At 70.3% G+C, this 57,671-nt stretch carries 52 protein-coding genes, 2 tRNA genes and 1 riboswitch (1 of these 55 only partly in view); of the genes, 33 read left to right on the top strand and 21 right to left on the bottom strand.

Features of this window, described 5'->3' with window-relative positions:
* Both ACIRP7_RS12050 and ACIRP7_RS12045 read right to left on the bottom strand, forming a co-directional pair.
* On the bottom strand, positions 1-522 hold the 5' portion of the coding sequence (locus ACIRP7_RS12050; RefSeq protein WP_403656824.1) for a bifunctional MaoC family dehydratase N-terminal/OB-fold nucleic acid binding domain-containing protein. Its footprint begins 447 nt before the window's first position; 522 of the gene's 969 nt are visible here — the first part of the coding sequence; it begins with the start codon at positions 520-522; its stop codon lies off the left edge, out of view.
* Between the two features lie 225 nt (positions 523-747).
* Positions 748-1,062: a hypothetical protein gene (locus ACIRP7_RS12045; protein WP_403656821.1), complete on the bottom strand. Its 315-nt coding sequence runs from the start codon at positions 1,060-1,062 to the stop codon at positions 748-750.
* 348 nt (positions 1,063-1,410) lie between these two features.
* On the opposite strand from ACIRP7_RS12045, the gene ACIRP7_RS12040 reads away from it, so the two are divergent.
* The 5 genes from ACIRP7_RS12040 (at position 1,411) to ACIRP7_RS12020 (ending at position 4,291) form a co-directional block, all read left to right on the top strand.
* The gene (locus ACIRP7_RS12040) at positions 1,411-2,283 is read left to right on the top strand and encodes a bifunctional DNA primase/polymerase (RefSeq protein WP_403656818.1); all 873 of its coding nucleotides are present in this window, start codon (positions 1,411-1,413) and stop codon (positions 2,281-2,283) included.
* Between the two features lie 61 nt (positions 2,284-2,344).
* Positions 2,345-2,776, top strand: coding sequence for a hypothetical protein (locus tag ACIRP7_RS12035; RefSeq protein WP_403656815.1), 432 nt, complete (start codon positions 2,345-2,347; stop codon positions 2,774-2,776).
* A gap of 264 nt (positions 2,777-3,040) precedes the next feature.
* Positions 3,041-3,361, top strand: a complete 321-nt coding sequence (locus ACIRP7_RS12030) for a hypothetical protein (protein WP_403656812.1) — start codon at positions 3,041-3,043, stop codon at positions 3,359-3,361.
* Between the two features lie 166 nt (positions 3,362-3,527).
* A complete protein-coding gene (locus tag ACIRP7_RS12025) occupies positions 3,528-3,710 on the top strand; it encodes a hypothetical protein (protein WP_403656809.1) in 183 nt (60 codons plus the stop codon).
* A gap of 350 nt (positions 3,711-4,060) precedes the next feature.
* Positions 4,061-4,291: a chaplin family protein gene (locus tag ACIRP7_RS12020; RefSeq protein ID WP_356105637.1), complete on the top strand. Its 231-nt coding sequence runs from the start codon at positions 4,061-4,063 to the stop codon at positions 4,289-4,291.
* Positions 4,292-4,713: 422 nt separating this feature from the next.
* Here the strand turns inward: ACIRP7_RS12020 and ACIRP7_RS12015 are convergent.
* Both ACIRP7_RS12015 and ACIRP7_RS12010 read right to left on the bottom strand, forming a co-directional pair.
* A tRNA-Ser gene (locus ACIRP7_RS12015) sits at positions 4,714-4,798 on the bottom strand.
* A gap of 62 nt (positions 4,799-4,860) precedes the next feature.
* On the bottom strand, positions 4,861-6,339 hold the full coding sequence (locus ACIRP7_RS12010; RefSeq protein ID WP_403656805.1) for a S1C family serine protease: 1,479 nt from the start codon (positions 6,337-6,339) through the stop codon (positions 4,861-4,863).
* 258 nt (positions 6,340-6,597) lie between these two features.
* Between ACIRP7_RS12010 and ACIRP7_RS12005 the strand changes: the two genes are divergently transcribed.
* The 3 genes from ACIRP7_RS12005 (at position 6,598) to ACIRP7_RS11995 (ending at position 9,232) form a co-directional block, all read left to right on the top strand.
* Entirely contained in the window at positions 6,598-7,425 is an 828-nt protein-coding gene (locus tag ACIRP7_RS12005; RefSeq protein WP_352391389.1) for a glycerophosphodiester phosphodiesterase, read from the top strand.
* A gap of 58 nt (positions 7,426-7,483) precedes the next feature.
* Complete coding sequence (locus ACIRP7_RS12000) at positions 7,484-8,119, top strand: ATP-binding protein (protein WP_403656801.1); 636 nt, start codon at positions 7,484-7,486, stop codon at positions 8,117-8,119.
* Positions 8,120-8,242: 123 nt separating this feature from the next.
* Complete coding sequence (locus tag ACIRP7_RS11995) at positions 8,243-9,232, top strand: DUF5926 family protein (RefSeq protein WP_403656798.1); 990 nt, start codon at positions 8,243-8,245, stop codon at positions 9,230-9,232.
* Between the two features lie 302 nt (positions 9,233-9,534).
* Here ACIRP7_RS11995 and ACIRP7_RS11990 read toward each other — a convergent pair whose 3' ends face one another.
* Both ACIRP7_RS11990 and ACIRP7_RS11985 read right to left on the bottom strand, forming a co-directional pair.
* Positions 9,535-10,167, bottom strand: a complete 633-nt coding sequence (locus ACIRP7_RS11990; protein WP_403656795.1) for a hypothetical protein — start codon at positions 10,165-10,167, stop codon at positions 9,535-9,537.
* Positions 10,168-10,223: 56 nt separating this feature from the next.
* A complete protein-coding gene (locus ACIRP7_RS11985) occupies positions 10,224-10,889 on the bottom strand; it encodes a bifunctional DNA primase/polymerase (RefSeq protein ID WP_403656792.1) in 666 nt (221 codons plus the stop codon).
* Positions 10,890-11,338: 449 nt separating this feature from the next.
* Here ACIRP7_RS11985 and ACIRP7_RS11980 point away from each other — a divergent pair, with 449 nt between their 5' ends.
* The 4 genes from ACIRP7_RS11980 (at position 11,339) to ACIRP7_RS11965 (ending at position 17,081) form a co-directional block, all read left to right on the top strand.
* Positions 11,339-12,850, top strand: a complete 1,512-nt coding sequence (locus ACIRP7_RS11980; RefSeq protein ID WP_403657146.1) for a PP2C family protein-serine/threonine phosphatase — start codon at positions 11,339-11,341, stop codon at positions 12,848-12,850.
* Positions 12,851-12,932: 82 nt separating this feature from the next.
* Positions 12,933-14,402 carry an aminopeptidase P family protein gene (locus tag ACIRP7_RS11975; RefSeq protein ID WP_403656789.1) on the top strand — a complete coding sequence of 490 codons (1,470 nt, stop codon included), beginning with the start codon at positions 12,933-12,935 and terminating at the stop codon, positions 14,400-14,402.
* 38 nt (positions 14,403-14,440) lie between these two features.
* On the top strand, positions 14,441-15,784 hold the full coding sequence (locus tag ACIRP7_RS11970; protein WP_403657143.1) for a PLP-dependent aminotransferase family protein: 1,344 nt from the start codon (positions 14,441-14,443) through the stop codon (positions 15,782-15,784).
* 52 nt (positions 15,785-15,836) lie between these two features.
* Entirely contained in the window at positions 15,837-17,081 is a 1,245-nt protein-coding gene (locus tag ACIRP7_RS11965; protein ID WP_403656786.1) for an MFS transporter, read from the top strand.
* A 326-nt stretch (positions 17,082-17,407) separates the two neighbouring features.
* Here the strand turns inward: ACIRP7_RS11965 and ACIRP7_RS11960 are convergent, their stop codons facing one another.
* From ACIRP7_RS11960 to ACIRP7_RS11950, 3 genes are all read right to left on the bottom strand, one after another.
* Positions 17,408-18,241, bottom strand: a complete 834-nt coding sequence (locus tag ACIRP7_RS11960) for a triphosphoribosyl-dephospho-CoA synthase (protein ID WP_403656783.1) — start codon at positions 18,239-18,241, stop codon at positions 17,408-17,410.
* Between the two features lie 9 nt (positions 18,242-18,250).
* On the bottom strand, positions 18,251-19,201 hold the full coding sequence (locus ACIRP7_RS11955) for an intradiol ring-cleavage dioxygenase (protein WP_403656780.1): 951 nt from the start codon (positions 19,199-19,201) through the stop codon (positions 18,251-18,253).
* A gap of 88 nt (positions 19,202-19,289) precedes the next feature.
* Positions 19,290-19,733, bottom strand: coding sequence for an ATP-binding protein (locus ACIRP7_RS11950; protein ID WP_403656777.1), 444 nt, complete (start codon positions 19,731-19,733; stop codon positions 19,290-19,292).
* Positions 19,734-19,963: 230 nt separating this feature from the next.
* Here ACIRP7_RS11950 and ACIRP7_RS11945 point away from each other — a divergent pair, with 230 nt between their 5' ends.
* From ACIRP7_RS11945 to ACIRP7_RS11905, 9 genes are all read left to right on the top strand, one after another.
* On the top strand, positions 19,964-20,785 hold the full coding sequence (locus ACIRP7_RS11945) for a hypothetical protein (RefSeq protein ID WP_403656774.1): 822 nt from the start codon (positions 19,964-19,966) through the stop codon (positions 20,783-20,785).
* Between the two features lie 154 nt (positions 20,786-20,939).
* Entirely contained in the window at positions 20,940-21,686 is a 747-nt protein-coding gene (locus ACIRP7_RS11940) for a YcnI family protein (protein WP_403656771.1), read from the top strand.
* Between the two features lie 126 nt (positions 21,687-21,812).
* Positions 21,813-22,469, top strand: a complete 657-nt coding sequence (locus tag ACIRP7_RS11935) for an SCO family protein (RefSeq protein ID WP_403656768.1) — start codon at positions 21,813-21,815, stop codon at positions 22,467-22,469.
* Positions 22,466-22,918 (top strand): copper chaperone PCu(A)C, encoded by a 453-nt coding sequence (locus ACIRP7_RS11930; RefSeq protein ID WP_403656765.1) that lies wholly within the window; start codon positions 22,466-22,468, stop codon positions 22,916-22,918. The genes ACIRP7_RS11935 and ACIRP7_RS11930 overlap by 4 nt, the downstream gene beginning before the upstream one ends.
* Before the next feature lie 13 nt (positions 22,919-22,931).
* Entirely contained in the window at positions 22,932-24,872 is a 1,941-nt protein-coding gene (locus ACIRP7_RS11925) for a copper resistance CopC/CopD family protein (protein ID WP_403656762.1), read from the top strand.
* 8 nt (positions 24,873-24,880) lie between these two features.
* Positions 24,881-26,158, top strand: a complete 1,278-nt coding sequence (gene efeB, locus ACIRP7_RS11920; protein WP_403656759.1) for an iron uptake transporter deferrochelatase/peroxidase subunit — start codon at positions 24,881-24,883, stop codon at positions 26,156-26,158.
* Between the two features lie 162 nt (positions 26,159-26,320).
* Positions 26,321-27,253: a prephenate dehydratase gene (gene pheA, locus ACIRP7_RS11915; protein WP_403656756.1), complete on the top strand. Its 933-nt coding sequence runs from the start codon at positions 26,321-26,323 to the stop codon at positions 27,251-27,253.
* A 531-nt stretch (positions 27,254-27,784) separates the two neighbouring features.
* Positions 27,785-29,062 (top strand): serine--tRNA ligase, encoded by a 1,278-nt coding sequence (gene serS, locus ACIRP7_RS11910; protein ID WP_403656753.1) that lies wholly within the window; start codon positions 27,785-27,787, stop codon positions 29,060-29,062.
* A complete protein-coding gene (locus ACIRP7_RS11905) occupies positions 29,059-29,862 on the top strand; it encodes an HAD family hydrolase (protein WP_403656750.1) in 804 nt (267 codons plus the stop codon). Before serS ends, ACIRP7_RS11905 begins: the two co-directional genes overlap by 4 nt.
* Before the next feature lie 281 nt (positions 29,863-30,143).
* On the opposite strand, the gene ACIRP7_RS11900 is transcribed toward ACIRP7_RS11905, so the two are convergent.
* From ACIRP7_RS11900 to ACIRP7_RS11870, 7 genes are all read right to left on the bottom strand, one after another.
* Positions 30,144-30,311, bottom strand: coding sequence for a hypothetical protein (locus ACIRP7_RS11900; protein WP_403656747.1), 168 nt, complete (start codon positions 30,309-30,311; stop codon positions 30,144-30,146).
* A gap of 135 nt (positions 30,312-30,446) precedes the next feature.
* Positions 30,447-30,534, bottom strand: a tRNA-Ser gene (locus ACIRP7_RS11895).
* Positions 30,535-30,800: 266 nt separating this feature from the next.
* A complete protein-coding gene (locus ACIRP7_RS11890; RefSeq protein ID WP_007383214.1) occupies positions 30,801-30,998 on the bottom strand; it encodes a hypothetical protein in 198 nt (65 codons plus the stop codon).
* A gap of 106 nt (positions 30,999-31,104) precedes the next feature.
* Positions 31,105-31,824: an ABC transporter permease subunit gene (locus ACIRP7_RS11885; protein ID WP_266562505.1), complete on the bottom strand. Its 720-nt coding sequence runs from the start codon at positions 31,822-31,824 to the stop codon at positions 31,105-31,107.
* A 9-nt stretch (positions 31,825-31,833) separates the two neighbouring features.
* Positions 31,834-32,745, bottom strand: a complete 912-nt coding sequence (locus tag ACIRP7_RS11880; protein WP_403656744.1) for an ABC transporter ATP-binding protein — start codon at positions 32,743-32,745, stop codon at positions 31,834-31,836.
* The gene (locus ACIRP7_RS11875) at positions 32,742-33,650 is read right to left on the bottom strand and encodes an ABC transporter permease (RefSeq protein WP_403656741.1); all 909 of its coding nucleotides are present in this window, start codon (positions 33,648-33,650) and stop codon (positions 32,742-32,744) included. Before ACIRP7_RS11875 ends, ACIRP7_RS11880 begins: the two co-directional genes overlap by 4 nt.
* Entirely contained in the window at positions 33,640-34,629 is a 990-nt protein-coding gene (locus tag ACIRP7_RS11870) for an ABC transporter ATP-binding protein (RefSeq protein ID WP_403657140.1), read from the bottom strand. Before ACIRP7_RS11870 ends, ACIRP7_RS11875 begins: the two co-directional genes overlap by 11 nt.
* A gap of 200 nt (positions 34,630-34,829) precedes the next feature.
* On the opposite strand from ACIRP7_RS11870, the gene ACIRP7_RS11865 reads away from it, so the two are divergent.
* From ACIRP7_RS11865 to ACIRP7_RS11830, 8 genes are all read left to right on the top strand, one after another.
* Positions 34,830-35,672 (top strand): M24 family metallopeptidase, encoded by an 843-nt coding sequence (locus ACIRP7_RS11865; protein ID WP_403656738.1) that lies wholly within the window; start codon positions 34,830-34,832, stop codon positions 35,670-35,672.
* Positions 35,669-37,426 (top strand): SDR family oxidoreductase, encoded by a 1,758-nt coding sequence (locus tag ACIRP7_RS11860; RefSeq protein WP_403656735.1) that lies wholly within the window; start codon positions 35,669-35,671, stop codon positions 37,424-37,426. The genes ACIRP7_RS11865 and ACIRP7_RS11860 overlap by 4 nt, the downstream gene beginning before the upstream one ends.
* A complete protein-coding gene (locus ACIRP7_RS11855; RefSeq protein WP_403656732.1) occupies positions 37,423-38,292 on the top strand; it encodes a metal-dependent hydrolase in 870 nt (289 codons plus the stop codon). Before ACIRP7_RS11860 ends, ACIRP7_RS11855 begins: the two co-directional genes overlap by 4 nt.
* Positions 38,289-39,227 (top strand): MerR family transcriptional regulator, encoded by a 939-nt coding sequence (locus ACIRP7_RS11850; RefSeq protein ID WP_403656729.1) that lies wholly within the window; start codon positions 38,289-38,291, stop codon positions 39,225-39,227. The genes ACIRP7_RS11855 and ACIRP7_RS11850 overlap by 4 nt, the downstream gene beginning before the upstream one ends.
* Before the next feature lie 122 nt (positions 39,228-39,349).
* Positions 39,350-39,922, top strand: a complete 573-nt coding sequence (locus tag ACIRP7_RS11845; RefSeq protein WP_403656726.1) for an RNA 2'-phosphotransferase — start codon at positions 39,350-39,352, stop codon at positions 39,920-39,922.
* Between the two features lie 36 nt (positions 39,923-39,958).
* Positions 39,959-40,426 (top strand): hypothetical protein, encoded by a 468-nt coding sequence (locus ACIRP7_RS11840; RefSeq protein ID WP_403656723.1) that lies wholly within the window; start codon positions 39,959-39,961, stop codon positions 40,424-40,426.
* Positions 40,427-40,478: 52 nt separating this feature from the next.
* Positions 40,479-41,381, top strand: a complete 903-nt coding sequence (locus ACIRP7_RS11835; protein WP_403656720.1) for an LLM class flavin-dependent oxidoreductase — start codon at positions 40,479-40,481, stop codon at positions 41,379-41,381.
* Between the two features lie 101 nt (positions 41,382-41,482).
* A complete protein-coding gene (locus ACIRP7_RS11830; protein WP_403656717.1) occupies positions 41,483-42,349 on the top strand; it encodes a Cof-type HAD-IIB family hydrolase in 867 nt (288 codons plus the stop codon).
* 40 nt (positions 42,350-42,389) lie between these two features.
* Here the strand turns inward: ACIRP7_RS11830 and cydD are convergent, their stop codons facing one another.
* The 4 genes from cydD to hisC form a co-directional block, all read right to left on the bottom strand.
* Positions 42,390-45,899, bottom strand: a complete 3,510-nt coding sequence (cydD, locus tag ACIRP7_RS11825) for a thiol reductant ABC exporter subunit CydD (RefSeq protein ID WP_403656714.1) — start codon at positions 45,897-45,899, stop codon at positions 42,390-42,392.
* Between the two features lie 59 nt (positions 45,900-45,958).
* Complete coding sequence (gene cydB, locus ACIRP7_RS11820) at positions 45,959-46,963, bottom strand: cytochrome d ubiquinol oxidase subunit II (RefSeq protein WP_403656711.1); 1,005 nt, start codon at positions 46,961-46,963, stop codon at positions 45,959-45,961.
* 18 nt (positions 46,964-46,981) lie between these two features.
* Positions 46,982-48,490: a cytochrome ubiquinol oxidase subunit I gene (locus ACIRP7_RS11815; RefSeq protein ID WP_403656708.1), complete on the bottom strand. Its 1,509-nt coding sequence runs from the start codon at positions 48,488-48,490 to the stop codon at positions 46,982-46,984.
* Positions 48,491-48,676: 186 nt separating this feature from the next.
* Positions 48,677-49,756: a histidinol-phosphate transaminase gene (gene hisC / locus ACIRP7_RS11810; protein WP_403656705.1), complete on the bottom strand. Its 1,080-nt coding sequence runs from the start codon at positions 49,754-49,756 to the stop codon at positions 48,677-48,679.
* Between the two features lie 424 nt (positions 49,757-50,180).
* On the opposite strand from hisC, the gene ACIRP7_RS11805 reads away from it, so the two are divergent.
* The 3 genes from ACIRP7_RS11805 to ACIRP7_RS11795 all read left to right on the top strand — a co-directional run bounded on the left by ACIRP7_RS11805 (position 50,181) and on the right by ACIRP7_RS11795 (position 53,611).
* Positions 50,181-51,293, top strand: a complete 1,113-nt coding sequence (locus ACIRP7_RS11805) for a LacI family DNA-binding transcriptional regulator (RefSeq protein ID WP_403656702.1) — start codon at positions 50,181-50,183, stop codon at positions 51,291-51,293.
* 199 nt (positions 51,294-51,492) lie between these two features.
* Positions 51,493-52,554 carry a metallophosphoesterase gene (locus ACIRP7_RS11800; protein ID WP_403656699.1) on the top strand — a complete coding sequence of 354 codons (1,062 nt, stop codon included), beginning with the start codon at positions 51,493-51,495 and terminating at the stop codon, positions 52,552-52,554.
* A 193-nt stretch (positions 52,555-52,747) separates the two neighbouring features.
* Positions 52,748-53,611, top strand: coding sequence for a hypothetical protein (locus ACIRP7_RS11795; protein ID WP_403656696.1), 864 nt, complete (start codon positions 52,748-52,750; stop codon positions 53,609-53,611).
* Between the two features lie 89 nt (positions 53,612-53,700).
* Here the strand turns inward: ACIRP7_RS11795 and thiC are convergent, their stop codons facing one another.
* Entirely contained in the window at positions 53,701-55,479 is a 1,779-nt protein-coding gene (gene thiC, locus ACIRP7_RS11790) for a phosphomethylpyrimidine synthase ThiC (protein WP_403656692.1), read from the bottom strand.
* Positions 55,472-55,661: riboswitch (TPP riboswitch) on the bottom strand. Its footprint overlaps the gene before it by 8 nt.
* Before the next feature lie 71 nt (positions 55,662-55,732).
* On the opposite strand from thiC, the gene ACIRP7_RS11785 reads away from it, so the two are divergent.
* Positions 55,733-57,472 (top strand): YibE/F family protein, encoded by a 1,740-nt coding sequence (locus ACIRP7_RS11785; protein WP_403656689.1) that lies wholly within the window; start codon positions 55,733-55,735, stop codon positions 57,470-57,472.
* The last annotated feature ends 199 nt before the right edge of the window (positions 57,473-57,671 follow it).

The raw sequence follows: 57,671 nt of genomic DNA, 5'->3' as shown, positions 1-57,671 counted from the left end.
GCGGAAGCGGTGGGTGCCGACGAGGGCCCCGCCCACGCGGACGTCGGTGCGGGTGGTGACGAAGTGACCGGTGCCGAGCTTGGTGGCCTTGCGGTCGGAGACCGACTCGATGACCGTGTCGAACGTGATCTCGTCGCCGGGGCGCAGCGGCTGGAGGTACTCCTGCTCGCAGTCGGTGGCGACGACCGAGGTGCAGCCCGACGCGTCGAGGAGCGCGAGGAGTTCGTCGTACGACGACGATCTCCCCGTGTGGCCGGCCAGACCGCCCATCGTCCAGGCCTGGAGCATGGTGGGCGGGGCGACGGCGTCGGGGCCGGTGTAGGCGGGGTGGGAGTCGCCCAGGGCTTCGCACCAGTGGCGGATCATGGGCAGGTTGACGGGATCCTTGCCGGTGACGGAGACGGCGGCGGGGTGTCCTTCGTAGGACTTGAGGCGGGTCGGCAAGTCGTCTGCCCGGGGGTGGGGCTGGGCCTGTGGGCGGGGCTGGGGCCGGGACGCCCGGTTGTCCGGATCGTCGCCCATGACGGCAACCTCCTTGTCCGCAAGATTTCCTGACTGTCCGTCAGATGCGGTGCGGTGTCAAGGCGTGTCAAGGCTGTCGCTGCTCACGCGAACACGCCTGCGCGGCGGCGCCTGAAGCACCGCCGCGCGGACGTGTCCCACCCCATGAAGCCCACCCCTCGAAACACCCCCCTCGAAGCACCCCCCTCGAAGCGCCCCCCGTCGAGGCCGGTCAGCCCTCCCCGATCACCACCACAGCGGGGTGAAGGTGACGGACGTGTTGTTGTTCCCCTGGTTGACGGCCGTGAACGCGGAGCGGTTGACCTGTGCCGTGTTGCTCTGGTTCGACGCCCTGGCTCCGACGGCGTTCTGCTGTGTGGTGGACGCGTTGCCGTTGTTGTCGTGTCCGACACCGCTGCCCACGATGCTCGCGACACCCGCGTTCGATCCGTCGTCCGCGAAGCCGCCGTTGTCCGCCGCCGCGACGCCGGTGAAGAGTGCGGCGGCGAACGGGAGAGCGGAGACGGCGGCGATGACGCGGGCGGTACGGATGCTTGCCATGATGTTTCCTCCAGAACCCGGCCTATGGCCGGCAGTACGTCAACTGAGCTTGTTTTCCAGGGCAGTCGGCCGACCACCCCGGTGCTGTGCACGACGTCGTGAGTCCAGAGTTGCCCACCGAATCCCCGGCGAACCAGAGCGGAAGCGGTTATTCCCCCTGAAGCGTGAGGACAAGTCGATAAACCCCTTTCGCGACTTCAGGCACCATTGTTGGGCAATACGGACTATTAATTGCCAAGCGGGACAACAGGAGAAGCGTTCCGGCACTTTTCCGGCCAATCCCCGAACCTCGGCGCGTCGCACCCGCCACCCCTTCCCTTTTTCGAACACACGTACGAACATAGAGGCATGGCCACCACAGACCGGCAGGCCACGACGCTGGCCCTAGCCCACGCCCTGTCCGCCGCCGAACGCGGGCTGGCCGTCATCCCCCTGTCCCGCACCAAGCTCCCGGCCCTGCGCTCCCCCCACCGCGACGAGAACTCCCTGGCGACCTCGTGCCACGGCGAGTGCGGCGCGTTCGGCCACGGCGTCTACGACGCCTCGACCGACCCGGTCCGCATCCGCGAACTCTTCGCGGCCGCCCCCTGGTCCACGGGCTACGGCATCGCGTGCGGCCTGCCGCCCCACCATCTGATCGGCGTCGACCTGGACACCAAGTCGGGCACGGATTCCTCGGCTGCCCTGCGCGAACTGGCCCTGCGCCACCTCTTCACGATCCCCGACACGGTCGTCGTCCTGACCCCGAGCGGCGGCCGCCACCTCTGGCTCACCGGCCCGCCCGACGCCGCCGTCCCCAACTCGGCCGGCCGACTGGCCCCCGGCATCGACATCAGAGGCGCCGGCGGCTACCTCGTCGGCCCCGGCTCCCGTACCGACCACGGCACCTACACGACCGCCCCGGGCACCGCCCACCTCGCCCCCGCGGCCTGCCCGCCGGCCCTGCTCCGGCTGCTCCTGCCCCCACCGCGCCCCACCCACCCCGCGACCCATCCCTCGGCCGGCGACCAGGGCCAGGGCCTGGTCCAGTTCGTCCTCGCCGCCCACGAGGGCCAGCGCAACACCCGCCTGTTCTGGGCCGCCTGTCGCGCCTACGAGAACGGCATCGGCCCGGCACTGGTCGCACCCCTGGTGGACGCGGCCCTCAACACGGGGCTCACGGAACGCGAGGCACGGGCGACGATCGCGTCGGCGGCGCGGATGACGGGGCGCCGACCATAGAACAGCACCACCGGAACGACCAGTACCACCAGCACCATGGGAGCGCCGCAGAGTGCCGATCATGACCCTGTCCCGGCTCGTCCTGACCTCCGGCCGCAGGGTCGACCTCGGGGAGCTGCGTCTGACGTCGACGTACGGCGGGATGTTGGACGACTACCCGTGCAGACCGGTCAACGAGCTGAGGATCAGAGGCCTCCTGCGCTCGGCCGAACACGACTACCCGACCGCCCCCGTACACCTGGTCCCGCCCCCGCACGAATACCCGGACCACTACCCGGGCGCCTTCGGTCCCGTCGAGATGCTGCCGGCGGTGGCCTGCGTCGGCGTCTTCCGCTCCACGGCCCTGACCCCTTCCCGCGACCCCATCCTCTACGGCAGCCACCTCACCGTCATCTGGTTCCAGCCCCACGCACGCGTACCGTCGGACTGCGACGCGCAGGCGGGGCTGCGGGAGGTCGCCTGGGAGGAACTGGCGCGGGACTACGAGCTGTAGCCCGCGGTCCCTCTCTCGTCAGGAGCCGTCAGAAAGCGCAGCAGCAAGATCACCTCCTACTCTGAATGGGCTGATCGAGCAGGGGCTGACAGAGCATGAGGACTGAGGATCACGCCCCGGAAACCAGAAGGCAGACACCAAGCCGTTCCCTCTCCGATAGCCTCCTCGCGCCAAGATCACCGAGCTCGGCGCCAGATTCGGGCCGACTGCGCGACGGAGTACGGGACTTCGCGGCTCACGTCGTCTCACGGACTGGAGAACACCATGCCCCGATGGGCCATCGTGAAGGCTGACGGTGAAGCGGAAGCCTTCCGGTACAACATCCACAAGGAACTGGAAGGGACCGAGGCGCAAGCCCTTGCCGTGATGCTGCAGATCGTCGACACCTGTGCGGCGGCCCTCACCGAAGCAGGGCGCCGCCGTCAGAGAAGACGGGTCTTCCGCGTGTCCGAGCGCAGCTACGTCGTGCGCGTCGAAAGCCGACGGTCGAACCACGAGGCCCACTTCACCCTCGCCGAACTCATAGCCGACACCCACGATGACGACCTTCCCAGCAGTGCATTGGGGTCGACGCAGGGGACGTAAGTCCTGGCCGCAGGTTGGCCGCACATGCTGGTCAAAGGCGGGACACCGGCGAACCAGGGTGAGACACGGGCACACCGGGGTGCCTCTCCGGACCGGCTGCGCCCGCGCTCCTGCCTTCGGCCACTCCCTCCGGCACGCGGGAGTCTCCCTCTGGATCAAATCGGGGGTGGACCCCGCGGAAGTCGCCGCACGCGCCGACCACAGCATCGCCGTGCTGTACCGGTTCTACGCGAAGATCCTCAAGGGCGGCCAGCAGCAGTCCAACCGCCTGATGCCCGCGCGCTGGACGAGGGGTGACCAGCCCGTCGCGGCCGGACGGAGTGACAACCCTCAGCCGATCGTCGAGTAGACCCCTTTTATCCTGATTCATCGGGTCGTATCGTCGAAGTAGGGGTCGAACCACCCTCCCGCCCTGCATCCCCAAGGGCGGCATCGCCAACCAAGTGGCGGTGAGTTCGCTTCGGTGGCGCGAAGCGAGCGGTTCGTCTCTCCCTGAGATGGGAGGGCGAACCAAAGAGGAGAAATCCATGCTGTTCGGTGCGCAGCACCGCCCGAAGGACGTGCCGCGCAGCGGCTCCTTCTTCGCACGGTGAGCCGCGCACAACAACAGAAGAAGCCGCGCCCCTAGCGCAAAGCTGTGAGCTCGCCGCCACGCTCAACCAGTGGGCGGGTAGTCAGCAAACCCCGTAGGAGGGCGACATGAAGCTCAAGCGCATAGCCGCAGTCGCGGGCGTGAGCGGTCTGCTGGCTTTCGGCGGACTCGCCGCGACCGGCGGGACTGCGGAAGCCGCTACGAACGTCTGCGGCAACTCCGTGAACGTCGGCAGCAGCGGTAATCCGGCCCATGGTCAGACCTGCGTCAACGGTCAGGTCAAGGGCAACACGGGCAACGTCAGCGTCACGACGTTGCTCTCGCAGTTCCACTTCTGATGGGTGCGTCATGGGATCGGATCACCGACGCCAAAGGCCGAGTGGCTGAGGAGCGGGAAACCCGGAGGTTCGACGGCCCCGCACTAGGCCACAAGGACTCTGGGGGAGGCCCGACCTGGGCTCCAGTCTTAAGGAGCACAGCCATGGGCGACCCACCTCCTCCCGTCTTTGCAGGAAAAGCTACGAATAGGCTCGTCTCGCTAGGCGCTCTCCGGAGGATGGCACACGACAGACGCCCGTCAGCCCGTCACGTCGTTGAACACAGGAAACAGTTCTTCATCCTGATCCTGGCCCACAGATGGCCCATACGCACTGGTCAAAGTTGAGATACGGGCGAACCAGGGTGAGACACGGGCACGCCGAAGGGGTGCCGCTCCGGAGAGTGGCACCCCTTCTGACCTGCAAGTCTCTGACCTGCGATGCGGTGGGTGTGGGATTTGAACCCACGGTGACTCGCGCCACGACGGTTTTCAAGACCGTTCCCTTAGGCCGCTCGGGCAACCCACCCCGCGCCGTCGGTGATCGTGGCGCGGGGACCAGAGTAACGGGTCCGGGGCGGGCGGGTGGGATCAGCTGTCGCCCGTGCGGGAGCCCAGGGTGAGATCGACCGTGTGGGTCTGGCCGTCGCGCTCGTAGGTGACCTTGACCTTGTCGCCGGGCTTGTGGGTCCAGATCTCGCCGATCAGGGTGGGGCCGGAGTCGATGACGTGGTCGTCCAGCTTGGTGATGACGTCGCCGGGCTTGAGGCCGGCCTTCGCGGCGGGGCCGCCCGCCTCGACCGGGGCGGAGCCGCCGGCACCCTCGGTGGTGATCTTCGCGCCGCCGGTGGAGTCCGCCAGGGAGACGGACGCGCCGATCTTGGCGTAGACCGGCTTGCCGGTCTGGATCAGCTGCTGGGCGACGTACTTGGCCTGGTTGATCGGGATGGCGAAGCCGAGGCCGATCGAGCCGGACTGGCTGGTGCCGCCGAGGCCGCCGCCACTGGTGGACTGGATCGCGGAGTTGATGCCGATCACGCTGCCGTGCGCGTCCAGGAGGGGGCCTCCCGAGTTGCCCGGGTTGATCGACGCGTCCGTCTGCAGCGCGCTCATGTAGGAGGCGTTGCTGCCGCTGCCGTCGCTGGAGGCCACCGGGCGGTTCTTCGCGCTGATGATGCCCGTCGTGACGGTGTTCGACAGACCGAAGGGGGCGCCGATCGCGATCGTGGAGTCGCCGACCGCCACCTGGTCGGAGTTGCCCAGCGTGAGCGGCTTGAGGTCGCTCGGCGCGTTCTTGAGCTTGATGACCGCCACGTCGTAGCCCTGCGCGTGGCCGACCACCTCGGCGTCGTACTTCTTGCCGTTCGGGAAGGTGGCGGTCAGCTTGCCGCCGTCGACCGCGTCGGCGACCACGTGGTTGTTGGTGACGATGTGGCCCTGCTTGTCGAAGACGAACCCGGTTCCGGTGCCGCCCTCGCCGCTGGTGGACTCCGCCACGATGGTGACCGTGCTGGGCAGGGCCCTTTGCACCACGCCCGCGACGGTGCCGGCGTCACGCTTGACGCTGCCGCCGCTGTCGGAGGCGGAGAGGGTCGTGGAGGAGCCGTTGTCGTTGTTCTTGGCCAAGGTGTAGCCGAGACCGCCGCCGAGGCCGCCCGCGACCAGAGCGGCCACCAGGATCGCGGCGACGAGACCACCGCGGCCGCTCTTCGGCTTCGGTGCGGGCTGCTGGTAGCCCTCGCCCCAGACACCCGTCGGACCGGCGCCGCCCGCACCGCCGTCGGCGTACGACGGGGTGCCCGGAGCCTGCGGCGGCCGCGGGGGCGGCCAGGCGCCCTCGGGACCGCCCGCGCCACCGTGCGGCTGTCCCTCCGTCGAGGCGTACGCCGGAGCCGCTCCCGCGTGCACGAGTTCCGGGTCCTGGCCACCGACGGAGGTGTGCTGCGGGGCCTGGGGGGTGGAGGCGCCCGCGCCGGAGGCCTGGTGTGCCGAAGCCGCGGGAGCGTCCACCGGCACGGGGGGTGCGGACGGGGCGGGGGGTACCGCGGTGCCCTCGTTCTCGGTGCTCACAGCTTCTCTCCTCGGTCCACGGCTGTCGATTGTCGGTCGCACTCGGTCACGCCCGGCCAGGCCGCATTCGTGTCCGGCGTGCGTCAGCTGTGCATGTCCTTTTGTATGCCGTCAGCTTTTCCCACAGGCCGTCAGGGCACCATAAGCGGTGCCTGTGGGTCTGCGGCTGCTCTTTATATAGGCCATGCAAGACAAATGAGGCGCAATCCATATGCCTCCGTTCGCACGCGTACCCCCGAGCGGTGGCACCATGACGCGGTGACCCACGCACGGCAGCAGCTGACTCAAGTCGTCGCCCACCGCGGAGCCTCGGAAGACGCTCCCGAGCACACGCTCGCCGCCTACCGGAAGGCGATCGAGGACGGGGCGGACGCCCTCGAATGCGATGTACGCCTCACGGCCGACGGTCATCTCGTGTGCGTCCACGACCGACGGGTCAACCGTACGTCCAACGGCCGCGGCGCGGTCTCCGCCCTGGAGCTCGCCGACCTCGCCGCCCTCGACTTCGGCTCGCGCAGGACCCGGGAGTTCTGGCGCACCCGGGACGAGGAGCCGGACTGGGTGTACCGGCCCGAGGACCGCGAGGACACCTCCGTGCTCACCCTGGAGCGGCTGCTCGAACTCGTCGCCGACGCGGGGCGGCGGGTGGAGATGGCCATCGAGACCAAGCACCCGACGCGCTGGGCGGGCCAGGTCGAGGAGCGGCTGCTCGAGCTGTTGAAGCGGTTCGGCCTGGACGCCCCCGCCTCGGCCGCCGAGTCGCCGATCAGGGTCATGAGTTTCTCGGCCCGGTCGCTGCATCGCGTGCGTGCCGCCTCGCCGAACCTGCCGACGGTCTATCTGCTCCAGTTCGTCTCACCGCGACTGCGGGACGGCCGGCTGCCCGCGGGGGTACGGATCGCGGGGCCCTCGATCCGGATCGTGCGCAATCACCCCGGGTACATCGAGCGCCTGAAGCGGGCGGGCCACCAGGTGCACGTGTGGACCGTGAACGAGCCCGAGGACGTGGACCTCTGCGTCGAGCTGGGCGTCGACGCCATCATCACCAACCGCCCGCGCGCGGTGCTCGACCAGCTGGGCCGCTGAGGTCCCCTCCGTCACAGGGTGTGCCCCGGCGCGTTCGGTGCGTGTTCGACCGTGACGAATGCGTCGGCGGAAGGTGACTGGCCGGTTTCCGGTACAGGCCAATGGGGCATCCACACCGTGGCGTGGGGCGAAGGAGGTCTCGGGGGTGGCGTTTGTGGTGGCACAGGAGGTGCCCACGTCGTCGAGCATGGCCATACCCCATGGCCCTGCGGGCGTGGGGGAAGCGAGACACCGTATGCGCGTGCAGCTGCGCAGGGGTGGCGTGGCGGAATCGGTCATCGACGACGCCGTACTGATTCTTTCCGAACTCTTGAGCAACGCGTGCAAGCACGGCCGGCCGCTGGGCGACGCCCTGGCCGGCGACGGTGACGTCCGCGCCGCCTGGCGGGTGGACGGCACCGGCAGGCTCACGGTCGAGGTGACGGACGGCGGTGGGCCCACGCGCCCGGCTCCGGCCACGCCCTCGGTCACCGCACACGGCGGCCGCGGGCTCAACATCATCACCGCGCTGGCCGACGACTGGGGCGTCAGGGACGACGCCCGGGGCGAGGTCACGGTCTGGGTGATCGTCCGCTCGGACGTTCACGATCCGGACACCGGGTGCCGCCGCGCCGACTTCGCGACCCGTGTCGTGGCCCCGTCGGTCGCGATACCCGACCTGGACTTCTCGGACGCGTTCGACGATCTCGACTGAGGCGTCCCGGACGGAGCGTCCGCGAGGGACACCCGGTGGTTGTCCACAGGCTCCCGTCGGCCACGTCGCGAGCGGCTAGGCTCGCGCCCGTACGAGACGAGCCGTAACCGGGAGACAGCCACGATGGCCAAGAAGCGACCCCAGACGAAGGCCAAGCGCCCGCAGAGCACGGACGGCGCCCGCGCCGTCGGCGCTGATGGTCAGATTCCGGTCGTCGGCGCCCGCGAACCCTGCCCGTGCGGAAGCGGCCGCCGCTACAAGGCCTGCCACGGCCGGGCCGCCGCGCAGGCCGCGACCGAGCTGGTGCACCGCCCGTTCGAGGGCCTCGCCGGCGAGGGCGACTGGGTGGCCCTGCGCGAGCTGGTCCCCGCCGCCACGGTCGAACTGACCCTCAGGAGCGGCCTGCCCGAGGGCGTCCCGTCGGTCACGCTGGCCACCGTCCTGCCGATGGCCTGGCCCGCCCTGCGCCGCGACGACGGCTCGGTCCTGCTCGGTCTGCAGAACGACACGGCGTCCGGCGACATCAGCCGCGATCTCGCCGACACCCTCCAGCGCGCGCTCACGGCGGCTCCTGGCACCCCGGTCGAGGGCCGGCGCGCTCCCGCCGACGGTCCGCGACTGCAGGACCTGCTCGATCCCGAAGGCGCGTTCGAGCCAGTTGTGCACGAGGGCTTCGAGTTCTGGGTCCCGGACGCGGAGAACGCCACGCCCGAGGTGACCGCCTCCCTGGAGCGGGCCAACGCCGCGGCCATCCCGACCGTCCGGCTGACCGGAGTCGATGCCGCCTACTGGTGCGAGACCCCGGACAAGAACCACCTGCGCTGGGTGATGCCGCATCCCGAGGAGCAACTTCTGGACGCGCTCGCGCGACTGCACGCGGCCGGGAGGTCGAGCCTCGGCGAGGGCACCCGGCTCGTCGGTTCCTTCCGTGCCCACGGCCTCACCGTCCCGGTCTGGGACCTGCCGAGCGGGGTCACCGCGGAGGACATCGAGAAGCCGGCCGCCGAGTTCGCCGAGCGCCTCGCGGGCGCTCTGGCCACGGACGCTCCGCTGACGGCCGACGAGCGCCGCGCCCGTGGCGGCCTCACCAACCGCCAGGTCACGCTGAGTTGACGGAACCGGGGGGGGGGGGCCGGCCGGGCCCCCCCCCCCCCCCCCCAGCCCCCCCCCCCCCCCGGGGGGCCCCGCCCCCCCCCCCCCCCCCCACCGAACCCTCACGGACCCACCGACTCCGTTCACAACTTCCCTCAGGAGAAGGCGAATCGGTGTCCGAATCAGCCAGGGAGCGCCGCGGTCGAATTTGCGAACGGGCGATCTCTTGTTACGGTTCCAATAGCCCGGTTGCTGGTGCATCCCCCGTCGCCAGCAACCGGGTCTTTCTGTGCCCGGGCCGCTTTACGGAACGTCGTCGGGCGTCAACTTCCCGTGTTTTCCCCGGAGTTGCTCCCGGCCCGCAGCAGCAGGGGTCTGCTGCCCCGCCGGGCGAACTCCGCGACCGCCGTGTAGTCGGCCGGCGCCCCCCGGGTGTGCTCCCGTGGCGTCTCACAGCTGTCCGGCTCGTCCCCGGCGTCGATCGCGCAGTGCAACTGCACAGTGCGTCCGCCAGGCCCCATGAAGCTGAGCGCGGCGTCCAGCGCGGCGCCGGTCGCGTTGCGGTAGTAGGTCCGCGCCCAGGTCTCCTCGCCCTGCGTGAGCACACAGCTCTGCGCCTCGATGCCGTCGGCGGAGGTCAGTTCGGGGCCGCAGCGCGCGGCGGTGGCCAGTCCCACGCCGAGCAGCAGCGGGGAGCGGCCGGGGGCGGCGAGAGGCGCCTTGTGGTCATCGGCCGCGGAAGGCCGTACCCCGGAGGGCTCAGCGGAAGGCCGTACGGCGGGATGCGCCGTGGAGGAGCGCACGAGATCGCGTACGACCGTGCGACCTCCGTCGCCCACCTGTCCCGCGGAGGCCACGGCCAGGGGCAGCACGACGGCGCACACCACGACTCCCGACAGGGCAAGCAGACGAACCCAGCGGGGGTCTGGGGGTCGTCCCCCGGAATGAGGCAGCATGGAGCGGACGATAACGACCGATCACGGGCACCCGGTTCCGCCCGCGCCCGACACCCCTACAACTCGGGTGCGCTCACACCCGTACGAGTGAGGGCCTCGACCACGGCGTCCACCACGGCCTCGACATCGGGGACCCAGGGGGAGGCCGAGCCTGGGAGCGGGGCCCGCTCCCAGGTGATGTCGCCGTGCCCGGTCTCGGACGGGGGCAGGGCGAGGTAACCGCCCTCGCCGTGGAAGCGGAGGGAGCCCGGGACGTGGTCCTGGGCGTACAGCAGTTCGCCCAGCTGCTCCATGGAGTACGGCTTGACCAAAATCGCCCAGCGGGTCGGCGCCGCGATCACCGGGCCGAGGCGCATGCCCTGGGCGTCGAGGGCGGCCAGGGCGCGGGCGGCCGGGAGGGCCGGCAGGCTGACCGCGCAGGGGGCGCTGCCACCAGTGGCCAGGATGATCGGCGCGGCCGGGCGGTTGGTCCACCACCAGCGCACCATGCGCTCGTTTGTGGTGGCCGCGAGCAGGCCCGGGTCGAAGGGGTGGGCGCCCGGGACCGTGCACTCCGGGTCGGGACATCCGCAGCGGGCCCGGCCCTCCGGGTCCGGTGCCACACCCGGGAGTACAGGCCACTGCCATTCCTTGGCGAAGGTCAGGGCCGCGCTGAACAATTCAGGCCTTCCGTCGCTGCGCTGGGACAGGAGCCTGCGTCGCCTTCCGAGGATCTCGCGCATGAGCGCTCGTTCCTTTCCGTTGCACCGCTGGCAACACCGTGGACCACATCACACCATGTGTCGATCACTTCACTGTGCGTACCTGTTGGCGCATCACACCCTTGTCCGAGACAAGGGGAACCCCATACTGCGTATCAAAAGCATGGGCGTGGCGGGGGGTGGCGAAGTCTGGCGTTTGCCGTCCCGCGTATTTCTCTCCGCCTCCGCCACGGGAGGATGGGGCACGATCGTCGGTGGCTAAGACGCTCGGGTCGGTCACCAGGTTCCGGGTGACGGTCCACCACCCCTGGCCCTTACCGAGTACGTACCCATCACGACCGCTGTGACGCTCTGTGGAGCAAGGCCAGTCGACCTCAATACACCGTAACCCGAAGCAGTTTTAAGCCAACTTTGCCCATCGCCCCACCCTCCCCCAGTTGCTCACGGACACCAGTAATCCCAGCAGGACAATGCTGGACATCTCCTTACGAGTGCGTGTACATGTGGAGACACTGCTAGCGGCGCAGAATGACATGGGGGTTTGCGATGCTTTTGAGCAATACGCACCGGTCGGAAAGCCGGACACCATGAACGCCCCTCACCCTTCGAAAGTGGCTGGAATCGATTCAACGGTTCCCGCACCGGCACACACTGTCGCGCCCGCGCCTGCTGCCCCGGGTACCCCCGCGGTCCCCGTACCGAACGCGCCCGGTGCCCTGCTCCAGGACCGGCTCGCCGGCTGGGTCTCCGATCTGACGACCCTGCACGAACTCACCGAACGCCTGGTCCGCACGGACGCCCTGTCCGAAGCCCTCCAGGAACTGCTGCGTGCCGGCGCCGCCCTGGTAGGAGCCCGGCGCGGGCTCGTCGTCCTCGAACCGGACGACCGTCTGGGCCCCGACACCACCATCGGCCTCGGACTCGCCCGCGCCGACCTCGGACACATCGAGACCGTGCCGCGCAGCGCCATGTCGTACGGCCGCATCCTCGACGGACTGCCCGGCGGCGACGGCGAGATCGCCCAGCCCGACCTGCTCGCCGAGGACGGCCTCGACCCGCGCCACCGCGAGGTGGCCGCCCGCCTCGGCTACGCGGCCTGCTACGCGCTCCCCCTGTCCACCGACGACGCCGGCCGCCTCGGTGCCGCCGTGTGGCTCTACGACGAGCCCGCCGAACCCTCCGAGCGCCGCCGCCACCTCGTCGGCCTGTACGTCCGCTACGCCACCGAGCACCTGGCCCGGCTCCTGGAAGTCGAGCGCACGCGCGCGTCCATGGCGACGATGGCCGAGGAGCTGCTGCCGTCCCGGCTCCCCCGCGTCGCCGGCGTCCGGCTCGCCGCCCGGCACCGCACCGGCCCCCGCGGCGGCGGCGACTGGTACGACGCGCTGCCGCTGCCGGACGCGGCACTCGGCCTCGCGGTCGGTTCGGTGACCGGCAGCGGCCCGAGCGCGATCGCCGCGATGGGACGCCTGAGAGCCTCCCTGAGGGCGTACGCCGTGATGGAGGGCGAGGACCCGGTCGCGGTCCTGTCCGACCTGGAGCTGCTGCTGCGGCTGACCGAGCCCGCCCGCTGTGCCACCGCCCTGTTCGCCTACTGCGAGCCCGCGCTGCGCAAGATCACGCTGGCCGGTGCCGGGCACTGTCCGCCGCTGCTGATCGGCGAGCGGCGCACCGAGTTCGTGGAGACCTCCGTGTCCGCGCCGCTGGGCATGCTCACCTGCTGGGAGGCGCCGAGCGTCGAGCTGTGCGCCGAACCGGGAGAGACGGTTCTGCTGTACACCGACGGGCTGCTGCACCGCACCGGCGACCCCACCGACCGCGCCTTCGCCCGCCTGCACGCGGCGGCGGCCGGGGTGCCGAGGGCACTGCGCGCCGACCCCGACGCCGTCGCCGACCATGTGCTGCGGGCCGTGCTGCCGGACGGCCTGGACCGGGCGGACTCCGAGGAGGACGTCGTCCTGCTCGCGGCTCACTTCGAGTAGCAGGTGGTAACAGGTCTTCCGGCCCTGGGCCCCCTTCCGTACGACCGTACGATGGACGGGGTCCAGTGCCGTTTCAAGGAGGATGACCGTGGCCGACGAACTCAACCCGGAGAGCAACCCGGAAGAGTCGGAAGAGCCGATCAAGAAGCGTAAGAACGGCCTGTACCCGGGGGTCTCCGACGAGCTGGCCGAGAGCATGAAGTCCGGCTGGGCCGACACGGAACTGCACGACCTGGAGCCGATCGCGCAGGCCGCCGAGACCGCGGCCCGCCGTGCGGCGCTCTCCGCGCGCTTCCCGGGCGACCGGCTGGTGATCCCCGCGGGCAACCTGAAGACCCGCTCCAACGACACCGAGTACCCCTTCCGGGCCTCCGTCGAATACGCCTACCTCACGGGAAACCAGACCGAGGACGGCGTGCTCGTCCTGGAGCCGGCCCCCTCCGGTGGTCACACCGCCACGCTCTACCTCCTGCCGCGCTCCGACCGCGAGAACGGTGAGTTCTGGCTCTCCGGTCAGGGCGAGCTGTGGGTCGGGCGGCGGCACTCGCTCACCGAGTCGGAGAAGCTGTACGGCGTCCCCGTGTCCGACGTGCGCGAGCTGGCGGACGCGCTGCGCGAGGCCACCGGCCCGGTGCGGGTCGTACGCGGCTACGACGCCGGCATCGAGGCCGCGCTGACCGACAAGGTCACCGCCGAGCGGGACGAGGAGCTGCGGGTCTTCCTGTCCGAGGCGCGGCTGGTCAAGGACGAGTTCGAGATCGGGGAGCTCCAGAAGGCCGTCGACTCGACGGTGCGGGGCTTCGAGGACGTGGTGAAGGTCCTCGACAAGGCCGAGGCCACCTCCGAGCGCTACATCGAGGGCACGTTCTTCCTCCGCGCGCGCGTCGAGGGCAACGACGTCGGCTACGGCACGATCGCCGCGGCCGGGCCGCACGCCTGCACCCTGCACTGGGTGCGCAACGACGGACCCGTGCGCTCCGGTGATCTCCTGCTCCTCGACGCGGGCGTCGAGACACACACGTACTACACCGCCGACGTGACGCGGACCCTGCCGGTCAACGGCCGTTTCAGCGCTGTGCAGAAGAAGATCTACGACGCGGTGTACGACGCCCAGGAGGCCGGGATCGCGGCCGTGAAGCCCGGTGCGAAGTACCGGGACTTCCACGACGCGGCCCAGCGGGTGCTCACCGAGCGTCTCGTGGAGTGGGGGCTGGTCGAGGGGCCGGTGGAGCGGGTGCTGGAGCTGGGGCTCCAGCGGCGCTGGACGCTGCACGGGACCGGGCACATGCTGGGCATGGACGTCCACGACTGCGCCGCCGCGCGCGTGGAGTCGTATGTGGACGGGGTCCTCGAGGCCGGGATGGTGCTGACCGTCGAGCCCGGGCTGTACTTCCAGGCCGACGATCTGACCGTGCCCGAGGAGTACCGGGGCATCGGGGTGCGGATCGAGGACGACATCCTGGTGACCGACGGGGGGAACCGGAACCTCTCGGACGGCCTTCCCCGGCGGTCCGACGAGGTCGAGGCCTGGATGGCTTCCCTGAAGAAGTGACCGAGCAGGTCGCGGAAGAGGTGACCGAGCAGGTCGCGGTGGACCTGCATCTCGACATCAGCTCTCCTGACGGGCGTCGTGCCGGGCTCGAGCGGGCCCTGCGCGACGCCGTCCGGGACGGGCGGCTCGCTCCGGGCGCCCGGCTGCCCGCCACCCGGCGGCTCGCCGAGGAGCTGGGGGTGTCCCGGGGGACCGTGAAGGCGGCATACGACCAGCTGATCGCCGAGGGCTATCTGACCGCTCGGCAGGGGTCGGGGACGGTCGTGGCCCTTCTGCCCGCCGCAGAAGCCGGTCCCCCTCGAAGCGGTGCACACACGCGTGCGCCGCTTTTCGATCTGCGGCCCGGAAGTCCCGACGTCGGCGCCTTCCCCGCCGCCGCCTGGCTCAGGGCGGTACGGCGGGCCGTCGCCACCGCGCCCGTATCCGCGTACGACTACGGCGATCCCCTGGGCCGTATCGAGCTGCGGGTCGCCCTGGCGGAGTACCTCGGGCGGGCCCGTGGGGTCGTCGCCTCTCCCGAACGGATCGTCGTCACCTCCGGGGCCGTGCAAGGGCTCGCGCTGCTCACGCGAGTTCTGGAGGGCGGGACCGTCGCCATGGAGGACCCCGGGCTGCCCTTCCACCGGGAGGTCGTACGGCGGGCCGGTGGGCGGGTGGTGCCGGTGCCGGTCGACGAGCGGGGCGTCGAGGTCGACGCGCTGGGCGACCCCGCGGCCGTCGTCGTCACTCCCGCCCACCAGTACCCGACCGGCGTGACACTGCACCCCTCGCGGCGGCGGGCGCTGACCGACTGGGCACGCGCGCGTGGGGCGCTGGTCGTCGAGGACGACTACGACGGGGAGTTCCGCTACGACCGGCAGCCCGTCGGGGCGCTCCAGGGGATGGCGCCGGGGCAGGTCGCCTACCTGGGGACGGCGTCCAAGACACTCGGACCCGCGCTCCGGCTCGGGTGGATGGTGCTGCCGCCGTACCTCGTCGGCCCCGTCGCCGACGCCAAGCTGCACAGCGACCACAGCACCGAGACGATCGGGCAGCTGGCCCTCGCCGAGCTGATCCGCACGCACGCCTACGACGGTCACGTACGCGCGTGCCGGCTCAGGTACCGGCGGCGCAGGGACCGGCTCGTGGAGCGGCTGGGGGCGCGGTGGCGGGTCCAGGGGATCGCGGCCGGGCTGCACGCCCTGGTCGAGGTGGGAGACGAGGCGGCGGTGCTGGAACAGGCCGCGGCCGAGGGGCTCGCGGTGGGGTCCCTCAGGGAGCACTGGCATACGGCGGGGCGGGGTCGCGAGGGGCTCGTCGTGGGGTACGGGACGCCTCGGGAGGGGGCGTATCCGGAGGCACTGGAAGCTCTGGTCCGGGCGCTGGAATTGGGCCACTCATAGGGCCCCTTATTGGGCCTGCCGATCGATCCACTGTCCTCCTAGTGTCGTTCCCATGACGAACTCACTCGTCCCGCCCGCGGGGCCCCAACGTGTCCTGGCGCTCGCACAGTTGAGCAACTCCGTCGGGGACGGCGCCTATTACGTGACGTCGGCGCTGTACTTCACGCACGTCGTCGGGCTCGACCCCGCGCGAGTGGGCCTCGGGCTGACTGTCGGGTGGGCGGTCGGATCGGTGGTGGGAGTGCCGCTCGGGCGGCTCGCGGACCGGCGCGGGGCGCGCGGTACGGCGGTGCTGCTGGCGCTGGCCACGGGGCTGGCGGTCGCGTCCTTCCTGGTGGTGCGGGACTTCGTGCCCTTCGTCCTGGCGGCCTGCGCCTACGCCTCCGCGCAGTCGGGGCTCGCCGCGGCTCGGCAGGCGCTGCTGGCGGGGCTGGTGTCCGCCGGGGAGCGGACCGGACTGCTGGCCCACCTCCAGGCGACGCTCAACGCCGGTCTTGCCGTCGGGGCGGGGCTCGGCGGACTGGCGCTGCACGCGGGGACACGGGCGGCGTACCTCGGGGTGTTCGCGGTGGACGCGGTGAGCTTCCTGGTGTGTGCGGGGCTGTTGCTGCGGCTGCCGTCGGTGGCGCCCCGCGGGTCCGTGGAGAAGCGTCTGGGCTCCGGTGTGCTGCGCGACCGGCCGTACGCCGTGATCACCCTGCTGAACACCGTCCTGCTGCTGCGGATGCCTCTGCTGAGCCTGGGGATCCCGCTGTGGATCGCCGAGCGGACCGCGGCTCCCACCTGGCTGGTCTCCGCGCTGTTCGTGCTCAACACCGGGGCCGTGATGGTGTTCCAGGTGCGGATGGCCCGCGGGGTGACCGGGCTCGCGTCGGCCACGCGCGCGGTGCGGCGGTCGGGGTGGGTGATGCTGGCGGCCTGCGCGGTGTTCGCGCTGTCGGCGGGGGCCTCGCCGTGGGTGGCCGTGGGGGCGCTGGTCGTCGGGGCGGTGCTGCAGGTGGTGGCCGAGATGGGCCAGTCGGCGGGGTCCTGGCAGCTCTCCTTCGACCTGGCTCCGGCCGAGCGGGTCGGCGAGTACCAGGGGTTCTTCGGAACCGGGGTGACGGTGGCCCGGACGCTCGGCCCACTGGTACTGACCACCCTGCTCGTGGAGTGGGGCACGCCGGGCTGGCTGCTGCTCGGCGGGGCGATGCTGGTGGCGTCGTACGCGATGGGCCCGGCGACCAGGAGGGCCGCGGGGCGGGCAGCGGAGGCGGGAGTGGGGGATGCGGTGGGGCGGGGGGTGCTTGTGCGGTGACGGTCACGGTGTGGATCATGCTCGGGCACTGACGATGGCAGCTGAGCCACGCTCGGGCGGTGACCGACGCCGGGCGGGTCGCGCTCGGCACCGACGATCGCGGCGCGGGTTCCACTCGGGCACTGACGATCGCGGCTGAGCCACGCCAGGGCGCTCGCCGCATCGGGCGGGCCGTGCTCGGCGCTGACCGACGTCGCGTGGGCGCGTGCACGGGCACCCAGCGGCATCAGGCGGGGCCGCCCACGGGTGCCGACCGGCGTCCAGTCGCGCGCGCTCGTGCATGGGCGGTGCCCAGCCCCTCTCCGGGGACGGGGCGCCCGGCGGCGTCAGGCGGGCCGTGGGCCCGTCCCCACCGGAAGGGCGTCCACGAACAGTGCCCCCGCGAGCAGCCCCGCGCTGCCGCGAGGGCTCCACGCGCGTGTGTGGAGGTCGGCGTCGAGGGCGAGCAGGGCCTCGCGGCCCGCGTCCGTCGTCGTACCGCCCGCCTCCAGGACCCCGCGGGCGCCCGCCTGGACGTGGCGGAGGCCGAAGGGGCCCGCTGTGTAGAGGAGTTCGGTGTCCTGGAGGGTGGACATCACGGTGAGCAGGGCGTCCAGGCGGGCCTCGGCCTCGTCGGCGCCCGCCTTGCGGGACCTGGTCAGCGCGTCCAACGCCCGCCGTACGTGCGGGAATCCGGCCCGCGCCTCCCCCCGGGCGCCCGCGGCGCCGTACTTCGCTGACACCGAGGAGCCACGGGAGGGCCGGCGCGGGGCCCGCTTGTCGCTGTGCGCGGCGATCTTCTTGGCGGCCGTGGCCACGTCCTCGGACCGCGCCCCCGGGTCGAGGGCGGCCGCGGCTACCAGCAGACCGAGGGTCCACAGGGCACCGCGGTGGCCACCGCCGGCCAGGCTCACCGAATGCTCGGTGCACCGGCCGATCGCGCCCAGTTCGGCGCGCAGCTGGGGGCTGGGCTCGCCGGTGCGGCGGGCGGCGGCGGCCATCGCCGCGAGACCGGGCGCGAGTGCCTTGGCCGACCAGCGCAGGGAACAGTGGTCCCTGCTCGTGGCGCGGGCCCCGAGGTCGCGCGGGTCGGGCAGGCCCGGCTTGGGTGACAGGGCCAGCTGACCGGTCAGCGCGTCCACGGCGGCCAGGGCCAGCGCCTCGTCCTCGCGGCTGCTCATGGCCGTACCCTACGAGGACACGGAGGCCGAGGGACTGGCACTTTCGGACGGAGTGCCGCTCGGGGGCCCGTCCGTCGGGGCGCCACTCGGGGGCGTACCGCCGCCCTCCCCGCCACCACCGCTGCCCGCGCCCGTGTTCTCCGCGTCCGGGTCGATGGCGAGGCTCAGGGAGCCCTTGTAACCCTTGGACGGGTCGGCCTTGTGCACGGCCTTGAGGGTGAGCAGGCCGCTGGCGGCGCCGCCACCGTCGTAGACCATGTCGTTGTCGAGGGTCGTGTAGCTGCCGGAGTGCTTGGCGTAGGGCTCCAGCGTGAAGATCTCCTCGGCGATCGTGTCGTCGAAGAACAGCTGGCCGGTGTAGTTGACCTTGCCGCCCTCGTAGGTGCCGTCCTCCTTCACGCCGCCGGTGTGCACCTTCAGGTGGATGTGGCAGGTGCGCGGGGTGTACCAGCCCGGGAAGATCGTCTCGAACTTCACGACCCCGTTGGCGTTCGCGATCTGGTAGCCGCGCAGGTAGGTGTTGTCGTTCGCGGTCGAGCCGTCCTCGCTCTCCGCGGGCGCGGAGCCGCCGGGGTTGGCGGTGGTGTAGCCGGAGTAGTAGCCCCAGGCGTCGCAGTGCCAGATCTCCACGGCCGCGCCCTTGACCGGCGTGCAGCCGTCGGTGGCGTCCACGACGGTCAGGCGCAGCGTCAGCGGGACACCGCTCTTGCCCTCGGTGATGTCCTTCCTGACCAGGGCGCCGTCGAGGTAGTACGGCCCCTCGGTGACGCTCGACATGAGCGTCATGCACGCACCGGTGGCCGTCGACTCCGTGCTGACTGTGGAGTCCGAGGCATCCGTGGTGTCGGCGAAGGCCGACTGGTACCCGGCGACGGCGAGCCCGCCCGCCGCGACCGTCCCGCCGGTCACCGCGAGGGCGCGGCGCCGCGTGATGCTGGAGTTCCTGTGGTTTCCCGTCATGACCAGGAACGTAGGAATCCTGTCCGTCAGGAAGGTGAGAGGAGGCTGTGCGCGACCTGAGGATGCTGAAAAAGCTGAAGCCCGCCGTTCACACCGCCATCAGCGGTGCGTCCTTGCGCCACTTGAGGATCTTGTCGAAGCTCACCACGGCGCCACGGCCCGGCTTGTTCCCGATCTGGACGTGGTCGGCGAGTTCGTGGATGAGACACAGGCCGCGCCCGTTCTCCGCCTCCATGGGGGTGGGGCGGGGCGGCCGCACGGGCGAGAAGCCCGGGCCGGAGTCGGTGACTTCGATGCGGCACTTCTCGCCGTCGAGGTAGGCGGTGACCCGGTAGGCCGCCGTGGAGCCCTGCAGCCCGCTCTCCCCGCCGTGCTCCACGGCGTTCGCGCAGGCCTCGCTGAGGGCGAGGGAGAGATCGTAGGAGACGTCCGGGTCGACGCCCGCGGTCTCCATGGTGCCGAGCAGCAGACGCCGGGCGAGCGGAACGCTCGCAGCCTCGCGCCGCAAATGGAGTGACCACCAGATGCTCATGCTCCAGCCTCCTGGCTGCGGCTCGACATACCGTTACGTATTGCCACGCATGACCGGGTGTAAGCACATCCTCGACGTGATGCCGCCCATACGGACGATGCGCCCGGCGCAACGAACGGTGTATGTGGGGCAGTACGCACCAGAAGTGACCTTCCGGTCGTACACCCCGTACGTCATCTTGTGGACCTGCCGTATGGCGCTCATAAGCCCAGTGCGATGATGAGCCCGCCATGACTGCCCCCCACGCGCGCTCCGGAGTCGATCTCCGGGTTCTGCGGGCCGCGGTGTTCGCCGCGGTCTGCGTCGTGCTGGCCGCGGCCGGTCACTCGATCGCCTCCTGCGCCACGGTTCCGCTGTGGACGCTCGGCGCGGGGTTCGTCGGGGCCGTTCTCGTCGTGGCACCTCTCGCCGGGCGCGAGCGCTCGCTGGCGGGGATCGCGACGCTGCTCGCGGTCGGACAGAGCGTGCTGCATGTGCTGTTCGGGCTCGGGCAGCACGGTACGGCCACGATGACGATGTCGTCGATGCCGCCGGCGTCCGACACCGCTCTGGTCCAGCAGGCCGCGCGGCTGTTGTGCGGGACCACCGCCGCGGCGATCAGTCCGGCGCAGGCGCAGCGGATCCTGACCGACGCACAGTTGTATCCCGGCCCCGGCGCGACGGTTGGCACGCACCACGCGGGCGTCGCCATGGCCGGCTCCTCCGTGCTGCCTTCCGTGCTGCCCTCCCTGCCGATGCTCCTCGGCCACGTCCTCGCCGCCGTCACCGCCGGATGGCTGCTGCGGCGCGGGGACCTCGCACTGCTGCGGCTCGTGGAACTGTCCGCGTACTCGGCGCATTCAGTGGCGGAAGGGGTGCTCGTACGATCCCTGCGCGGGGCGCTCGCGCTGGTGCGTGCCCTGCGTGCGGGGCTGCCGGGGGTTCCCGAGGCCGGGTCGTACGCCTCCTCGGCGGCGCCGCTCGCGCCGCCCCGACCGCGTACCGCGGCACTCCAGCACACGGTGATCAGGCGCGGGCCGCCGGCCGCCGCCGGGCTCGTTCTCGCCGCCTGACACGACGCGACCACCACTCCACTTCCTGAGGAACGTTCCAGCGGGACCTTCCTGACGGTCGTGAGGAAGAGGCCGCCGTCGTGCGGCACGCGCGTGTGCGCACGCCTATCTCTCCTCACACCTCACAGTGCCCCTTTGAAGCGGAGTGCTCTTCATGAAGGCTTCTCGTCTCGCCGCCACCGGCGCCGTCGCCGCCACCGCCGTCACCTCCGTCATCGTCTTGTCCTCACCCGCGTTCGCCCACGTCAGCGTGGCCGCCGAGGGCACCGCCGCCAAGGGCGGTTACGCGGTCGTGGACTTCAAGGTCCCCAACGAGCGCGACAACGCCTCGACCACCAAGCTCGAGGTCAACTTCCCGACCGACCACCCGCTGGCCTCGGTCATGCCGGAGCCGATGCCGGGCTGGAAGATCGAGGTCACCAAGTCCAAGCTCGCCAAGCCCATCGAGTTGCACGGCGAGCAGATCACCGAGGCCGTCTCCAAGGTCACCTGGACCGCCGCCGGCAAGGACAGCGGCATCCGGCCCGGCTACTTCGAGAAGTTCCCGGTCTCCATCGGCGCCCTGCCCGAGGACGCCGACGAACTGGTCTTCAAGGCGATCCAGACGTACTCCAACAAGGAGGTCGTGCGCTGGATCGAGGTCCAGGAGGACGGCGCGGAGGAGCCCGAGACGCCGGCTCCCGTCCTCGCCCTGTCCGCAGCCTCCGAGGACGGACACCACGGCTCGACGGCCGCCGAGGACGCGGACGCCAAGACCGAGAACGCCGCCGCGACCACCGAGGCCTCCGCGGGCGACAGCAGTGACACCACCGCCCGCGTCCTCGGCGTGGTCGGCATCGTCGTCGGCGCCCTGGGCGTGGCCTACGGCGTGCTCGCCGGCCGCCGACGCAGCGACGCCTGACCTGTCTCGCGAAACGCATGCCTGACCTGTTCCGCGGGACGCGCCTCCGGCGTGTTCCGCGGGACGCCCGCCGGGGTCGTACGGCCCCGGCGCGCACCGGAATTCTTACATCTGGGACATTTTGATATGCGCAAGAAGATGTTCGCCGCGGCCGCGCTGGTCGCCGCCGCCACCCTGACCCTCTCCGCCTGCGGCAGCGGTGACGACAGCGGCTCACCCGTCTCCGTGGTCTCCGAGGAGGCCGGCTCCGACAAGGCGGCCACCGTCCTCGACCAGCCGTTCGAGAAGCCGGACCTGGTCCTCACCGACACCAAGGGCGAGAAGTACGACCTCCGCGAGGAGACCAAGGGCAAGCCGACGCTGATCTACTTCGGCTACACCCACTGCCCCGACATCTGCCCGCTGACGATGAACAACATCGCCGTCGCGAAGAAGCAGCTGCCCAAGTCCGAGCAGGACAAGCTGTCCGTCGTGTTCGTCACCACCGACCCGGCCCGCGACACCCCGGCCGAGCTCGGCAAGTGGCTCAAGGGCATCGACACCCGGTTCGTGGGCCTGACCGGCGACTTCGCCACCATCCAGGCGAGCGCCCGCACCCTCGGCATCTCCATCGAGCCGACCCACAAGGACAAGAAGACCGGCAAGACCGTCTCGGTGCACGGCACCCAGGTCGTCGCCTTCTCCCCGAAGACCGACGAGGGATACGTCCTGTACGGCGAGGACACCACCGTCGACGACTACACCAAGGACCTGCCCAAGATCATCAAGGGACAGAACCCGTGAACCGTTCGTCCACCGGGCTCGCCATACTGACGGGGGCGGCCCTGCTGCTGGCCGGCTGTTCGGACTCCGGGGGCTCCTCGCCGGACCTCACCGTCTCCGACGCCTACATCCCGCAGCCCGTGTCCGCCGACATGGCCGCCGGCTTCCTGACCATCTCCAACTCCGGCTCGTCGAAGGACGAGCTGACCTCGGTCACCAGCGACGACGGCGAGATCACCATGCACGAGACCACCGGCGGCGCGATGGAGGAGGTCTCCCGCCTCCCCGTACCGGCCCACGGTCAACTCGTGTTCAAAAGCGGCGCCAACCATCTGATGTTCGACAAGCTGAAGCAGACTCCGAAGCAGGGTCAGACGGTCACCGTCGAACTGCACTTCGCCAAGTCCGACCCCGTCGTCGTGAAGATGCCGGTGAAGTCGGCGACCTACGTCCCGAAGACCGGACACTGAGGGAGGGACCACCTTGACGCAGACCATCACCCCCCGCGTCCGGACCCTGGTACTGCTGCTCCTGGCCGCGTGCGGCCTGCTGCTGGCCACGGCCGGGCCTGCCTCCGCGCACGCCGCGCTCACCGGCAGCGACCCCCAGCAGGGGGTGGTGGTCGACAAGGCACCCGACCAGGTCTCGCTGACCTTCTCCGAGAAGGTCGCCCTGTCGGACGACTCGCTGCGGGTCCTCGACCCCAAGGGAAAGGCCGTCCAGCAGGGCAAGCCCTTCGAGGCCGGCGGCACGACGTACGGCGTGAAACTCCACAGCGGGCTGCCCGACGGCACCTACACCGTCACCTACCAGGTCGTCTCCGCCGACAGCCATCCCGTCGCCGGTGCCTACACCTTCTCCATCGGCGCCCCCTCGACCACCTCCGTCTCCGTCTCCGGGGACACGGCGGGCGGCGGAGTCGTCGGCTGGCTGTACGGCTTCGGGCGGTACATGTCGTACGCCGGTTTCATCGTCCTGGTGGGCGGCGCCGCCTTCGTGCTCGGCTGCTGGCAGTGCGGCGCCGGGGTACGGCCTATGCAGCGGCTCGTCGTCGGCGGCTGGCTCACGCTCACCTCGGCCACCCTGCTGCTGCTCTTGCTGCGCGGCTCCTACACGGGCTCCGGGAAGGTCGGGGACATCTTCGACCTGGACCTGCTCGGGAACGTGCTCCAGACCAAGGCGGGCGCGGCCCTGGTCTCCCGGCTGCTGCTGCTCGCGGCGGCGGCGCTGTTCATCTCCGTGCTCTTCGGTGCCTATGACAAGCGCGAGGACGAGGAGAAGCGGGACCTCACCTTCGGGCTCGCGATCGGCGGGACCGTCGTCGCGGCCGGACTCGCGGCGAGCTGGGCGATGGCCGAGCACGCCTCGGTCGGACTCCAGGCGGGCATCGCGATGCCCGTCGACGTCGTCCACCTGCTGGCCGTCGCCACCTGGCTCGGCGGACTGACCGCACTGCTCGTCGCGCTGTACCGCTCCGACGCGCCGATCGAGTCGGCCGCCGTACGACGGTTCTCCCAGGTCGCCTTCGGCAGCGTGGTCGCGCTGGTCGCGACCGGCGTCTACCAGTCCTGGCGGCAGCTCGGCTCCTGGTCGGCGTTCACCGGGACCCGCTACGGGCAGCTGCTGTTGGTCAAGATCGGGCTGGTGGCACTGCTGGTCGGCATCGCGTTCATCTCGCGGCGGTGGACGGCACAGCTGGCCGACACCGCCGTACGGCAGGGCAAGCGGGCACCTCAGAAGGAGCGGGTGGCAGCGAATGCGTCCGGCTCCGGCTCCGGCTCCGGCTCCGGCTCCGGCTCCGGCAAGTCCAAGGGTGCGGGTTCCAAGGGCGCCGGCTCCAAGCGGGCCGCTCAGCTCGCCCGGCAGCAGGCCGCGATGGACACCGCGCGGCAGAAGCGGACACGGGACGCCGATCCGAACCGGTTCGGGCTGCGCCGTTCGGTGCTCGCCGAGGCAGGGGTCGCGGTGGTCCTGCTGGCGGTCACGACCGTGCTGACGCAGACCGAGCCCGGCCGTACCGAGGAGGACGCCAAGGCTGCCAAGGCGGCCTCTTCGTCTTCCTCTTCCTCGTCGGCCGGATCCGGGGCCGTGACCCTGGACATGTCCTTCGACACCGGCGGCACGGACGGCAAGGGCGTCGTGACGGTCGACTTCGACCCCGCGCGCGTGGGCGGCAACGAGATGCACGTCTACGTCCAGCGAACCAACGGCCGGGCCTTCGACATCCCCGAGGTGAAGGTCGCCCTCACCCTGGAGGCCAAGAAGATCGGGCCGCTGGCCATCACCCCCGACCGCATCGCCACGGGCCACTGGTCGGCGAGCAACGTGCAGATCCCCATGGCCGGCGACTGGAAGGTCGCCGTGACCGTACGGACCTCCGACATCGACCAGACGACCGTCTCCAAGAACGCGCAGATCGGCTGAACCGCACCATGGCTGAACAGTCCCTCCCCGTCGTCGACGAAGGCGCCTCCGCGCAAGAGAGTCCCTCTTCGCGGCAGGGCATCTCCCGCCGTGCCCTGCTCGGCACCGCCGGCGCCACCGGGCTCGTCCTCGGCGCGGCCGGCGGGGCCGCGGGGTACGCCGCCGCGCCCGCCGGAGCGACTCCGCTGACCTCCGTGGGCAGCACCGCGGTGATGTTTCACGTGAAACATCAGCCCGGCATCACCGAGGGCCTCCAGGCCCGCGGCCACCTCGTCGCCTTCGACCTGGCGGCTGGCGCGGGCCGCAAAGAGGCCGCCGCGCTGCTGCGTCGCTGGTCCGAGACGGCGAAGCGGCTGATGGCGGGGGAGGCCGCAGGGCCCCACGACACCGATGTCGCCCGGGACGCCGGGCCCTCCTCGCTGACGTTGACCTTCGGCTTCGGGCACAGCTTCTTCGCCCGTACCGGGCTGGAGAAGCAGCGTCCCGTCGCCCTCGACCCGCTGCCCGACTTCTCCTCCGACCAACTCGACAAGGCCCGCAGCAACGGCGATCTGTGGGTGCAGATCGGCGCCAATGACGCCCTGGTCGCCTTCCATGCCCTGCGCGCCATCCAGAAGGACGCGGGCAACGCGGCGAAGGTCCGCTGGCAGATGAACGGCTTCAACCGCACACCGGGGGCCACGGCCCACCCCATGACGGCCCGCAACCTCATGGGCCAGCTGGACGGCACACGCAATCCGAAGCCGAGCGAGCCCGACTTCGACCAGCGCATCTTCGTCCCGGAATCCGGCACCCCGGCATGGATGGCGAACGGTTCCTACGCCGTCGTACGACGGATCCGGATGCTGTTGGACGACTGGGAGAAGCTGCCCCTCACGGCCCAGGAGGCCGTCATCGGGCGCCGGAAGGCGAACGGCGCGGCGCTGTCCGGGGGCACCGAGACGACCGCGATGGACCTGGAGAAGACCGACGCGAAGGGGGATCTGATGGTGCCGATCAACGCACACGCCCGGATCACCCGGCCCGACCAGAACGGAGGCGCGGCCATCCTGCGCCGCCCGTTCTCGTACCACGACGGCATCGACGTGGACGGGACACCGGATGCCGGGCTGCTCTTCGTCTGCTGGCAGGCCGACCCGCTGCGCGGCTTCGTCCCGCTCCAGCGCAAACTCGACCGCGGCGACGCGCTCTCCCAGTACATCCGGCACGAGGCAAGCGGTCTGTTCGCGGTGCCGGGCGGGGCGGCGGAGGGGGAGTACGTGGGACAACGGCTGCTGGAGGGGTGACGGCGCGGGGGACGGCCGTACGAGGCGGAGGGCGGCCGTCAAGGGAGATGGCGGTGTTCGCGCGAACGCCACGCAGGGCCTGCGGTCACGCGGTTTCACTCAGCGGAGGGGCACTCGTGAGACAGGTGCCTCCCGTCCCGCAAGGGCCATTAGGGTGAGGTCATGCCAGCGAGCTATGCGTATCTCGGCCCTGAGGGGACCTTCACCGAAGTCGCGCTCCGGACGCTTCCCGAGGCGGCGACCCGGCAGCTGATCCCGTACGTGTCGGTGCAGTCCGCGCTGGACGCGGTGCGCGCGGGCGAGGCCGAGGCCGCGTTCGTGCCGATCGAGAACTCCGTCGAGGGCGGCATCACCACCACCCTCGACGAACTGGTCGCGGGCGCCCCGCTGATGATCTACCGCGAGGTGCTGCTGTCGATCACCTTCGCGCTGCTGGTCAGGCCGGGCACCGAACTCACGGACATCAAGACGGTCTCCGCACACCCCGCCGCCCAGCCGCAGGTGCGCAATTGGCTGAAGAAACACCTCCCGGACGTCCACTGGGAGGCGGCCGCCTCGAACGCGGACGCCGCCCGGCTGGTCCAGGAGGGGCAGTACGACGCGGCCTTCGCCGGCGAGTTCGCGGCCGCCCGGTACGGCCTCCAGGCGCTGGAGACCGAAATCCACGACGCTGAGAACGCGCAGACGCGATTCGTGCTGGTCGGCCGCCCGGCCCGGCCAGCCGCACCCACCGGAGCCGACAAGACCTCCGTCGTGCTGTGGCAGCGCGACGACCACCCCGGCGGACTGCGCGACCTGCTCGGCGAGTTCGCCACGCGCGGCATCAACCTGATGCTGCTCCAGTCCCGGCCCACGGGCGCCGGCATCGGCAACTACTGCTTCTGCATCGACGCCGAGGGCCACATCACCGACCGCCGGGTGGCGGAAGCGCTGATGGGGCTGAAGCGGGTCTGCCACGAGGTGCGTTTCCTCGGTTCGTACCCGCGTGCGGACAAAGAGCCGGCGGAGCTGCGGGCGCCGCTCGTCGGCACCTCGGACGAGGAGTTCGTGGCGGCGTCGGACTGGGTGGCCCGGTGCCAGGACGGCCGTTTCTAACCGGTCCTACCTGCAGATTTTAGTTATCCACAGGAGTTATCCACAGGTGCGCTTCTCGACCTGGGGACAAGTCGACAGCGAAAGGTGACCCTGTCGACAAATCGCCCCTCAAGGCCCACCCGTGTCCACACGCACGCAGGTCGCCCTTCGTCCACTGTTTTCCTTTAGGCAATCCTTTGGGGTGACCCCTTTCCACTCGAAAGTAGCGGTAGAAGTGGGTTTGCGATGGGAATCCTCGGTGTGATCACCGGGTTTCGACGTGATCAATTCCGAAATCCACAGATCCTCCGCACACCCTGTGGATAACTTCTCGAGGGGTGTGGATCCCTGTGGACAACCGCACGCCAAGTCCCTGCCCCCGCAAGGGAGTCGAGTCAACCCGACCTCCACGCGTGGCCTCTTACCGGTGACCCCGGGCGCCCTTCATTGACACGCTCCGCAATTCACCCATAACGGCATGTAAGCCATGATTCGGTACGGCTGGGAATAGTGAGTCGTGGGCCGTATCCCCGCACCGGTAGCCTTGACCGCGTGATTGACCTTCGCCTGCTCCGTGAGGACCCCGACCGAGTGCGCGCGTCCCAGCGCGCCCGTGGAGAGGACGTCGCCCTCGTCGACGCCCTCCTGTCTGCCGACGAGCGGCGCAGGTCGTCCGGCGTCCGCTTCGACGAGCTGCGTTCCGAGCAGAAGGCGCTCGGCAAGCTCATCCCCAAGGCCACTCCGGAGGAGCGCGCCGAGCTGCTCCAGAAGGCGGAGCAGCTCAAGACCGACGTCAAGGCCGCCGAGGCCGCGCAGAACGACGCCGACGACGAGACCAAGCGCCTCGCCCTGCAGCTCGGCAACCTCGTCCACCCCGACGTCCCCGTCGGCGGCGAGGAGGACTTCGTCGTCCTGGAGACGCACGGCACCATCCGCGACTTCGGCGCCGAGGGCTTCGAGCCCAAGGACCACCTGGAGCTCGGCGAGGCGCTGGGCGCCATCGACGTCGAGCGCGGCGCCAAGGTGTCCGGCTCGCGCTTCTACTACCTGACCGGCGTCGGCGCGCTTCTGGAGCTCGCGCTCGTCAACGCGGCGATCGCCCAGGCCACCGAGGCCGGCTTCACCCCGATGCTCACCCCCGCGCTGGTCCGCCCGCGCGCCATGGAGGGCACCGGCTTCCTCGGCCAGGCCGCGGAGAACGTCTACCACCTGGAGAAGGACGACTACTACCTGGTCGGCACCTCCGAGGTCCCGCTCGCCGCGTACCACATGGACGAGATCCTGGACGCCGACCAGCTGCCGCGGCGCTACGCCGGCTTCTCGCCGTGCTTCCGCCGCGAGGCCGGCACCTACGGCAAGGACACCCGGGGCATCTTCCGTGTGCACCAGTTCGACAAGGTCGAGATGTTCTCCTACGTCGCCCCCGAGGACGCGGAGAACGAGCACCAGCGGCTCCTGGACTGGGAGAAGCAGTGGCTGACCGGCCTGGAGCTGCCCTTCCAGGTCATCGACGTGGCCTCGGGCGACCTCGGCGCCTCCGCCTCCCGCAAGTTCGACTGCGAGGCGTGGATCCCGACCCAGGGCAAGTACCGCGAGCTGACCTCGGCCTCCAACTGTGACGGCTTCCAGGCCCGCCGCCTGTCCGTGCGGATGCGGGACGGCAAGAAGGTCCAGCCGCTGGCGACGCTCAACGGCACGCTGTGCGCCGTACCGCGCACGATCGTGGCGATCCTGGAGAACCACCAGCTGGCCGACGGTTCGGTGCGGGTGCCCGAGGTGCTGCGTCCGTATCTGGGCAGCCGGGAGCTGCTGGAGCCGGTCGCCAAGTGAGTCAGTCCTTTCCGTACCGGCTGGTCGCGACCGACCTCGACGGCACGCTCCTGCGCTCCGACGAGTCGGTCTCCCAGCGCACCCGTGACGCGCTCGCCGCGGCCACCGCGGCGGGCGCCGCCCACATCGTCGTGACGGGACGCGGGGTCCCCTGGACCCGGCACATCCTCGACGACCTCGGTTACGACGGTCTCGCGGTCTGCGGGCAGGGCGCACAGGTGTACCACGCCGGTGAGCACCGTCTGCTGACGTCGGTCACGCTGGACCGGCAGCTGGCGGGCGTGGCCCTCGCGAAGATCGAGGCGGAGGTCGGTCCGCTGTATCTGGCGGCGAGCCGCGACGGCCTCGACGGCGACGTGCTGGTCGGGCCGGGCTACGCGGTGACGGGGGCCCTGCCGTCGATGCCGTTCACGGACGCGTCGGATCTGTGGGCCGCCCCGCTGAACAAGATCTACGTGCAGCATCCCGAGCTGTCGGACGACGAACTGGCCGAGGCGGCGCAGCGGGCCGCGGGTGGCTTCGTCACGGTCGCGATGTCGGGTGAGGGCATCGTCGAACTGCTCCCGCTGGGCCTGTCGAAGGCGACCGGTCTGTCCCTGGCCGCCCGCCGCCTGGGACTGAAGGCCGCGGACACGATCGCCTTCGGCGACATGCCCAACGACATCCCGATGTTCGCCTGGGCGTCCTACGGCGTGGCGATGGCGGACGCACACGAGGAACTCAAGGCAGTGGCCGACGAGGTGACGTCCTCCAACGAGGAGGACGGGATCGCGGTGGTCCTGGAGCGCTTGCTCGGCTGACGACTACGGGCCGTCCGACGGGCCGAGAAGCTCGTCAAACCAGAACACGGGGCCGGGCCGCCGAGGGACCAGGGCTCTGGCTGTGCCGGAGTGTGTACGGGGTGCTGCCCGGCTCGGCCAGGAGCTCCTCGAAGTCCGACGCGTGCAGCGGGTTCCTACGGCCCGACGCTGCCTGTGCTGCACCGGAGCTCGTCGAAGGCCGACACCATCGCCGGTCCCACTGCGGCCGTAGCCCGGCCCGGGCCAGGAACTGGACGGAAGCTGACGCGTGTACGGGGCGCCTACGGCGGGGCGACGCCCGCCCCGGCCAGGAACTCGTCGAAGGCCGGTGCCATCGCCTGCCCCACTGCGGCGCATTGCCGGAGGCCGAGTTGGTCGGCGATATCGCGGCAACCGGCCCGCCCACCGCCGCACTCCTCGACCATGTCCTTGCCGGTGGCCGCCTGCACCGGCAGGTTCCCGGGCCGCCGAAGGCTCCGCCCCCCTACTCGATCGACAGCCGCGGCAGCACCGAGCCGAAACCGCCGGCCTTCTTGACGTACTCCGGCCAATAAACCCGGCCAAGTCCCAGTGACAACGTCTCGCGGAGGATGCACGAATCGAACGTGCGCGGGCTTTCCAGGCCCGACCACGGCTTAGCAAGCCGGTGCCTTACCACTCGGCCAATCCTCCGGGTGGGCGGCCTCACGCGAGAGCGACATCGCGTGCTCGAAGCGGCCGCCCCGGGCTACCTGCGGGTGGACTCGACGGTGGCGTAACTACACCGGAGTCCTCCGCGGGCTGCCCTGGCGGGAGCTGGACGTACTGTCGTGCATGGACATCGTCCGGCTCCTCCCCAGAACGTGGCGCCGGACCGTCGTCCGGCGGTGTGGACAACAACCACTCTGCCGGTACGACGAGTTGGGCGCCACCGATTAAATACGGCCGCGTGTTCGAGCCTACCGGCGCCGCCACCGCCGCCGGCGCTTGCTGAAGAACCACCCGGCAGGCGGCTCGTCGGAGCGCCAGGGCTGCGGTTCGGGCTCCTCGTCACGCCAGCGCGCCGCCAGCATCCGGGCACGGGCAGACGGCTCGGTCGTCCCCGCGGACCGTATGAAGTCCTCGTCGAGGACCAGGTCGTCCCAGTCGTCTGCCATGCCCGTTCCCTTCGACTCGCAGCCGGACCTTCCCCTTTGTCCAGTGTGGCCGGACAACGATGAAGTCCCTGTCAATAAGCGGGATGTCAGCGCAACTTGAGGGCGCCTACTCCTCGCCCGCCAGCGTCAGCGACCGCAGCTTCTGTCCCGCGTACCACGTCGCGAGGACGGTCACCACGACCAGCAGCACCGTGGCCGTCGGCAACCCGACGTCCGAGGTGACCAGGTCCCCGCCGGCGACCTTGTGGGCGACGGCCAGGGACCACTGCTGGACGCTCAGGGTCCTCGCCCCGGCGACCAGGGACCCGAACAGGGCCTCCCAGACCAGCGCGTAGACGAGCCCGAAGACCACCGCGTGCCGGGACACCGTGCCGAGCAGCAGGAAGAGCGCCGCGTAGGCGATCGAGGAGACCAGCGCGGCCACCGTGTAGGCGACGGCGATCTGCTGGCCGTTGCCGTTGAGGATGAAGCCCGCGATCAGCGTCGGCAGGGCCGAGAACACCATCGTCACGGCGATCGCCACGATCAGCTTGGTGAAGATGATCGTCGGCCGCTTGACCGGCTTGGACAGCAGGTACACCACCGAGCCGTCGTCGATCTCCGGGCCGATCGCGCCGGTTCCCGCGATGACACCGATGATCGGCACCATGGTGGCGAGCGCGAGCCCGCCCAGCAGGTCGGAGGCGGTCTGGTCGTCGGCGCCGACCAGCGCGCGCACGATCACGGAGATCACGATCAGCAGCAGGGGCAGGGCGCCCAGAATGAGGGCCCGGCGTCGGCCGAGCAGGGCCCGGTAGGTGAGTCGGGCGACTGTGGGGTCGTACATCTTGGCCTCCTACGCCGCGACGAGATACGAGAAGACGGACTCGAGCGACTCGTCGGACGGCGAGACCGTGAGCAGCCGGATGCCGTGGTCGCGCGCGACCTTGGGCAACAGCGTGGTGAAGCGGCCGAAGTCGACGGCCTGGATGCGCAACGCGCCTTCCGTCAGGTCGACTTCGATGCCGGACGTCGAGGGGTCGGCGATCAGCGCGGCCGCGAGGGCGCGGTCGTCGCTGGAACGCACCAGGTAGCGGTGCGGGCGGTCCGTCATCAGGCGGCGGATCTTGCGGAAGTCGCCGCTGGCCGCGTGCCGGCCCGCGACGACGACCTCGATGTGCCAGGCGAGTTGCTCGACCTCTTCGAGGATGTGCGAGGAGAACAGCACGGTGCGGCCCTCGTCGCCCATGCGCCGCAGCAGGTCCATGAGCTGCATGCGCTGACGCGGGTCCATGCCGTTGAACGGCTCGTCGAGCAGGAGCAGAGAGGGCTCGTGGACCAGGGCGGACGCCATCTTCACGCGCTGGCGCATGCCCTTGGAGTACGTCGAGATCTTGCGGTCCTGCGCGTACTCCATCTCGACCGTGGCCAGCGCCTTCTGGGCGGCCTTGGCGCCGAGTCCGTGCAACTCGGCGTTGGCGACGACGAATTCGCGGCCGGTGAGGAAGTCGTACATCGCCTCGCGCTCGGGGACGATGCCGATGTGCTTGTAGATCGCCTCGTTGCGCCACACCTGCTGTCCGTCGAGGGTGACGGTGCCGGTGGAGGGGGCCAGGAAGCCGCCCATCATGTTGATGAGGGTGGACTTTCCGGCGCCGTTGGGGCCGAGGAGGCCGGTGACGCCGGGGCCGATCGTCATGGTGATGTCGTTGACGGCGACCACGTTGCCGAACCAGCGGGAGACATGGTCGATCTGGAGCGTGGTCACAGTCCCACCTTCTTGTAGCGACGCATCAGGAGGCCGTAGCTCGCGGCGATCAGGCCGAGGACGGCCAGGACGTAGACCACGCCCTCGCCGTTCGACGGACCGACCGCTCCCGGGAACGCCGAGCTCGCGCCGAGGAACGCGGACTGCAGTCCGTCGATGAGCGTGACCGGCGAGAACAGGCCGATCCACGGGACGGCACTGGAGCTGCCCTGGGCATCGGCGATCGCCTGGAGGGTGGAGACCGCGCCGTAGGAGATGGTCATGACGGCGATGACGGCAGCGATGCCGAAGCCGCGGCGCGGAGTGACCGACGCGATGACCAGGCCGATACCGGCGAAGAGGAGCGAGAGCAGCGCCACCGAGACGAGTCCCTGCCCGAACCCCTTGGTCTGGTCGGTGAAGTCCAGCTTGGCCAGCAGCGCGCCCACATAGAGCACGATGAGGGGGGCGGCGGTGAGGATGAACATCGCGGAGGCCAGCGCCGCGTACTTCGCGCGCACGTAGTCGGCGGTCTCGATGGGCCGCGAGAAGTAGAGCGGCACGGTCTTGAAGCGCAGGTCGCGCGAGACGGACTGAGGGGCCTGCGAGGCGACGTACAGGCTGATGACGGCCTGCATGATGATCGCGTAGCGGGTGTAGTCGACGGGCAGGTCGTTCGCCTTGGTGGCGACCGCGACGGCCACCATGATGGCCGCGGGCACGCACATCACGACGAACAGCAGCATCGGCAGCACCTTGGACTTGACCGAGCGGCCGAGACCGTAGGCACCGCGCAGGGACTGCGAGTAGAGCGAGCGGGTGGCGTAGGAGCGGCCCAGGCGAGGGCCGTCGTAGGTGCGGTAGCCGATGTTGTGGATGCGGGTCTGGTCGCCCGAGGGGGCGGTGACAGGGTGCTCAATTGCCATGGCCGACGGCCTCCTTCCGGTGCGCTGCGTCGCTCGAGCCCGCGCTCGAGTCCTCGTTGGTGAAGACTTCCGAGATGTGGTGCCTGCGCTGTTCCATGCGCACCAGGCCGAGGCCGAGGTCGGCGACGACGTCCCGGACGACGTCGTAGGTGTCCTCGCCCTGTGCGGTCAGCAGCAGGACGTGGCCGGCGCCCGGCAGAGCGCTCCGGGAGTCGAGGACCTCCACCCCGCGCGCGTGGAGCGCCTCGCGCACCGCGCGGGTGCCGTCCGGGTGCTCGTCGGTGTCGGTGACCTCGACCGCGAGGGTCGTCGTGATCTGGGTGAAGTCGGTGGTGGAGCTGGAGCGCAGGAGCTTGCCGCCGTCGATGACGACGACGTGGTCGCAGGTGCGCTCCAGCTCGCCCAGCAGGTGCGAGGTGACCAGGACCGAGATGCCGAAGTCGGTGTAGATGCGGCGGATCAGGCCCAGCATGTCGTCGCGGCCGACCGGGTCGAGGCCGTTGGTCGGCTCGTCGAGGAGGACCAGCTGCGGGTCGTGCACCAGGGCCTGCGCGAGCTTCACGCGCTGCTTCATGCCGGTGGAGTAGCCGCCGATGGGGCGGTAGCGCTCCTCGTAGAGACCGACATGGCGCAGGGTGTCCGCGGTGCGCTCGCGGGCGGCGGTGGGCGGCAGACCGGACATGCGGGCCATGTGCACGACGAACTCGGTGGCCGAGACGTCGGGCGGCAGGCAGTCGTGCTCCGGCATGTAGCCGACCCGCTCGCGGATGGCGGCGCCCTTGGTCGCGACGTCGAGCCCGAGCACTTCGGCACGGCCCTCGGAGGCGGGGGACAGACCCAGCAGGATCTTGATCATGGTGGACTTGCCGGCTCCGTTGGCTCCGACGAGTCCGGTAACACCGGGTCCGACGTCCAAGGAGAGCCGGTCAAGCGCGGTCACCCGGGGGAACCGCTTGCTCAGGCTTTCGGTCGCGATCACAGTCACGTCATAGACGGTAGTGATGCGGACCACTCAGGTCGTCACTCCGTAGAGCTGCATCGGCATCAGACTCCAGACGTACGGGCACCTAAGGGTCACCCTGAGGTCTCACTCACCCTATTGACGCAGCCTCTGATGACTGTCACATTCGCCAGTGTCACGTTACGGGCACGTACCGCAGTCGACGGGGACGAGGCGGCATGACGACGGCAGTGAACAGCGGACTCACCACCCGGTTGCGGGGATTCCGGCAGGTCCAGCGGCTCGCGTACGAGTGCGCGGAGGCGGTCGCGGCCCGGCTGGAACCCGGCATCACCGAGCGGCAGGCCGCCCGGATGCAGCGCGCATGGCTGCGCGAGCGGGGCGTACGGGACTGGTTCCATCTGCCCTTCGCCTGGTTCGGGGACCGCACGGCGTTCACGGGCTTCCGCGTCCCGCTCCAGTTCTTCCCCACCGACCGCCGCCTGGAGCCCGGGATGCCGTTCATCCTGGACATGGCCCCGATCTACGAGGGATACACCGCGGACATCGGCTACTCCGGATCACTCGGCGTCAACCCCGTCCAGGACAGGCTGATGGCCGACCTGGAGGCCCACCGCGAGCTGATCCTGCGCGAGGTCCGCGAGCGGCGGTCACTGCGCGAGATCTACGAGGACGTCGACCGCCTCATGGTCCGCCAGGGCTACGCCAACCGGCACCGCGCGTACCCCTTCGGTGTGATCGCCCACAAGGTCGACCAGGTCAAGCAGCGCCGCTGGACACCGCATGTGTTCGGGTTCGGCACCCAGTCCCTCAAGGGCCTGGCGGCCGACGCGCTGCGCGGTCACCGTGCGGGCTGGTCGCCCCTGTGGTCGCCGTACCGCTTCTCCGACCACCCGCCGCAGCCGGGCCTGTGGGCGGTCGAACCCCACCTCGGCTTCCGGGGCACCGGCGCCAAGTTCGAGGAGATCCTGGTCGTCACCGACTCCGAGGACCCCGAGCAGAGCGCCTTCTGGCTGGACGACGATCTGCCGCACGTGCGGCGCTGGGCGGAGGAGAAGTGACCTTGCTCGAAGGTGCACGCGAGCGCCGGGTACGGACCGGCGGCGTCGACCTGTGCGTGGCCGAACTCGGCGACCCCGGGCAGCCGACCGTGGTCCTGGTGCACGGCTACCCGGACAGCAAGGAGGTCTGGTCCGAGGTCGCCTCCCGGCTCGCCGGCCGCTTCCACGTCGTCCTCTACGACGTCCGCGGCCATGGCCGCTCGACGGCCCCGAAACCGCTGCGCGGAGGGTTCACGCTGGAGAAGCTGACGGACGACTTCCTGGCCGTCGCGGACGCCGTCAGCCCGGACCGACCCGTGCACCTGGTCGGACACGACTGGGGCTCGGTGCAGGCCTGGGAGTTCGTCACCGTCCGGCGCACCCAGGGCCGCATCGCCTCCTTCACCTCGATGTCCGGACCGTCCCTCGACCACTTCGGCCACTGGATCGCCGGCCGCATCAGGCGCCCCACCCCCCGCCGGGTCGGCCAGCTCGTCGCCCAGGGCGCCAAGTCCTGGTACGTGTACGCGCTGTACACCCCCGTCCTGCCCGAACTGGCCTGGCACGGCCCGCTCGGCAAGGCCTGGCCCCGCATGCTGGAGCGCGCCGAGAAGGTCCCCGCCAACGGCTACCCGACCCCCTCGCTACCCACCGACGCCGCCCACGGCGCCTGGCTGTACCGGGACAACGTCCGCTCCCGGCTGCGCCGCCCGCGCACCGACGCGTACGCACACGCGCCCGTGCAGCTCATCACGCCCCTGGGGGACGCCTTCCTCTCGGAGAAGCTCTACGACGGCCTGGAGCAGTGGGCACCCCAGCTGACCCGGCGCACCCTCCCCGCCAAGCACTGGATCCCCCGCTCCCGGCCCGACCAGCTGACGGCGTGGATCACGGAGTTCGTGACGTCCGTCGAAGGCGGCCGGACCACTGCCTCGGCGACCGGGAAGTACGCCGACCGGTTCGGCGGACAGCTCGTCCTGATCACCGGCGCGGGCAGCGGCATCGGGCGGGCCACCGCGTTCGCCTTCGCCGAGGCCGGCGCGCGCGTGGTGGCCGTCGACCGGGACGCCGAGTCCGCCGCCCGCACCGCCGAACTGTCGCGGCTGCTCGGCGCCCCCGAGGCCTGGGCGGAGACCGTCGACGTCTCCGACGAACAGGCCATGGAGAAGCTCGCCGACAAGGTCGCCGCCGAATACGGCGTGGTGGACGTCCTGGTCAACAACGCCGGCATCGGCCTCGGCGGCTCCTTCTTCGACACCACCGTCGATGACTGGAAGAAGGTCCTCGACGTCAACCTGTGGGGAGTCATCCACGGCTGCCGCCTCTTCGGCAGGCAGATGGCCGAGCGCGGACAGGGCGGCCACATCGTCAACACCGCCTCGGCGGCCGCCTACCAGCCCTCCAGGGCGCTGGCCGCCTACGGCACCTCCAAGGCCGCCGTCCTCATGCTCAGCGAGAGCCTGCGCGCGGAACTGGCGGGCCGGGGGATCGGTGTCTCGGCGATCTGCCCCGGCTTCGTCAACACCGGCATCACCTCCACCGCGCGCTTCGCGGGCGTCGACGCCGAGGAGGAGAAACGCCGCCAGAAGCGCACGGCTCGCCTCTACAAGCTGCGGAACTACCCGCCCGAGAAAGTCGCCGACGCGATCCTGAAGGCGGTCGTGCGCAACCAGGCCGTCGTACCGGTCACCCCCGAGGCCCGGGGCGCGTACGCCATGGCCCGGTGGGCGCCGAAGGCACTCCGGGCGATCGCACGGCTGGAGCCGCCGCAGTGAGCCACCGGATCGCCCCGCGCCGAGTGGCCTTCGACTGGTCCCGCACTCCCCTGCACTGGATCCCCGACGAGCCCACCGCCACCCACGTCATCAATGTGCTGCACCTGCTGCTGCCGGCGGGGGAGCGCTGGTTCGTGAAGGTCTTCAAAGAGGCACTGCCGCTGGTCGGGGACCCCGAACTCCTCGCCGACGTCAAGGGGTTCATGGGCCAGGAGGCCACGCACAGCGTCCAGCACACGCACGTACTGGACCACCTGGCGGAGCAGCGGCTCGACACCGCCGCCTTCACCAAGTACGTCGACTTCCTCTTCCAGCGTCTGCTCGGCGAGCGCCCACCCTTCAACGCGCCCGTCCCCGCGCGCGAGTGGCTGCGGTTCCGGCTGTCGGTCGTCGCCGCTGTCGAGCAGTTCACGGCGGTGCTCGGCGACTGGGTCCTGGCCGCCGACGGCCTCGACCGGGCCGGCGCCGACGAGGTCATGCTCGACCTGCTGCGCTGGCACGGCGCCGAGGAGGTCGAACACCGCGCGGTCGCCTTCGACATGTACCAGCACTGCGGCGGCACCGGCACACCCCGCTACGGCCGCCGGATCGCGGGCATGGCGGTGACCGCCCCGGTGATGCTGTACCTGTGGGTATGGGGGACGGCCTACCTGATACGCCACGATCCACAGCTGGCCGGGCGCCTGCGCTACACCCTCAAGGAGCACGAGAAGGCCGTACGAAAAGGTCTGCTGCCGCCCTGGCGGGAACTGGGCGCGGCCGTACCGCGATATCTGCGGCGGTCCTACCACCCCTCGCGGGAAGGGTCGTTGAGCCGTGCGGTGGAGTATCTGAAGCGGTCACCGGCGGCGAGGGCGGCCTCGTGAGCGACACCCCTGCCTACCGGATCGAGGACCTCGCCCACCTCAGCGGCGCCACCGTCCGCACCATCCGCGCCTACCAGGACCGCGGACTGCTCCCCCGCCCCGAGCGCCGCGGCCGCGCCAACCTCTACACCGACACCCACCTCGCCCGGCTGCGGCAGATCGCCGACCTCCTCGACCGCGGCTACGGCCTGGCCTCCATCAAGGAGCTCCTGGAGGCCTACGACTCCGGCCGCGGCCTCGGCGGGATCCTCGGACTGGTCGCCGAGGTCGACGGCCCGTGGACCGACGAGGAGGCCGTCCGGATGTCCCGCGCCGAACTGGACACACGCTTCGGCGGCATCCCCGACGAGGCCGCCGTCGCCGAGGCGGTGGAGCTCGGCGTGCTGGAGCCGGTGCCCGGCGACGAGGACTCCTTCCTCGTGCCGAGCCCCCAAGAGCTCGCCGTGGCCGTCGAGTTGCACGCGGCCGGGGTCCCACTCTCGGCGATCTCGGGCCATCTGCGGGAGTTGAGGGGTCAGGTCGAGCACATCGCCGCCCGATTCCTGGAGTTCACCACCGAGTACGTCTTCGCCCGCTACCTGCAAGGACCGCACCGGCCGACCGACGCCGACGCCGTCGAAGCGGCCTCACTCGTACGACGGCTGCGGCCCCTCGCGCAACTGACTGTGGACGCCGAACTCGCCCGTGCGATGCGGCTGTTGGCGGTACGGCAGCTGCGGCAGCACCTCGACTCCGGGAAGGCGCCGGACGGGCGTCCGGCGTCACGTTCCGTGGCCGTGCCCGAGGAGACGATGCGGGCGGTGGAAGGGCTGGTGGGGGCGGAGCGGGTGGCGGAGTTCTTTGTGCTGGCGGCTGAACGGGAGGTGCGCGCAAGGAAGTTGGATGCGCTCACGTCAAGTGGGCGTCCCCCATTCGATCTTGACGAAGAGGGCTGACATGACAGGGAGTTGTCCACAGAAACGCCAAGTAACCTGTGGATAACTACACTTGGTTGTGGATCAAACATCCGGGCCAAAATCATTCGCGTGATTCACGTCTCTCCCGGCACCCTGGCGGGATGAACGAGAACAAGCCACGCGAGAGGGACGAGAGACGCACCGTCAAGGTGTCGAAGTACCTCTCGAAGCACCTGCGCCACCAGCCCGAACGTATCGGGCTCACGCTCGACGAGGCCGGCTGGGCCGAGATTGACGTGCTGATCGCCGCGGCCGGCGCGCACGGCTTCCGCATCACCCGGGACGAGCTGGACCACGTGGTCGCCGCCAACGACAAACAGCGCTTCGCGATCGACGGTACCCGCATCCGCGCCAGCCAGGGCCACAGCATCGACGTCGACCTCGGCCTGCCACCGGCCACTCCGCCGCCGTACCTCTACCACGGGACCGTGGCCCGCCATCTGGACGCGATCCGCGTCGAGGGACTGCGCCCCATGAACCGGCACGATGTGCATCTGTCCGCCGACCGCGAGACCGCGACCCGGGTCGGCGCCCGCCGCGGCCGTCCCGTCGTGCTCTCCGTGGACGCGGGAGCCATGCACCGCGACGGCCACGTCTTCCACGTCAGCGCGAACGGGGTGTGGCTGACCCAGGCCGTGCCACCGCGCTACCTGCGGCTTCCCGAGTCGCACTGAAAGTCGCGCTGAAAGTCGCACGGAACCCGGTGGGAGATGATCGACACCATGGACAACGGCAGGGACCACCTCCCCACCACCGAGGCCGCCGTCACCGCGCTCCGTACCCTCGCCGCCGAGTACGGACTCGCCATCGAGGTGACCCACGACATCGGCGCCGACCAGACCTCCCGCCGCAGCGCCGCGGGCGTCGGCGTCACCACCGACCCGGACGGCACCCTGCCCCACGAGGCCTACGTCGAACTCGACGGACGGCCCCGGGTGGATGTGCGCCTGTTTCCGGACGACGACGCCCTGATCACCGTCGACGGAGTCGAATGCCCCGACATCGCCCGCGACGACGTCCCCGCCTTCCTCCGCGCCCTCTACGAAGGCCACGCCTGGGTGAAGGCACGCCGCTTCCCGCCCGGCCATTTCCTGATGGTGCCGCTGCCGGGCGACCGCGTGCACAAGGAGTTCATCCCGGTCGGCCTCAGCCCCTGGCTCAGCGGCCGCCGACAGTAACCGTGCGTCACGGTTTCACGTGAAACACGGCCCGGCGCATACGCTCGGACACATGAGTCTGCGTCTGAGTACCGTGATCCTCCCCCACCGCCGCTGGAACGAGGGGGGCCGCGAGACATGGCAGCGCGCGGAACAGCTCGGCTTCCACACCGGATACACCTACGACCACCTGTCCTGGCGCACCTTCCGTGACGGGCCCTGGTTCGGGGCCGTCCCCACGCTGACCGGCGCCGCGGGCGTCACCGACCGGCTGCGCCTGGGCACCCTGGTGACCTCGCCGAACTTCCGGCACCCGGTGACCCTCGCCAAGGAACTGATCACCCTCGACGACATCTCCGGCGGCCGCGTCACCCTCGGCATCGGCGCGGGCGGCACCGGCTTCGACGCCACCGCACTCGGCCAGGATCCCTGGAGCCCGCGCGAGCGTGCCGACCGGCTCGCCGAGTTCGTCCCGCTGCTCGACCGCCTGCTCAGCGAGGACTCCGTGTCCTACGAGGGCGACTTCTACTCGGCGCACGAGGCCCGCAACATCCCCGGCTGCCTCCAGCGGCCCCGGCTGCCCTTCGCCGTGGCCGCCACCGGGCCGCGCGGACTGAAACTCGCCGCACGGCACGGGCAGGCGTGGGTGACCACCGGCGACCCGAAACTGTACGAGAACGGCACACCCGCGCAGTCCTTGCAGGCCCTCCGTGGCCAGGTCGACAGGCTCACCGACACCTGCGCCGCTCTCGGTCGGGACGTGAACACACTGGACAAGATCCTGCTCACCGGCTTCACCCCCGACCGCGGCCGCCCGCTGGAGTCCCTCGACGCGTTCGTCGACTTCGCGGGCCGCCACCGGGAGCTCGGTTTCACGGAGCTCGTGATCCACTGGCCGATCCCCGACTCGGACTTCGCCGCCGAGGAGAAGGTCTTCGAACAGATCGCCATGGAGGCACCGGCACAGCTGGGCTGAGACGGCGGCACCGGGGCGAGTGCGGCCCGCCCCGCGTCATCTATGTCTCACCTGTGCGGGCACCCGCACGGTCGTGCGGACATGTGCGGGAGAATGGGCGGGTGACCTCAGCGACTCGACAGCCCCAGACCCCGGCCGCCGGCATACCGCCGCGCCTGATCGCCACCGATCTGGACGGCACTCTGCTGCGCGACGACAAGTCGGTGTCCCCCCGCACGGTCGCGGCCCTCGCCGCCGCCGAGGATGCCGGCATCGAGGTCTTCTTCGTCACCGGCCGCCCGGCCCGCTGGATGGACGTCGTCAGCGACCACGTCCACGGGCACGGCCTCGCCATCTGCGGCAACGGCGCCGCGGTGGTCGACCTGCACGGCGGCCCCGGCGCCCACCGGTTCGTGAAGGTGCGCGAGCTGGCCCGGGAGAACGCGCTGGACGCGGTACAGCTGCTGCGGGACGCGGCACCCGGCACGGTGTATGCGGTGGAGCAGACGTACGGCTTCTACCAGGAGCCGGACTATCCCAAGCTGCACATGGAGATCCCGGACAACCTCGCACCCGCCGAGGACCTGCTGGCCGAGGACGGTCCCGGTGCCGAGGAGCCGGTGCTCAAGATCCTCGCCTACCACCCCTCGATGGACCCGGACGCCTTCCTCACCCTCTCGCGCCTGGCCATCGGCGAGCGTGCCAACGTCACCCGGTCCAGCCCCAGCGCCCTGCTGGAGATCAGCGGACCCGGCGTCTCCAAGGCCAGCACGCTCGCCCTGTGCTGCGCCGAGCGCGGGATCTCGCACGAGCAGGTCGTCGCCTTCGGGGACATGCCCAACGACGTCGAGATGCTCACCTGGGCAGGACAGTCGTACGCGATGGGCAATGCCCACCCGGACGTGATCGCGGCGGCCTCGGGCCAGACCGTCGCCAACAACGACGACGGGGTGGCCCTCGTGATCGAGCGGATGCTGGAGCAGCTGTAGGTGAGGTCGTGGCTCGACCGAGCCACGACCCACGCTCGGCTCAGCCGACCGGTACCCCGCGTGCCGCCACCAGCAGCTCCGACTCCGCCTCCCGCTGGGCCATCGCCCGCAACGGCCCCTCCACACCCGCCAACTGCGCGTAGGGACCCCGCTGCACGACCCGCCCCTCATCGAGTACGAGGACCTCGTCCACCGACTCCAGTCCTGCCAGACGGTGCGTGATGAGGAGCGTCGTACGGCCCTCGGTGGCGGCCAGCAGATCGGCGGTGAGCGCGTCGGCGGTGGGCAGGTCGAGATGCTCGGCGGGCTCGTCCAGCACGAGGACGGGGAAGTCGGCGAGCAGCGCCCGGGCCAGTGCGAGCCGCTGGCGCTGACCGCCGGACAGCCACGCCCCGTGCTCGCCGACCAGGGTGTCGAGCCCGTCGGGCAGGCTCTCGGCCCAGTCGAGCAGACGGGCCCGCCTCAGTGCGTCCTCCAGCTCCTCCTCGCTGGCGTCCTTCTTCGCGAGGAGCAGGTTCTCGCGCACCGAGCTGTCGAAGAGGTGGGCGTCCTGGGCACACAGGCCCACCAGCCGCCGTACGTCGTCGCTGTGCAGCCCGCAGGCGTCCACGCCGCCCAGGGTGTAGGTGCCGGCCGCCGCGTCCAGGAAGCGCAGCAGCACCTGGGCGAGCGTCGTCTTGCCGGAGCCGGAGGTGCCGACCACGGCGATCCTCCGGGCCTGCGCGAGGGTCAGGTCGAGGCCCGCGAGCGCATCCCGGTCCTGGCCCTCGTGCCGCGTGGTCAGCCCCTTGAGGACGACCGGGAACGGTGAGGCGGGCGCCTGCCGGGCGTGCTCCGGTTCCCGTACCGGCTCGGGCGCGTCCAGCACTTCGTGGACGCGTTCCGCGCTCCGGCGCACCCGCTGGCGATACTGCACGGCGAGCGGGAGCCCGAGGACGGCCTCGAAGGCGGCCAGCGGAGTGAGCACGACGACAGCCATGGCGACCCCGCCGAGCTGCCCGGAGGCGACCGCCTGGGCGCCGACGAGGGCGGTGGCGGTGACGGTCAGACCGCAGATCAGGGCGGTGAGGCCGTCCCCGAGTGCGGTGGCGGTGGCGGCGCGGGAGGCGATCCGGGTGAGGACGCCGTCGGCCCGCCGTGCCTCCGCGGCACGGGCGGGCAGGGCGCCTGCGACGGTCAGCTCCGCGGTCCCGGTGAGGAGATCGGTCACGCGGGTCGCCAGTTCCCCGCGGGCGGGGGCGAGCCTGCGCTCGGCCCGGCGGGCGACGGCTCCCGTGAGAAGCGGGACACCGATACCGGCGGCCAGCAGGCCCGCGGCCAGCGCGGCACCGGCCTCCGGCAGCAGCCAGGCCGTGAAACCCACGGAGGCCGCCGACACCACGACGGCGGTACCGGCGGGCAGCAGCCAGCGCAGCCAGTAGTCCTGGAGGGCGTCCACGTCGGACACGAGCCGCGAGAGCAGATCCCCCCGGCGGGCCGTACGCAGACCGGCGGGCGCCAGCCGCTCCAGGCGCCGGTACACGGCGACCCGGGTGTCGGCGAGCATGCGCAGCACGGCGTCGTGGGACACCAGCCGCTCCGCGTACCGGAACACGGCCCGCCCGATCCCGAAGGCGCGGGTCGCCGTCACGGCCACCATCAGATACAGCACGGGCGGCTGCTGCGAGGCCCGCGAGATGAGCCACCCGGAGGTGGCCATCAAACCCACGGCGCTGCCGAGCGCCAGGCTGCCGAGCAGCAACGCCAGCGCGAGCCGGCCTCGTCGGGGGCGGGACATGCCGCGGACGCGGGCGAGAACACTGCGCTCCTGCGGCGGAAGGTCGGTCGTCCCGGGCTCGACGGAAGCGGGGCCGCTGTCCTCGACGGTGCGTACCGTGGGTGTCCTGACCATTCCGTCCACCGGAGCCGGAGCCGGTGCCGCAGGCTCCGCCAGCCGCACCACCCGGTCCGCCACCCCGAGCAACGCCGGCCGGTGCACCACCAGCAGCACCGTCCGCCCGGCCGCCAGCCGCCGTACCGCCGCCACGACCTCCGCCTCGGTGGCTCCATCGAGCGCCGCGGTCGGCTCGTCCAGAAGCAGTACCGGCCGGTCCGCGAGAAAGGCCCGGGCCAGCGCGAGCCGTTGGCGCTGCCCGGCGGACAGCCCGGCACCGTCCTCGCCGAGCACGGTGTCGGCCCCCAGAGGAAGGGCATCGACGAACTCCAGCGCCCCCGCGTCCGCCAACGACCGCTGTACCGCGGTCTCGTCGGCGTCGGGTCGTGCCAGCCGTACGTTCTCGGCGATCGTCCCGGCGAAGAGTTGCGGCCGCTGCGGCACCCACGCGATGCGCGACCGCCACTCCTCCAGGTCCACCTCGGCGAGATCGGTTCCCCCGATCCGCACCCGCCCCTCGGCCGGCCGCACGAATCCCAGCAGGACGTTCAGCAAGGTCGACTTGCCCGTCCCGCTGGGCCCGACCAGCGCGACCGTCTCCCCGGGTGCGACCTCGAAGGAGACGTCCGTGACAGCGTCCCCGGAACGGCCGGGGTACCTGACCGTGACCTGCTCGAAGGCCAGCGCACCGGCGGGCACCGCAGCCGTACCCGATGCCGGTACCGGCGTCTCCAGCACCGCGAAGATCTCCTCGGCGGCCGCCAGTCCCTCCGCCGCCGCATGATACTGCGCGCCCACCTGCCGCAGGGGCAGATACGCCTCGGGAGCCAGGATGAGGATGACCAGGCCGTCGTACAGGTGCATCTCGCCGTGGACGAGACGCATCCCGATCGTCACGGCGACCAGTGCCACCGAGAGCGTGGACAGCAACTCCAGGGCGAAGGAGGAGATGAAGGCGATGCGCAGCGTCCGCATGGTCGCCTGCCGGTACTCGCCGGTGATGCGCCGGATCGACTCGGCCTGTGCCTTGGCCCGGCCGAACACCTTCAGGGTCGGCAGTCCCGCGACGACATCCAGAAAGTGCCCGGACAGTCGGGACAGCAGCCGCCACTGACGGTCCATCCGGGACTGTGTGGCCCAGCCGATCAGCACCATGAAGACCGGGATGAGAGGCAGGGTCCCGACGATGATGGCCGCCGAGACCCAGTCCTCGGTCACGATCCGCGCCAGCACCGCCACCGGCACGACCACCGCCAACCCCAACTGCGGGAGATAGCGCGAGAAGTAGTCGTCGAGGGCGTCGACTCCCCTGGTGGCGAGGGCGACCAGTGATCCCGTCCGCTGCCCGCTCAGCCAGCCGGGCCCCAGCGCGGTGGCCCGTTCCAGCAGCCGTCTCCGCAGCTCTGATTTCACTGCCGCGCTCGCCCGGTGTGCGGCGAGTTCGGTGAGCCAGGCGACGAGTCCACGGCCGACGGCGACGGCCGCCAACAACAGCAGGGGAGTGCGGAGTCCGGCGATCGTCAGACCGTGCTGGAACGCGCCGACCACGATCTCGGCGACGAGCATCGCCTGAGCGATGACCAGCAGGGCCCCGATGCCGCCCAGGCCGACGACGGCCACCAGGAAGCGGCGGGTGGCCCGGGTGTATCGAAGCAGGCGCGGGTCGATCGGTTTCACGTGAAACACACCCTCTTCTCAGGGGGCATGTTTCACGTGAAACATGCCCCACATCGGGCTCAGTGCGCGGCTTCGGCGATGTGCTGGGTGCCGATGCGCTTGCGGAACACCCAGTAGGTCCAGCCCTGGTAGAGCATCACGAGGGGAGTGGCGATGGCCGCCAGCCACGTCATGATCTTCAGGGTGTACGGGCTCGACGAGGCGTTGGTGACCGTCAGGCTCCAGTCCGCGTTGAGCGAGGACGGCATGACGTTCGGGAACAGCGTCAGGAAGAACATCGCGACCGTGGCCACGATGGTGAGGCCTGACAGCGCGAACGACCAGCCTTCCCGTCCGGCCTGGTTCGCCGCCAGCGCGGCAACCAGGGCGGCGACCGCCACGACCATCGCGACCAGGCTCTTGCCGTCGCCCTTGTCGACCTGAGTCCAGAGCAGGAAGAGCAGTGCCAAACCTGCGGTCACCAGACCGACCCAGCGCGCCAGCTTCCGTGCCCTCTCCCGGATCTCCCCGACGGTCTTCAGGGCGGTGAACACCGTCCCGTGGAAGGTGAACAGCGTCAGCGTCACCAGTCCGCCGAGCAGGGCGTACGGGTTGAACAGGTCCCAGAGCGTGCCGACGTACTCGAAGTGCTCATCGATCTTCACCCCGTGCACGATGTTGCCGAAGGCCACGCCCCACAGGAACGCCGGGATGAGCGAGGTCCAGAAGATCGCGGTCTCCCAGTTATGCTGCCAGTTCTCCTCGGGCCGCTTGGCCCGGTACTCGAAGGCGACACCGCGGACGATCAGGCAGACCAGGATGACCAGCAGCGGCAGGTAGAAGCCGGAGAAGAGGGTGGCGTACCAGTCGGGGAAAGCGGCGAAGGTCGCGCCGCCCGCCGTCAGCAGCCACACCTCGTTGCCGTCCCAGACGGGACCGATGGTGTTGATCAGAACGCGCTTCTCTGCCCGGTCGCGGGCGAGCAGTTTGGTGAGGACACCGACCCCGAAGTCGAAGCCCTCCAGGAAGAAGTAGCCGGTCCACAGGACGGCGATGAGCACGAACCAGACGTCGTGAAGTTCCATGACTCGATCTCCCTCGGCCTAGTACGAGAAGGCCATCGGCTTGTCGGCGTCACTGGTGTCGCCGCCGATCTTCGTGGGCGGGTTGAGGTCGGCCTCGGAGAGTTCGGGCGGGCCGGCCTTGACGTACTTCACGAGCAACTTGACCTCGACGACGGCGAGGATGGCGTACAGAGCCGTGAAGACGAGCATCGAGATGAGGACCTCGGCCTGGGAGACGCCGGGGGAGACCGCGTGCCGGGTCTGCAGGACGCCGTAGACGACCCATGGCTGGCGGCCCATCTCGGTGAAGATCCAGCCCCAGGAGTTGGCGATCAGGGGGAAGCCCAGGGTCCAGATCGCCACGAGCCAGTAGAGCCTGCCGAGCTTGGGGCTGAGGGCCTTGTTCTTGAAGAGGACCAGATGCGGCACCTCGTCCTCGGCGACCCTCAGGTGCTGCGGGAGCATGAACTTCTTGCGGGTCAGCCAGAGTCCGGCGAGGCCGATGGCGAAGGACGTCATGCCGAAGCCGATCATCCAGCGGAAGGCCCAGAAGGTGACGGGGATGTTGGGCCGGTAGTCGCCCGGCCCGTACTTCTGCTGCTCGGCCTTGTTGACGTCGTTGATGCCGGGGATGTATGAGGTGAAGTCGTCGTTGGCGAGGAAGGACAGCAGGCCCGGGATCTCGATGGCCACGCTGTTGTGGCCCTTCTCCACGTCGCCGTAGGCGAAGATCGAGAAGGGTGCGGAGTCCTGACCGTCCCACAGGGCCTCGGCGGCCGCCATCTTCATCGGCTGTTGCTTGAACATGACCTTGCCGAGCGTGTCACCGCTGATCGCGGTGAGCATGCCGGCGATGACCACGGTGACCAGGCCGAGGCGCAGCGAGGTCTTCATCACGGGGATGTGCTTCTTGCGGAACAGGTGCCAGGCCGCGATGCCGACCATGAAGGCGCCGCCGGTCAGGAAGCAGGCGGACATCGTGTGGAAGACCTGGGCGAGCGCGGTGTTCTGGGTCAGCACCGCCCAGAAGTCGGTGAGTTCCGCGCGGCCCTTCTCCTTGTTGATCCGGTAGCCGACGGGGTGCTGCATCCACGAGTTGGCCGCGAGGATGAAGTACGCCGACAGGATCGTGCCGATCGAGACCATCCAGATGCAGGCCAGGTGGATCTTCTTGGGCAGCTTGTCCCAGCCGAAGATCCACAGGCCGATGAAGGTGGACTCGAAGAAGAAGGCGATCAGGGCCTCGAAGGCGAGCGGGGCGCCGAAGACATCGCCGACGAAGCGCGAGTAGTCGGACCAGTTCATGCCGAACTGGAACTCCTGCACGATGCCGGTGACGACCCCCATCGCGATGTTGATCAGGAAGAGCTTGCCCCAGAACTTGGTGGCCCTGAGGTACTTCTGCTTCTCCGTACGCACCCAGGCGGTCTGGAGGCCTGCCGTGAGGGCGGCCAGGGAGATCGTCAGGGGGATGAACAGGAAGTGGTAGACGGTGGTGATGCCGAACTGCCAGCGCGCCAGGGTCTCCGGCGCCAGAGCCAGGTCCACGTCGCCGCTCCTTACCTCACAGGCTTGTGGAACAAATGCGGGTGAAGCGACCGCTTGTGAAAGCGTTCACATTCACAAGCCCAGTATGCCGCACCTGCTTTCGATAGCCGAAGGGGGGTCCCGATTACCGCCGGGACCCCCCTCGCCGACCTGCCCCGACCTGCGCAGACGCGCGGCCGGTGTGAGCTAGAACTCCTTGCGGAAGCCCTCCGCCGCCTTCAGGAAGATGTCGTTCGCCTCGGCCTCGCCGACCGTCACGCGCACCCCCTCGCCCGCGAAGGGCCGTACGACCACGCCGTGCTGCTCGCACGCCGCCGCGAAGTCGACCGTGCGCTCCCCCAGCCGCAGCCAGACGAAGTTGGCCTGGGTCTCCGGCACCGTCCAGCCCTGGGCCCGCAGCCCCTCCACCACACGGTTGCGCTCACAGACCAGCGAGCCGACCCGGCCCAGGAGTTCGTCCTCGGCGCGCAGCGAGGCGATCGCCGCCTCCTGTGCGAGCTGGCTCACCCCGAAGGGCACCGCCGTCTTGCGCAGCGCCGCGGCCACCGGCTCGTGGGCGATCGCGAAGCCGACCCTGAGGCCGGCGAGGCCGTACGCCTTGGAGAAGGTGCGCAGCACACAGACGTTCGGCCGCGTGCGGTACAGCTCCACGCCGTCCGGCACCTCGGGGTCCCGGATGAACTCGCGGTATGCCTCGTCCAGCACCACCAGTACGTCACTGGGCACCCGGTCGAGGAACCGTTCCAGCTCGGCCCGCCTCACGACCGTGCCCGTCGGGTTGTTGGGGTTGCAGACGAAGATCAGCCGGGTCCGCTCGGTGATCGCGTCGGCCATCGCGTCCAGGTCGTGCACATCGCCGGCCGTCAGCGGTATCCGCACCGAGGTGGCACCGCTGATCTGCGTGATGATCGGGTACGCCTCGAAGGACCGCCACGCGTAGATTACCTCGTCGCCCGGTCCCGAGGTCGCCTGGACGAGCTGCTGGGCGACGCCGACGGAGCCGGTGCCGGTGGCCAGGTGGGAGAGCGGGACACCGAAGCGCTCGGACAGCTCGTTCATCAGGCCCGTGCAGGCCATGTCCGGGTAGCGGTTGAAGGTGGAGACCGCGGCCGTCACGGTCTCCAGCACGCCCGGCAGCGGCGGGTACGGGTTCTCGTTGGAGGACAGCTTGTAGGCCACCGGACCGCCGGCAGCGGCGGGCTTGCCCGGCTTGTACGTGGGGATCCCCTCCAGCTCGGCACGCAGCTTGGGGCTTGTCTCACTCACCGCAGTCCTCCTCATGACCACCGACGCATGGCGGCCGACTCCGGCAGCCGGCTTCCAATACTGCTCACCTTATGAGGATTGGGCCCCGCTGCGTACAGGTGAGAACCAACCTCATCGGCCCCACCGGCATCAGGGGCATCACCGTACGAAGTCAGACGAATCAGGGGGCGCGGTCACATATATCTATGCGCCGGTGGCTCACGCCGTAGCGCGCGTCACCCGTGAAGGTGAGTTGAGACCTCTTCGAAACATCGGGAACTTGGCAGGCCCATGCGTGCCGACAAGTTACGTAGTGCCATTGGATCGTTTAACTGGCTTTGTTTCCCAGGCAGTTGGTAGTAAATGACCTTGCAGAAACGTGCCTGTCAACGCGTGCATATGCGTCCGCCCTACCCCACCACATGAGCCCTACTATCGGCTCGCCATGACAGCAGCAGGGAAGCACCAGGTGAGCCGCGCGGAAACCTCACGTCGAGGCAGTCGGCCGGGCCGGGCGGGCATCAGAGACGTGGCCGCCGCCGCCGGAGTCTCCATCACGACCGTCTCCGATGCCCTGAACGGAAAGGGCAGGCTCCCGGACGCCACCCGCCGCCATGTCAGGGAGGTCGCCGACCGACTGGGCTACCGCCCCTCGGCCGCGGCCAGAACCCTCCGTACCGGCAAGTCGGGACTTATCGGCCTGACCGTGACGACGTACGGGGATGAACCTTTCACCTTCACCGAGTTCGCGTACTTCGCCGAGATGGCGCGCGCCGCAACCTCCGCCGCGCTCGCCCGCGGCTACGCCCTCGTCATCCTCCCCGCGACCTCGCGCCACGACGTCTGGTCGAACGTCGCCCTGGACGGCACGGTGGTCATCGACCCGTCCGACCAGGACCCGGTCGTCAGCGAGCTGGTCCGGCAGGGTCTGCCGGTGGTGTCGGACGGCCGCCCGGCCGGGTCGCTGCCGGTCACCGCCTGGGTCGACAACGACCACGAGGCTGCCGTCCTCGGCATCCTCGACCATCTGGCAGACGCCGGCGCCCGCCGCATCGGCCTGCTGACCGGGACGACGACGGACACGTACACCCATCTGTCGACCACCGCGTATCTGCACTGGTGCGAGCGGGTGGGCCAGGATCCGGTCTACGAGGCCTACCCGGCGCACGATCCGTGCGCGGGCGCCGTCGCCGCCGACCGGCTGCTCGCCCGCCCCGACCGACCGGACGCCGTCTACGGCCTGTTCGACCCGAACGGCACCGACCTGCTGGCCGCCGCCCGACGCTACGGGCTGCGCGTCCCGGACGACCTGCTGATCGTCTGCTGCAGCGAGTCCACCGTGTACGCCAGCACCGAGCCGCCCGTCACCACGCTCTCTCTCAAGCCCCGCCGCATCGGCACGGCCGTGATCCAGCTCCTCATCGATGCCATCGAAGGGGTCGCATCGGACCAACCGGTCGAGCAGGTGATACCGACGGAGCTGATCGTGCGCACCTCGTCCCAGCGGCGGGCCCCGCGCACGACGGTCAGCCCGCCGCGGTCGCCCGAGGAGGAGTAGCCGGGAGACGGCCGGCGGGGTCGAAGCCCGGTCCAAACGGGGCGAATGCCGCGGTGAACAGGAGTCTTGCTCCGATTCACCACCCCTGGGTCATCACATGGCGCGATCCGCATTCCTATGATGGGCCCACGACACCGCGGGCCGCTGCGACCAGGCAGTCCGAAGCGGTGCAGATGCGGCGCGATGGTGGAGGGGTCTGATGACTCAGGGGGCCGGTCAGGGACCCGAGGTGGAGCGCACGGCGGTGCTGCGCGACTTCCGGGTGCCCGCGTACGTCAACGAGACCGGTCCGTACGGCCACAGCACGCACCCCGGTGATGTCGTCCCGGCCCAGGATGCCTACCCGGAGGGATACACCCCCACCGAGCAGGACCTGCCCGTCATCGACCACGGTGACGGGATCCAGACGGCCGCCGACCCCGCTGAGCGGGCGGAGGAGGGTCCCGGCCCGCTGTTCGTCGTCGGCGACGTCCACGGCTACCTCGACGAACTGATGGCCGCACTCCACGAGAAGGGCCTCGTCGACGCCGCGGGCAACTGGTGCGCGGGCACCGCCCGGCTGTGGTTCCTCGGCGACTTCACCGACCGCGGGCCCGACGGCATCGGCGTCATCGACCTCGTGATGCGGCTGTCCGCGGAGGCCGCGGCGGCGGGCGGCTACTGCAAGGCCCTCATGGGCAACCACGAGCTGCTGCTGATCGGCGCCAAGCGGTTCGGCGACACGCCGGTCAACTCCGGCGCGGGCACCGCCACCTTCCAGGCGGCCTGGCTGCTCAACGGCGGGCAGAAGACCGACATGGACCGCCTCCAGGACCACCACCTGCAGTGGATGTCCCGCCTGGACGCCGTCGAGGAGGTCGACGGGCATCTGCTGGTGCACTCAGACACCACCGCCTACCTCGACTACGGCGACTCGATCGAGGCGGTCAACGACACCGTCCGCGAGACCATCACGCGCAATGACGCGGACGAGGTCTGGGACCTGTTCCGCAAGTTCACCAAGCGTTTCTCCTTCCGCGACGAAGGCGGCGCCGACCATGTGCGCTCCCTGCTCGACACATACGGCGGCACCCGCATCGTGCACGGCCACAGCCCGATCCCCTATCTGCTCGGCGAAGTCGGCTCCGAGGACGACAAGGAGGATTCCGGCCCGGTGGTGGAGGGACCGCACGTCTACGCCGACGGACTGGCCATCGCGATGGACGGCGGGGTGACCATGGCCGGAAAACTGCTGGTCCAGCAACTGCCTCTGGATATCTGACCCTTCACAGGCCAGACATTCCCCCAGGACGGACCGACCGTCGACCGCGCAGGCCAGAGGCCAATTTCTGGAAACCCCCTGTCACCCTGTGCCGTGCCCGCTCTACCATCTGCTTATCCGTAGCAGGCTCCCCTCCGTTTCTGCCCGACGGCTCGTTGGCATGCGAGCCCCAAGCCCTACGGAGCATCGGGGGATGCACATGAACAGCCTTCCGCAGCACCTGCACAGCGAGGACCGCCAGGAGTACGAGCGGATCCTCGATGAGGCGCTGCGCTCCGCACCACGCCGTCCCGAACTGGCCGCGGTCGGACAGCGGCTGAATCCCGAACAGCTGCGCACCATGGCCCTCAACGCCACCGCGCTCATCACGGCGGCCGCGGCGACCGAGTACCAGCACTACGTGAAGGTCCGCGAGGAACAGCGCCGCCCGTCGACGCCGTCCACCCTGTCGTCCGTGCACGAACCCGGCCCCGCCGATTCAGGCACGGGTGCGATGGGGCTCGCCACCACCATGGGAGAGGTCGCCGAGACCGCCGGTGCGGGCGCCGTCGCCGTCGCCGCCGTTCTGACGCCCGTCCTCGCCGGAATCGCCGCGGCGATTTTCCTGCTCGTGGGTTACGTCCTCCAGATGCTCAGCCCACCGCCGGCGTTCGCCCACGCCATGATCACTATCGGATGGGTGTTCGGCGCCCTGACCGCGGCCGCGATCCTGGTCGCCGCCTGCGGCCTGCTGCTCACCGCACTGCACAACCGGCCCTCGCCGGACGCGGGGTACGGCGAACTGAGCGAGGAGGTGGCACGGGCGAAGGACGCCTGGCGCGAGGCCCTGCTGGAACGCGGCCTCCTCCCCTTCCTCAGAGACGCCCTCGCCGATCCCGGCACCGCCGCACTGCACCACACGGCACCGCCCGCACCGCCCAGCCGGATGCCCAGCCTCGGCTACGACCGCCCGGGCTTCAGCAGCCCGGACGACGGAGCCTCCGGTGCCCGCCCGAGCTTCACCAGCCCGGACTACACCAGCCCGGACTTCGGGGGGCCGGAACACCAGCCGGAGTAACTCCCGGCAGCCCCTCGGCTTGCGCCCCCACCACGGGGAGCGCAAGCCGAAGACCCGGCCACAGGCCACCCGCCGACGGCTCGCCTACATCAGTCGGCGATCGGCAGATAGACCCGGTTGCCCGCCGCCGCGAACTCCTTCGACTTCTGCGCCATCCCCTCCTCGATCTCCTCCTGGCTGCCGCCGTGACGGCGGCGGATGTCCTGGGAGATCTTCATCGAGCAGAACTTCGGCCCGCACATGGAGCAGAAGTGGGCCGTCTTGGCCGGTTCGGCCGGGAGGGTCTCGTCGTGGAACTCCCGGGCGGTGTCGGGGTCGAGGGCCAGGTTGAACTGGTCCTCCCAGCGGAACTCGAAGCGGGCGTCGGAGAGGGCGTCGTCCCACTCCTGGGCGCCTGGGTGTCCCTTGGCGAGGTCGGCCGCGTGGGCGGCGATCTTGTAGGTGATGACACCCGTCTTGACGTCGTCCCGGTTGGGCAGGCCCAGATGCTCCTTGGGCGTGACGTAGCAGAGCATCGCGGTGCCCCACCAGGCGATCATCGCGGCACCGATGCCGGAGGTGATGTGGTCGTAGGCCGGAGCGATGTCGGTGGTCAGCGGGCCGAGCGTATAGAACGGAGCTTCATCGCAGATCTCCTGCTGAAGGTCGATGTTCTCCTTGATCTTGTGCATCGGAACATGTCCCGGGCCCTCGATCATGGTCTGTACGTTGAAACGCTTCGCGATCCGGTTGAGTTCCCCCAGCGTGCGCAACTCCGCGAACTGCGCCTCGTCGTTGGCGTCCGCGATCGAACCGGGCCGGAGCCCGTCGCCCAGCGAGTACGTGACGTCGTAGGCGGCGAGGATCTCGCACAGTTCCTCGAAGTTCTCGTACAGGAACGACTCCTTGTGGTGCGCGAGGCACCACGCCGCCATGATCGAGCCGCCGCGCGAGACGATGCCCGTCTTGCGGTTCGCGGTCAGGGGTACGTACGGCAGGCGCACGCCCGCGTGGACCGTCATGTAGTCCACGCCCTGCTCGGCCTGCTCGATGACCGTGTCCTTGTAGATTTCCCAGGTCAGCTCCTCGGCGCGACCGTCGACCTTCTCCAGGGCCTGGTAGAGCGGCACCGTGCCGATGGGGACGGGGGAGTTGCGCAGCACCCACTCGCGGGTGGTGTGGATGTTGCGGCCGGTGGACAGGTCCATGACCGTGTCGGCTCCCCACCGGGTCGCCCAGGTCATCTTCTCGACCTCCTCCTCGATGGAGGAGGTCACCGCGGAATTGCCGATGTTGGCGTTGACCTTCACCAGGAACCGCTTGCCGATGATCATCGGCTCGATCTCCGGGTGGTTGACGTTCGCCGGCAGCACCGCGCGCCCCGCCGCGATCTCCTCGCGCACGACCTCGGGAGAGACGTTCTCCCGGATGGCCACGTACTCCATCTCCGGTGTGACCTCGCCGCGGCGGGCGTAGGCGAGCTGTGTGACCGCCTTGCCGTCACGGCTACGGCGCGGCTGGCGGGACCTCCCCGGGAAGACCGCGTCGAGGTTACGGAGACCACCCCGCGGTGAGGTGTGCTTGATCCCGTCGTCCTCGGGGCGCATGGGACGGCCCGCGTACTCCTCGGTGTCCCCTCGGGCGATGATCCAGTTCTCCCGCAGCGGCACGAGGCCCCGGCGGACGTCCGTCTCGGTGAGCGGATCGGTGTACGGGCCCGACGTGTCGTACAGCGTGACCGACTGCCCGTTGGTGAGGTGCACCTGACGGACCGGCACCCGCAGATCGGGGCGCGAGCCCTCGATGAACGCCTTGTGCCAGCCGATGGACTTCCCGGCCTCCCCGTCGAGCTGGTCGGAGGCAGGCGTGCGCGCGTCCTTGATGGTCATGAGACCTACTCCCTACGCCGGCATTACCCGGTAACAGGTTCGGCGGTCGACGCAGCGGTTTCCGTCTGCCGACGCTTCGTGGGGAACATCACTCGCTTGAGATGACGTTCCACGTGAAACATCGCTGGGACGGAGGTCAGCGCCCTCTCAGCCCGGTGCTCCGAGCTCCCGCGTGTACAAAGGTGGCTCCACGCTAGCGTCACTTCGGGCGCGGTGAACAGAGGGCCCCTGTCGTTCTTGCGATGATCGGTCGGTGACCACGACGCATCAGCCTCCTTACCCGCCTCCCGAGCCTCCGCGCCGACCGGGCTCCGGAAACGGCCCTGGGCACGGCCCCGGCAGCGGCTCCCGCGGTGGCTTCGGAGACGGCGGGGGCGGCCTGGCCGGTGGGACCGGCGACCGGCGCGAGCATGAGCACGAGCCCGATGGCGGGTATGGCGGCGGTCACGGCTACGGCCACGGTCAGGGCGCGAGTCAGGGCGGCCTGGGCAGCGATGGCGGCCTGGGGGGTGGCAATGGCGGCGACGGTGGCCATGGCGGCGAGGGACACGGGCACGGTCCCGGTGACGGGCGTGGTTCCGGTGACGAGCGAGGTCCCGGTGGCGCGCACGGGCATGGGATCGGGCCCGGTTCCGGCGGTGGGCACGGCCACTCGCACAGTCATGCTCATGGACCGGCAACTCCCGTCTCCAAGCACCTGCGCAAGGTCATCGCGGCGATCCTCATCCCGTTCGGCGTAGCCGTGGTGGTGGGGCTCGGGGTGTTGTGGCCCGGCGGCGCCCCGGCACACGAACGCACCGGAGTCGGCTTCGACCGGCAGACCCAGCAGGCCACGGTCAGCAAGGTCGTGAGCGTCAGCTGCAAGTCGGTGAACGCCTCGGGTGAGGCCCCCACCGGGGACACCTCCACAGCCGAGGGCTCCTCAGCCGAGCAACAGGCGAACGGCACCTGCAAGAAGGCGACGATCCGGGTCGACACCGGCGACGACAAGGGCCGCACCTTCACGGAGATCGTCCAGCCGGACCAGTCACGGCAGTTGCACGAGGGCGAGAAGGTCGTGGTCGCGTACGAGCCCTCCGCGCCCAGGGACTTGCAGTACTCGGTCGCCGACGTGAACCGCAGGTTCCCGATGGGGCTGCTCGCCGGTATCTTCGCGCTCGCCGTCGTGGTCGTCGGGCGGCTGCGCGGAGTCATGGCGCTGGTCGCGCTGGCCATCAGCTTCATGGTGCTGAACTTCTTCATCCTGCCCGCGATCCTCCAGGGCTCGAACCCACTGCTCGTGGCGGTGATCGGGGCGAGCGCCATCATGCTGATCGCCCTCTACCTGTGCCACGGCCTGTCGGCCCGTACCTCCGTGGCGGTACTGGGGACGCTGATCTCGCTCGTGCTGATCGGTATCCTCGGCTCGCAGTTCATCGGCTGGGCAGCGCTGACGGGCAACACGGACGACAACACCGGGCTCATCCACGGGCTGTACCCGTCGATCGACATGAGCGGTCTGCTGCTCGCCGGTGTCATCATCGGCTCGCTCGGTGTCCTGGACGACGTGACGGTCACGCAGACCTCGGCGGTCTGGGAGCTGCACGAGGCCAACCCGACGATGGGCTGGCGGGGGCTGTACCGCGCGGGTATCCGGATCGGCCGCGACCACATCGCGTCCGTCGTCAACACCCTCGTCCTCGCCTACGCCGGCGCGGCGCTGCCGCTGCTGCTGCTCTTCTCGATCGCGCAGTCCAGCGTGGGGGGCGTAGCCAACAGCGAGTTGGTGGCGGAGGAGATCGTACGCACGCTGGTCGGCTCGATCGGCCTCGTCGCCTCGGTACCGGTCACCACGGTCCTCGCGGCCCTGGTGGTCTCGGCCGACCGACCGGGGACGGAGGCGGAGGCAACGGGGACGTCTGCAGCCGTACCGGCCACCAGTACAAGCGCGGGCACGGCCGACCGCCGCCCCGCAATGGGACGCGGGGGGAAAGGGCGGCGACGCAAGCACTGAGTGGGGACGAGGGGGTGGGCCCGGGGTTCTGGCCCCCCGGACTCCGATCCGTGTTCCGGATTCCGGGTCCTGCCATCCGAATCCGTTCTGGATCTCCCGGCCACCGGCTCCCGGCTTCCGGTCCGCGTTCCAGCTCCCGGGCTCGCTCTGAGTCCCCTGCTCTGGTGCTCCGGTTCTGGACTTCCCTCCCCGTTCCCGG

It is taken from the genome of Streptomyces sp. NPDC102270, assembly GCF_044766405.1.
GTDB lineage: Bacteria > Actinomycetota > Actinomycetes > Streptomycetales > Streptomycetaceae > Streptomyces.
This window is presented reverse-complemented; position numbering and strand designations above follow the sequence as displayed.

Bases quoted from the DNA above. Each gene is read 5' to 3' on its own strand.
- ACIRP7_RS12045 (WP_403656821.1), bottom strand. From the start codon at position 1,062: ATGGCAAGCATCCGTACCGCCCGCGTCATCGCCGCCGTCTCCGCTCTC.
- ACIRP7_RS12040 (WP_403656818.1), top strand. From the start codon at position 1,411: ATGGCCACCACAGACCGGCAGGCCACGACGCTGGCCCTAGCCCACGCC.
- ACIRP7_RS12035 (WP_403656815.1), top strand. From the start codon at position 2,345: ATGACCCTGTCCCGGCTCGTCCTGACCTCCGGCCGCAGGGTCGACCTC.
- ACIRP7_RS12030 (WP_403656812.1), top strand. From the start codon at position 3,041: ATGCCCCGATGGGCCATCGTGAAGGCTGACGGTGAAGCGGAAGCCTTC.
- ACIRP7_RS12020 (WP_356105637.1), top strand. From the start codon at position 4,061: ATGAAGCTCAAGCGCATAGCCGCAGTCGCGGGCGTGAGCGGTCTGCTG.
- ACIRP7_RS12000 (WP_403656801.1), top strand. From the start codon at position 7,484: ATGCGTCGGCGGAAGGTGACTGGCCGGTTTCCGGTACAGGCCAATGGG.
- ACIRP7_RS11995 (WP_403656798.1), top strand. From the start codon at position 8,243: ATGGCCAAGAAGCGACCCCAGACGAAGGCCAAGCGCCCGCAGAGCACG.
- ACIRP7_RS11990 (WP_403656795.1), bottom strand. From the start codon at position 10,167: ATGCTGCCTCATTCCGGGGGACGACCCCCAGACCCCCGCTGGGTTCGT.
- ACIRP7_RS11985 (WP_403656792.1), bottom strand. From the start codon at position 10,889: ATGCGCGAGATCCTCGGAAGGCGACGCAGGCTCCTGTCCCAGCGCAGC.
- ACIRP7_RS11980 (WP_403657146.1), top strand. From the start codon at position 11,339: ATGCTGGACATCTCCTTACGAGTGCGTGTACATGTGGAGACACTGCTA.
- ACIRP7_RS11975 (WP_403656789.1), top strand. From the start codon at position 12,933: ATGACCGTGGCCGACGAACTCAACCCGGAGAGCAACCCGGAAGAGTCG.
- ACIRP7_RS11965 (WP_403656786.1), top strand. From the start codon at position 15,837: ATGACGAACTCACTCGTCCCGCCCGCGGGGCCCCAACGTGTCCTGGCG.
- ACIRP7_RS11960 (WP_403656783.1), bottom strand. From the start codon at position 18,241: ATGAGCAGCCGCGAGGACGAGGCGCTGGCCCTGGCCGCCGTGGACGCG.
- ACIRP7_RS11955 (WP_403656780.1), bottom strand. From the start codon at position 19,201: ATGACGGGAAACCACAGGAACTCCAGCATCACGCGGCGCCGCGCCCTC.
- ACIRP7_RS11950 (WP_403656777.1), bottom strand. From the start codon at position 19,733: ATGAGCATCTGGTGGTCACTCCATTTGCGGCGCGAGGCTGCGAGCGTT.
- ACIRP7_RS11945 (WP_403656774.1), top strand. From the start codon at position 19,964: ATGACTGCCCCCCACGCGCGCTCCGGAGTCGATCTCCGGGTTCTGCGG.
- ACIRP7_RS11940 (WP_403656771.1), top strand. From the start codon at position 20,940: ATGAAGGCTTCTCGTCTCGCCGCCACCGGCGCCGTCGCCGCCACCGCC.
- ACIRP7_RS11935 (WP_403656768.1), top strand. From the start codon at position 21,813: ATGCGCAAGAAGATGTTCGCCGCGGCCGCGCTGGTCGCCGCCGCCACC.
- efeB (WP_403656759.1), top strand. From the start codon at position 24,881: ATGGCTGAACAGTCCCTCCCCGTCGTCGACGAAGGCGCCTCCGCGCAA.
- pheA (WP_403656756.1), top strand. From the start codon at position 26,321: ATGCCAGCGAGCTATGCGTATCTCGGCCCTGAGGGGACCTTCACCGAA.
- ACIRP7_RS11890 (WP_007383214.1), bottom strand. From the start codon at position 30,998: ATGGCAGACGACTGGGACGACCTGGTCCTCGACGAGGACTTCATACGG.
- ACIRP7_RS11885 (WP_266562505.1), bottom strand. From the start codon at position 31,824: ATGTACGACCCCACAGTCGCCCGACTCACCTACCGGGCCCTGCTCGGC.
- ACIRP7_RS11875 (WP_403656741.1), bottom strand. From the start codon at position 33,650: ATGGCAATTGAGCACCCTGTCACCGCCCCCTCGGGCGACCAGACCCGC.
- ACIRP7_RS11865 (WP_403656738.1), top strand. From the start codon at position 34,830: ATGACGACGGCAGTGAACAGCGGACTCACCACCCGGTTGCGGGGATTC.
- ACIRP7_RS11845 (WP_403656726.1), top strand. From the start codon at position 39,350: ATGAACGAGAACAAGCCACGCGAGAGGGACGAGAGACGCACCGTCAAG.
- ACIRP7_RS11840 (WP_403656723.1), top strand. From the start codon at position 39,959: ATGATCGACACCATGGACAACGGCAGGGACCACCTCCCCACCACCGAG.
- ACIRP7_RS11835 (WP_403656720.1), top strand. From the start codon at position 40,479: ATGAGTCTGCGTCTGAGTACCGTGATCCTCCCCCACCGCCGCTGGAAC.
- cydB (WP_403656711.1), bottom strand. From the start codon at position 46,963: ATGGAACTTCACGACGTCTGGTTCGTGCTCATCGCCGTCCTGTGGACC.
- ACIRP7_RS11805 (WP_403656702.1), top strand. From the start codon at position 50,181: ATGACAGCAGCAGGGAAGCACCAGGTGAGCCGCGCGGAAACCTCACGT.
- ACIRP7_RS11800 (WP_403656699.1), top strand. From the start codon at position 51,493: ATGACTCAGGGGGCCGGTCAGGGACCCGAGGTGGAGCGCACGGCGGTG.
- ACIRP7_RS11795 (WP_403656696.1), top strand. From the start codon at position 52,748: ATGCACATGAACAGCCTTCCGCAGCACCTGCACAGCGAGGACCGCCAG.
- thiC (WP_403656692.1), bottom strand. From the start codon at position 55,479: ATGACCATCAAGGACGCGCGCACGCCTGCCTCCGACCAGCTCGACGGG.